At 43.9% G+C, this 57011-nt stretch carries 59 protein-coding genes and 2 other annotated features (1 of these 61 running past the window's edge); of the genes, 40 read left to right on the top strand and 19 right to left on the bottom strand.

Annotation, left to right across the window (positions count from 1 at the left end):
* Together CHH48_RS11450 and CHH48_RS11445 are read left to right on the top strand one after the other, a co-directional pair.
* Window positions 1–222, top strand: the 3' portion of a protein-coding gene (locus CHH48_RS11450; RefSeq protein WP_095219212.1) for a 2OG-Fe dioxygenase family protein. Its footprint begins 531 nt before the window's first position; the window shows 222 of its 753 coding nt (coding positions 532–753); its start codon lies off the left edge, out of view; it ends in the stop codon at window positions 220–222.
* A 19-nt stretch (window positions 223–241) separates the two neighbouring features.
* On the top strand, window positions 242–751 hold the full coding sequence (locus CHH48_RS11445) for a GNAT family N-acetyltransferase (protein ID WP_095219213.1): 510 nt from the start codon (window positions 242–244) through the stop codon (window positions 749–751).
* Between the two features lie 6 nt (window positions 752–757).
* On the opposite strand, the gene CHH48_RS11440 is transcribed toward CHH48_RS11445, so the two are convergent.
* On the bottom strand, window positions 758–1306 hold the full coding sequence (locus CHH48_RS11440) for a histidine phosphatase family protein (protein ID WP_095219214.1): 549 nt from the start codon (window positions 1304–1306) through the stop codon (window positions 758–760).
* 119 nt (window positions 1307–1425) lie between these two features.
* On the opposite strand from CHH48_RS11440, the gene CHH48_RS11435 reads away from it, so the two are divergent.
* From CHH48_RS11435 to CHH48_RS11415, 5 genes are all read left to right on the top strand, one after another.
* Entirely contained in the window at window positions 1426–2391 is a 966-nt protein-coding gene (locus CHH48_RS11435) for a ring-cleaving dioxygenase (RefSeq protein ID WP_095219268.1), read from the top strand.
* A gap of 190 nt (window positions 2392–2581) precedes the next feature.
* Window positions 2582–4375, top strand: coding sequence for an adenine deaminase (gene ade / locus CHH48_RS11430; RefSeq protein WP_428848884.1), 1794 nt, complete (start codon window positions 2582–2584; stop codon window positions 4373–4375).
* Window positions 4376–4514: 139 nt separating this feature from the next.
* On the top strand, window positions 4515–5837 hold the full coding sequence (locus CHH48_RS11425) for a Na+/H+ antiporter family protein (protein ID WP_095219216.1): 1323 nt from the start codon (window positions 4515–4517) through the stop codon (window positions 5835–5837).
* Between the two features lie 62 nt (window positions 5838–5899).
* A complete protein-coding gene (locus CHH48_RS11420) occupies window positions 5900–7300 on the top strand; it encodes an amidase (RefSeq protein ID WP_176466420.1) in 1401 nt (466 codons plus the stop codon).
* A gap of 177 nt (window positions 7301–7477) precedes the next feature.
* Window positions 7478–11032, top strand: a complete 3555-nt coding sequence (locus CHH48_RS11415) for a 5'-nucleotidase C-terminal domain-containing protein (protein WP_095219218.1) — start codon at window positions 7478–7480, stop codon at window positions 11030–11032.
* Between the two features lie 42 nt (window positions 11033–11074).
* On the opposite strand, the gene nhaC is transcribed toward CHH48_RS11415, so the two are convergent.
* The 3 genes from nhaC to CHH48_RS11400 form a co-directional block, all read right to left on the bottom strand.
* Complete coding sequence (gene nhaC / locus CHH48_RS11410) at window positions 11075–12472, bottom strand: Na+/H+ antiporter NhaC (protein WP_095219219.1); 1398 nt, start codon at window positions 12470–12472, stop codon at window positions 11075–11077.
* 106 nt (window positions 12473–12578) lie between these two features.
* Window positions 12579–14006: an aspartate ammonia-lyase gene (gene aspA / locus CHH48_RS11405; RefSeq protein WP_095219220.1), complete on the bottom strand. Its 1428-nt coding sequence runs from the start codon at window positions 14004–14006 to the stop codon at window positions 12579–12581.
* Between the two features lie 25 nt (window positions 14007–14031).
* Entirely contained in the window at window positions 14032–15027 is a 996-nt protein-coding gene (locus CHH48_RS11400) for an asparaginase (RefSeq protein ID WP_095219221.1), read from the bottom strand.
* A 159-nt stretch (window positions 15028–15186) separates the two neighbouring features.
* Here CHH48_RS11400 and CHH48_RS11395 point away from each other — a divergent pair, with 159 nt between their 5' ends.
* Window positions 15187–15519: a helix-turn-helix domain-containing protein gene (locus CHH48_RS11395; protein WP_095219222.1), complete on the top strand. Its 333-nt coding sequence runs from the start codon at window positions 15187–15189 to the stop codon at window positions 15517–15519.
* A 32-nt stretch (window positions 15520–15551) separates the two neighbouring features.
* Here the strand turns inward: CHH48_RS11395 and CHH48_RS11390 are convergent, their stop codons facing one another.
* Window positions 15552–16385 (bottom strand): ABC transporter ATP-binding protein, encoded by an 834-nt coding sequence (locus CHH48_RS11390; protein ID WP_095219223.1) that lies wholly within the window; start codon window positions 16383–16385, stop codon window positions 15552–15554.
* Between the two features lie 226 nt (window positions 16386–16611).
* Here CHH48_RS11390 and CHH48_RS11385 point away from each other — a divergent pair, with 226 nt between their 5' ends.
* Window positions 16612–17175, top strand: coding sequence for a nitroreductase family protein (locus CHH48_RS11385; RefSeq protein WP_095219224.1), 564 nt, complete (start codon window positions 16612–16614; stop codon window positions 17173–17175).
* A 39-nt stretch (window positions 17176–17214) separates the two neighbouring features.
* Here CHH48_RS11385 and phnE (CHH48_RS11380) read toward each other — a convergent pair whose 3' ends face one another.
* The 4 genes from phnE (CHH48_RS11380) to CHH48_RS11365 form a co-directional block, all read right to left on the bottom strand.
* Complete coding sequence (gene phnE / locus CHH48_RS11380) at window positions 17215–18027, bottom strand: phosphonate ABC transporter, permease protein PhnE (protein WP_095219225.1); 813 nt, start codon at window positions 18025–18027, stop codon at window positions 17215–17217.
* Window positions 18024–18815: a phosphonate ABC transporter, permease protein PhnE gene (phnE, locus tag CHH48_RS11375; RefSeq protein ID WP_095219226.1), complete on the bottom strand. Its 792-nt coding sequence runs from the start codon at window positions 18813–18815 to the stop codon at window positions 18024–18026. The genes phnE (CHH48_RS11380) and phnE (CHH48_RS11375) overlap by 4 nt, the downstream gene beginning before the upstream one ends.
* Window positions 18812–19594 carry a phosphonate ABC transporter ATP-binding protein gene (gene phnC / locus CHH48_RS11370; protein ID WP_095219227.1) on the bottom strand — a complete coding sequence of 261 codons (783 nt, stop codon included), beginning with the start codon at window positions 19592–19594 and terminating at the stop codon, window positions 18812–18814. The genes phnE (CHH48_RS11375) and phnC overlap by 4 nt, the downstream gene beginning before the upstream one ends.
* A 136-nt stretch (window positions 19595–19730) precedes the next feature.
* Window positions 19731–20660 (bottom strand): phosphate/phosphite/phosphonate ABC transporter substrate-binding protein, encoded by a 930-nt coding sequence (locus CHH48_RS11365; RefSeq protein WP_095219228.1) that lies wholly within the window; start codon window positions 20658–20660, stop codon window positions 19731–19733.
* A 172-nt stretch (window positions 20661–20832) separates the two neighbouring features.
* On the opposite strand from CHH48_RS11365, the gene CHH48_RS11360 reads away from it, so the two are divergent.
* Together CHH48_RS11360 and CHH48_RS11355 are read left to right on the top strand one after the other, a co-directional pair.
* Entirely contained in the window at window positions 20833–22410 is a 1578-nt protein-coding gene (locus tag CHH48_RS11360) for a bifunctional metallophosphatase/5'-nucleotidase (RefSeq protein ID WP_095219229.1), read from the top strand.
* Window positions 22411–22785: 375 nt separating this feature from the next.
* On the top strand, window positions 22786–23628 hold the full coding sequence (locus CHH48_RS11355; RefSeq protein ID WP_095219230.1) for a 3D domain-containing protein: 843 nt from the start codon (window positions 22786–22788) through the stop codon (window positions 23626–23628).
* 95 nt (window positions 23629–23723) lie between these two features.
* Here CHH48_RS11355 and CHH48_RS19810 read toward each other — a convergent pair whose 3' ends face one another.
* Window positions 23724–23852, bottom strand: a complete 129-nt coding sequence (locus CHH48_RS19810; protein ID WP_255212170.1) for a hypothetical protein — start codon at window positions 23850–23852, stop codon at window positions 23724–23726.
* Window positions 23853–23961: 109 nt separating this feature from the next.
* Between CHH48_RS19810 and CHH48_RS11350 the strand changes: the two genes are divergently transcribed.
* From CHH48_RS11350 to CHH48_RS11305, 10 genes are all read left to right on the top strand, one after another.
* On the top strand, window positions 23962–25113 hold the full coding sequence (locus CHH48_RS11350) for a DEAD/DEAH box helicase (protein ID WP_095219231.1): 1152 nt from the start codon (window positions 23962–23964) through the stop codon (window positions 25111–25113).
* A gap of 54 nt (window positions 25114–25167) precedes the next feature.
* Window positions 25168–25379 (top strand) — a binding site (T-box leader).
* A gap of 25 nt (window positions 25380–25404) precedes the next feature.
* Window positions 25405–25647, top strand: a binding site (T-box leader).
* A gap of 65 nt (window positions 25648–25712) precedes the next feature.
* The gene (trpE, locus tag CHH48_RS11345) at window positions 25713–27116 is read left to right on the top strand and encodes an anthranilate synthase component I (protein ID WP_176466421.1); all 1404 of its coding nucleotides are present in this window, start codon (window positions 25713–25715) and stop codon (window positions 27114–27116) included.
* Window positions 27097–27699: an anthranilate synthase component II gene (locus tag CHH48_RS11340; protein ID WP_095219232.1), complete on the top strand. Its 603-nt coding sequence runs from the start codon at window positions 27097–27099 to the stop codon at window positions 27697–27699. Before trpE ends, CHH48_RS11340 begins: the two co-directional genes overlap by 20 nt.
* A complete protein-coding gene (gene trpD / locus CHH48_RS11335; RefSeq protein WP_095219233.1) occupies window positions 27680–28699 on the top strand; it encodes an anthranilate phosphoribosyltransferase in 1020 nt (339 codons plus the stop codon). The genes CHH48_RS11340 and trpD overlap by 20 nt, the downstream gene beginning before the upstream one ends.
* The gene (gene trpC / locus CHH48_RS11330) at window positions 28696–29478 is read left to right on the top strand and encodes an indole-3-glycerol phosphate synthase TrpC (RefSeq protein ID WP_095219234.1); all 783 of its coding nucleotides are present in this window, start codon (window positions 28696–28698) and stop codon (window positions 29476–29478) included. The genes trpD and trpC overlap by 4 nt, the downstream gene beginning before the upstream one ends.
* Entirely contained in the window at window positions 29475–30083 is a 609-nt protein-coding gene (locus CHH48_RS11325) for a phosphoribosylanthranilate isomerase (RefSeq protein WP_095219235.1), read from the top strand. The genes trpC and CHH48_RS11325 overlap by 4 nt, the downstream gene beginning before the upstream one ends.
* Before the next feature lie 5 nt (window positions 30084–30088).
* Entirely contained in the window at window positions 30089–31294 is a 1206-nt protein-coding gene (gene trpB, locus CHH48_RS11320) for a tryptophan synthase subunit beta (protein ID WP_095219270.1), read from the top strand.
* Window positions 31287–32066 carry a tryptophan synthase subunit alpha gene (gene trpA, locus CHH48_RS11315; protein WP_095219236.1) on the top strand — a complete coding sequence of 260 codons (780 nt, stop codon included), beginning with the start codon at window positions 31287–31289 and terminating at the stop codon, window positions 32064–32066. Before trpB ends, trpA begins: the two co-directional genes overlap by 8 nt.
* A gap of 193 nt (window positions 32067–32259) precedes the next feature.
* Window positions 32260–33165, top strand: coding sequence for an ABC transporter ATP-binding protein (locus CHH48_RS11310; RefSeq protein WP_095219237.1), 906 nt, complete (start codon window positions 32260–32262; stop codon window positions 33163–33165).
* Window positions 33158–34417 (top strand): ABC transporter permease, encoded by a 1260-nt coding sequence (locus tag CHH48_RS11305; RefSeq protein ID WP_095219238.1) that lies wholly within the window; start codon window positions 33158–33160, stop codon window positions 34415–34417. The genes CHH48_RS11310 and CHH48_RS11305 overlap by 8 nt, the downstream gene beginning before the upstream one ends.
* An 84-nt stretch (window positions 34418–34501) precedes the next feature.
* Here CHH48_RS11305 and CHH48_RS11300 read toward each other — a convergent pair whose 3' ends face one another.
* The 4 genes from CHH48_RS11300 to CHH48_RS11285 all read right to left on the bottom strand — a co-directional run bounded on the left by CHH48_RS11300 (window position 34502) and on the right by CHH48_RS11285 (window position 37959).
* Window positions 34502–34930: a VOC family protein gene (locus CHH48_RS11300; RefSeq protein WP_095219239.1), complete on the bottom strand. Its 429-nt coding sequence runs from the start codon at window positions 34928–34930 to the stop codon at window positions 34502–34504.
* A 132-nt stretch (window positions 34931–35062) separates the two neighbouring features.
* Window positions 35063–35827: an NAD-dependent epimerase/dehydratase family protein gene (locus CHH48_RS11295; protein ID WP_095219240.1), complete on the bottom strand. Its 765-nt coding sequence runs from the start codon at window positions 35825–35827 to the stop codon at window positions 35063–35065.
* A 3-nt stretch (window positions 35828–35830) separates the two neighbouring features.
* Window positions 35831–36286 carry a methylated-DNA--[protein]-cysteine S-methyltransferase gene (locus tag CHH48_RS11290; protein ID WP_095219241.1) on the bottom strand — a complete coding sequence of 152 codons (456 nt, stop codon included), beginning with the start codon at window positions 36284–36286 and terminating at the stop codon, window positions 35831–35833.
* 53 nt (window positions 36287–36339) lie between these two features.
* Entirely contained in the window at window positions 36340–37959 is a 1620-nt protein-coding gene (locus CHH48_RS11285; protein WP_038563882.1) for an ABC-F family ATP-binding cassette domain-containing protein, read from the bottom strand.
* 299 nt (window positions 37960–38258) lie between these two features.
* Between CHH48_RS11285 and CHH48_RS11280 the strand changes: the two genes are divergently transcribed.
* Window positions 38259–40439: a DNA topoisomerase III gene (locus CHH48_RS11280; RefSeq protein ID WP_095219242.1), complete on the top strand. Its 2181-nt coding sequence runs from the start codon at window positions 38259–38261 to the stop codon at window positions 40437–40439.
* A 34-nt stretch (window positions 40440–40473) separates the two neighbouring features.
* On the opposite strand, the gene CHH48_RS19565 is transcribed toward CHH48_RS11280, so the two are convergent.
* Window positions 40474–40614: a hypothetical protein gene (locus CHH48_RS19565; protein ID WP_176466422.1), complete on the bottom strand. Its 141-nt coding sequence runs from the start codon at window positions 40612–40614 to the stop codon at window positions 40474–40476.
* Between CHH48_RS19565 and CHH48_RS19560 the strand changes: the two genes are divergently transcribed.
* The 4 genes from CHH48_RS19560 (at window position 40613) to CHH48_RS11270 (ending at window position 42992) form a co-directional block, all read left to right on the top strand.
* Window positions 40613–40750, top strand: a complete 138-nt coding sequence (locus CHH48_RS19560) for a hypothetical protein (protein WP_176466423.1) — start codon at window positions 40613–40615, stop codon at window positions 40748–40750. The genes CHH48_RS19565 and CHH48_RS19560 overlap by 2 nt on opposite strands.
* Window positions 40751–40887: 137 nt before the next feature.
* On the top strand, window positions 40888–41940 hold the full coding sequence (locus CHH48_RS11275) for a tetratricopeptide repeat protein (RefSeq protein ID WP_095219243.1): 1053 nt from the start codon (window positions 40888–40890) through the stop codon (window positions 41938–41940).
* Between the two features lie 14 nt (window positions 41941–41954).
* Window positions 41955–42104 (top strand): hypothetical protein, encoded by a 150-nt coding sequence (locus CHH48_RS19555; RefSeq protein ID WP_176466424.1) that lies wholly within the window; start codon window positions 41955–41957, stop codon window positions 42102–42104.
* Between the two features lie 507 nt (window positions 42105–42611).
* The gene (locus tag CHH48_RS11270; RefSeq protein WP_095219244.1) at window positions 42612–42992 is read left to right on the top strand and encodes a hypothetical protein; all 381 of its coding nucleotides are present in this window, start codon (window positions 42612–42614) and stop codon (window positions 42990–42992) included.
* Between the two features lie 119 nt (window positions 42993–43111).
* Here CHH48_RS11270 and CHH48_RS19550 read toward each other — a convergent pair whose 3' ends face one another.
* A complete protein-coding gene (locus tag CHH48_RS19550; protein WP_176466425.1) occupies window positions 43112–43255 on the bottom strand; it encodes a hypothetical protein in 144 nt (47 codons plus the stop codon).
* A gap of 125 nt (window positions 43256–43380) precedes the next feature.
* On the opposite strand from CHH48_RS19550, the gene CHH48_RS11265 reads away from it, so the two are divergent.
* The 10 genes from CHH48_RS11265 to CHH48_RS11225 all read left to right on the top strand — a co-directional run bounded on the left by CHH48_RS11265 (window position 43381) and on the right by CHH48_RS11225 (window position 51383).
* Entirely contained in the window at window positions 43381–43785 is a 405-nt protein-coding gene (locus CHH48_RS11265) for an NUDIX hydrolase (RefSeq protein WP_095219245.1), read from the top strand.
* A gap of 104 nt (window positions 43786–43889) precedes the next feature.
* Window positions 43890–45131 (top strand): cytochrome P450, encoded by a 1242-nt coding sequence (locus CHH48_RS11260; RefSeq protein WP_095219246.1) that lies wholly within the window; start codon window positions 43890–43892, stop codon window positions 45129–45131.
* 206 nt (window positions 45132–45337) lie between these two features.
* A complete protein-coding gene (locus CHH48_RS11255; protein ID WP_095219247.1) occupies window positions 45338–46591 on the top strand; it encodes an alcohol acetyltransferase in 1254 nt (417 codons plus the stop codon).
* A complete protein-coding gene (locus tag CHH48_RS19935) occupies window positions 46591–47304 on the top strand; it encodes a DUF6320 domain-containing protein (RefSeq protein ID WP_095219248.1) in 714 nt (237 codons plus the stop codon). Before CHH48_RS11255 ends, CHH48_RS19935 begins: the two co-directional genes overlap by 1 nt.
* A gap of 474 nt (window positions 47305–47778) precedes the next feature.
* A complete protein-coding gene (locus CHH48_RS11245) occupies window positions 47779–48081 on the top strand; it encodes a lmo0954 family membrane protein (RefSeq protein ID WP_095219249.1) in 303 nt (100 codons plus the stop codon).
* A gap of 17 nt (window positions 48082–48098) precedes the next feature.
* Window positions 48099–48263, top strand: coding sequence for a hypothetical protein (locus CHH48_RS19545; RefSeq protein WP_175073405.1), 165 nt, complete (start codon window positions 48099–48101; stop codon window positions 48261–48263).
* Window positions 48264–48283: 20 nt separating this feature from the next.
* Window positions 48284–48907: a PspA/IM30 family protein gene (locus tag CHH48_RS11240; protein WP_095219250.1), complete on the top strand. Its 624-nt coding sequence runs from the start codon at window positions 48284–48286 to the stop codon at window positions 48905–48907.
* Between the two features lie 87 nt (window positions 48908–48994).
* Entirely contained in the window at window positions 48995–49714 is a 720-nt protein-coding gene (gene liaF / locus CHH48_RS11235) for a cell wall-active antibiotics response protein LiaF (RefSeq protein ID WP_095219251.1), read from the top strand.
* Entirely contained in the window at window positions 49711–50754 is a 1044-nt protein-coding gene (locus tag CHH48_RS11230) for a sensor histidine kinase (protein ID WP_095219252.1), read from the top strand. The genes liaF and CHH48_RS11230 overlap by 4 nt, the downstream gene beginning before the upstream one ends.
* Window positions 50751–51383: a response regulator gene (locus tag CHH48_RS11225; RefSeq protein WP_095219253.1), complete on the top strand. Its 633-nt coding sequence runs from the start codon at window positions 50751–50753 to the stop codon at window positions 51381–51383. Before CHH48_RS11230 ends, CHH48_RS11225 begins: the two co-directional genes overlap by 4 nt.
* A gap of 39 nt (window positions 51384–51422) precedes the next feature.
* On the opposite strand, the gene CHH48_RS11220 is transcribed toward CHH48_RS11225, so the two are convergent.
* Together CHH48_RS11220 and CHH48_RS11215 are read right to left on the bottom strand one after the other, a co-directional pair.
* Window positions 51423–52058 carry a YpmS family protein gene (locus CHH48_RS11220; protein ID WP_176466426.1) on the bottom strand — a complete coding sequence of 212 codons (636 nt, stop codon included), beginning with the start codon at window positions 52056–52058 and terminating at the stop codon, window positions 51423–51425.
* A gap of 14 nt (window positions 52059–52072) precedes the next feature.
* Window positions 52073–52978: a GDSL-type esterase/lipase family protein gene (locus CHH48_RS11215; RefSeq protein WP_095219255.1), complete on the bottom strand. Its 906-nt coding sequence runs from the start codon at window positions 52976–52978 to the stop codon at window positions 52073–52075.
* Between the two features lie 218 nt (window positions 52979–53196).
* Here CHH48_RS11215 and CHH48_RS11210 point away from each other — a divergent pair, with 218 nt between their 5' ends.
* Together CHH48_RS11210 and CHH48_RS11205 are read left to right on the top strand one after the other, a co-directional pair.
* Entirely contained in the window at window positions 53197–53394 is a 198-nt protein-coding gene (locus CHH48_RS11210) for a DUF2188 domain-containing protein (protein WP_095219256.1), read from the top strand.
* Window positions 53395–53474: 80 nt separating this feature from the next.
* Window positions 53475–53726: a hypothetical protein gene (locus tag CHH48_RS11205; RefSeq protein WP_095219257.1), complete on the top strand. Its 252-nt coding sequence runs from the start codon at window positions 53475–53477 to the stop codon at window positions 53724–53726.
* A 7-nt stretch (window positions 53727–53733) separates the two neighbouring features.
* On the opposite strand, the gene rarD is transcribed toward CHH48_RS11205, so the two are convergent.
* Window positions 53734–54654 (bottom strand): EamA family transporter RarD, encoded by a 921-nt coding sequence (gene rarD, locus CHH48_RS11200; RefSeq protein ID WP_095219258.1) that lies wholly within the window; start codon window positions 54652–54654, stop codon window positions 53734–53736.
* A 172-nt stretch (window positions 54655–54826) separates the two neighbouring features.
* On the opposite strand from rarD, the gene cls reads away from it, so the two are divergent.
* Together cls and CHH48_RS11190 are read left to right on the top strand one after the other, a co-directional pair.
* Window positions 54827–56266, top strand: a complete 1440-nt coding sequence (gene cls, locus CHH48_RS11195; protein WP_095219271.1) for a cardiolipin synthase — start codon at window positions 54827–54829, stop codon at window positions 56264–56266.
* A 31-nt stretch (window positions 56267–56297) separates the two neighbouring features.
* Complete coding sequence (locus CHH48_RS11190; RefSeq protein ID WP_095219259.1) at window positions 56298–56837, top strand: acyl-CoA thioesterase; 540 nt, start codon at window positions 56298–56300, stop codon at window positions 56835–56837.
* Window positions 56838–57011: the final 174 nt, after the last annotated feature.

Below are 57011 nucleotides of genomic sequence, written 5' to 3'. Positions count from 1 at the left end.
CTTAACATCATTGCGACTCCTGCTTGTGCAGGAAAGCTGCCGAAAGATGCAGACTCCAGTCAATTCCATGAAAGCTTTGAAATCCATAAGCCATTGGAATCCTACGGAGTACATGACGAGGCAGTCAGTCATTATGTCAGCCCAATCAAAAAAGGGGAAGCGGATCGCCCAGGTGTACGTGCGATTCTATTAATTGATTTCCAGCCAACTGTATTAGCTTAAATCCAAAAGGGGGATCAGGATGACAGTTACTATACGTGAAGCAGTAAAAGATGACTGTAATAGAATCGGTGAAATCAGTATGCTCAGTTGGCAGTTTGCTTATCAGCATATATTGCCGGCTGACTATTTAGCTGCTATTCGTCTGGAAGATAGAGCAGCTCGGTTTGAGAAGGTGCTGGAATCCGGATCCTTACTTCTTGTAGCAGAAGCAGACGAAACGATTGTTGGCTTTATCAGCGGAGGCAGATGCCGGGAAAGTGTACATTCTGATTACGATGGAGAGGTATACGCAATTTATCTTGATCCCAATTATACGAAGCGCGGGATTGGAAAGCTGCTTATGCAATCATTGGAGAAGCGGCTTACAGCGGAAGGGATGACGGGTGTCGTCGCTTGGATGCTTGTCGGCAATGAGGCGCGGCATTTTTATGAAGGCTTAGGCGGAAAGAAAATTGCCGAAGATAAACTTCAGATTAATGGAGCCTCTTATCCTGAAATCGCATATGGATGGAAAATAGCGGACAGATGATGTCCGCTATTTTTGTATGGATAAAGGCTCGGCTTGTATGTATTGCTGCCCATCAAAGGTAAGCTTCCAAATAGCCGGCATCGGCAGCTGTTTCCAGAAAGCATAATCGAATTGATTGTCATAATGACCCATCGTCAGCACCATCAGATTTCCATGCGTTCCGATGGCGACCCGTTTACCAGGATAAGCAGTGAGTATATCTTGGAGGGCATCAAGACCTCTTTTTCTCGCAGCTTTGTTCGATTCTCCACCTGGAAACTGATATTCTTCGTATGACCATAATCGATCCATAGCTTCCTGAAAATCATCAACCGGATCAGCAGCAATTTGCCGCTCTCGCAGTCTTTCATCCAGTATAGCAGTAGAAGCATCACTCACAATTGTTTCCCAAGCGCGCCGATAGGGACTTGAGATATATGAGTCTACTTGTTCAGTTGCTAATAACTTCTGAACTATCTTCGCATCACTGTAACCCTTTTCAGATAATGTCCGATTTCGTTCATCAGGTGTATAAATGGTATGCGCATGACGCACAAGATAAAGTGTTGTCAGCATAATTCTCCTCCTTCACTTTATTCTACCAATAATGGAAGGGGCGATTTGCATTTTTGTTTGAACTAAGTTACATTTTGTAAGTAACTAATAAATTGTATGTTTAGGGGGCGAAGCAGATGATGGAGCTTCACGGTATTCACCACGTTTCAGCCATAACAGCAAACGCAGCGAATAACTATGATTTTTATACAAGAATAATGGGAATGCGGCTTGTCAAAAAGACAGTCAACCAGGACGATACGTCAATGTATCACCTTTTTTATGCTGACAAACTTGGCAGTCCGGGAACGGATTTGACCTTCTTCGAAATTCACCGTGCTGGTCGCACGTATACTGGGAATAACAGCATTTCCCTTACATCCTTGCGTGTCGCATCAGATAAAGCAATTCATTATTGGGCAGAGCGTTTAGAAGAATATGCTATCCAGTCACAAGAAGTTGAACTGCAGGGGCGAAAGGTTCTATTCTTTGAGGATCCAGAAAAGCAGCGGCTTATGCTCGTTTCGGATGAACAGAACGAAGGCGTAACAGCAGGTGTTCCTTGGGAAGGTACCAATGTTCCGGCGGAATTTGCCATCATTGGACTTGGACCAGTTAAGCTGACTGTACCAGAACTTGCACCGACAGAGCGGGTCTTGCTTGAATTAATGGGATTCCGCAAAAAAACAGAGGCCAAACTTACTGATGGTACGAATCTACATATCTACGAAGTTGGCCAAGGCGGCACAGGCGCTGAAATAATGGTAGAAGTAGTACCTGGATTACAGCGAGAGCGCCCCGGACGCGGAAGTGTACATCATGTAGCTTTCCGTGTGAAAGACAGGGAAGAATTGGAGCGAGCGAAGAAAATCCTTTATGCAGCTCACTTGCCGAATTCTGGACTGGTAGACCGTTATTACTTCCAATCACTATATTTCCGGGAACCGAATGGTATTTTGTTTGAGCTTGCAACAGATGGACCTGGATTCGCTACGGATGAAAATCCGGATGCCTTAGGTGAGACGCTGGCACTTCCGCCGTTTCTCGAAGGGGAGCGGGAGAGTATTGAAGCAAGACTGACACCGCTTGATACAAAAAAGAGATAACAACCGGAAACCGCCTCTGAAGGCGGTTTCTTTTGGTATCAGGGTTGACGCGTATAGCTGATGTATGATTCTATATATAGAAATAAATGCGTATAGGAAAGAGAGTTTCCCGAGCCTGAGTTCCATGGCACCGGGCATTTTTTTACACGTTTATGGGCATAACGTATAAGGATAATAGGAGTTGAACACAGTGGGGAAAAGAACGAAATTATTTGAAGCGGCAAAACGATTGGGTGAGGTTGCATTAGGAAAGCGTCCCGCTGATCTGATTATCCGAGATGGAGTGCTAGTCAACGTATTCACAGGAGAACTGCTGGAGCATACCGATGTTGTCGTTTCAGGTGATCGGATAGCGTTAGTCGGTAAAGCAGTGAAAGAGCATGAAGGACCGGACACAAAAGTGATAGAAGCAAATGGACAGCACATCGTACCTGGTCTTATCGACGGCCATATGCATGTGGAGAGTACGATGCTTTCTGTGACGGAATTTTCCAAGGCAGCACTTGCAAAAGGGACAACGACGGTATTCATGGATCCCCATGAGATTGCGAACGTATTCGGTATTGAGGGCGTTCGTTATATGCACGAGGAAGGGCAGCAGCTGCCTTTGAAAGTGTATACGACCTTCCCGTCATGTGTACCGGCTACAGATGATTTGGAAGATGCCGGGGCAAGCCTGACTGTGAAGGATATACAGGAAGGTCTAACGTGGGAAAATGTTCAAGGACTGGGAGAAGTGATGAACTTTCCTGGTGTAGTGCATGGAGACAGTAAAATGCATGGCGAAATAGCTGAGACGATTAAAGCAGGAAAGACAGTTACCGGTCATTTCCCTTCAGAGGATCCATATGCGCTGCAAGCATATATCGCAGCAGGTGTTACATCTGATCATGAAACGATCGCCAAAGAAGATGCATTAGCTAAACTTCGTGCAGGTTTACATGTACAGATTCGCGAGGGATCAGCATGGCGAGATGTGAAAGAAGTTATTAAGGTAATCACGGAGTATAAAGTAGACACACGCAATATTTCGTTAGTGACGGATGACGTTTATCCGGAAACGTTGATTACAAAAGGACATATGAACCACGTTGTCCGCCGAGCAATAGAAGAAGGGCTTGATCCTGTAACAGCAATCCAACTGGCTACGATTAACTCAGCTCGATATTTTCATATGGAAAATGACATCGGCAGCATCAGTGCCGGTAAATTCGCAGACTTGCTTCTTATAGAAGATTTGCAGCAGATGGAAGCATCCCTTGTTATCGCAGACGGAAGCATCCAGTTTGAAAATGGAGAGCTGCAGCAAGCGTTCCCAGCGTACATATATCCGGATGCTGTGCGAAGTTCCGTTCATCTAGCGCGTGAAATGAAAGCCGACGATTTTCTTCACCGTACAGCTCGTCCAGATGGCGATGTGAAGGTAAATGTCGTCAAAGCAATTGAAGGAAGCGCGCGGACAGAGAAGATGACAGCCACTTTGCAGGTGCAGGATGGAGCAGTACAGATTGATAAGGAACAGGATATTATCCATTTAGCGTGTATCGAGCGGCATAAAGGAACCGGACAAATATCCAATGTTTTTGTCCATGGCTTCCAATTCCAGCATGGAGCAGTAGCTTCGACAGTGGCGCATGATAGTCATAATCTGCTTGTCATGGGTGTAGATCGCGAAGATATGGCTATTGCAGCGAACCGTTTGGCAGAAATCGGCGGCGGACTTGTTGCTGTACGGGATGGCAAAGTTTTAGCAGAATTACCGATGCCGATTGCCGGGCTCATGTCTGACCAGCCATTGGAAACAGTCGTTGAACAAGTAAGTGATCTCGTGAAAGCCTGGGAAAACCTCGGGTGCAGCATAACAGATCCGATTATGACATTCTCCTTGATTGCCTTAGCAGTTATTCCGGAAATTCGAATAACAAACCGAGGACTTGCAGATGTCACCACATTCGAATTGATTGATGTAGTTATATCGGATTAATGAGAGGAAACCAGCAGCAATGCTGGTTTTTCTTATGTCGAGAATTTTCCGATTACTCTCGAATTCATTGACAAAAAGTTGAAACATCTGTTATTGTACTTTAATACTTTACCATAATAAAGCGATGGAGGAATTTGAAGTGAACGCAGTTGTGATCGGTGTTGTTTTAGTACTTATACTAAGTTTATTACGAGTCAATGTAGTATTTTCCCTCATATGCGGTGCCCTCTTCGGCGGTCTTGTCGGCGGTCTCGGGATGGATGGCACATTAACCGCATTTACTGACGGAGTTGGCGGAGGTGCTGAAGTAGCCCTCAGTTATGCGATGCTTGGCGGTTTTGCTGTCGCAATTGCAAGCACCGGTTTGCCCGAGGCAATGGTTCGCGGCATTATTTCTATTAGCGGCAAAAAAGATACTGACTATTCCAAGAAGCGTTCCAGGGCGTTTGTCTTAATTTTGATTTTGATCATGGCATGTTTGTCTCAGAATGCTATTCCGGTGCATATTGCATTTATACCGTTGCTGATTCCGCCTTTGTTGTCTATCTTGAATGATTTGCAAATTGACCGTCGGCTGACAGCGACTATTCTTACATTTGGGCTGGTGACGCCATATATGGCATTGCCTATCGGGTACGGGGAAATATTCCAGGGTCTCGTAGCCAGTAATATTGCTTCAAATGGTTTGGAAGTAACAGCAAATCAAGTTACGAAGGCGATGATTCTGCCTGCATGCGGTATGGTAGTCGGATTATTGATTGCACTCATTACCTATCGAAAGCCACGTGTCTACGAAAAACGTGAGCTGCCTGTTCCAGAAGAAGTAAAAGAAAAGTCTCAATTTAAAGTACGGACATTAATCTTTTCCATTTTGGCTATCGTTGCCGCATTGTCTGTTCAGATTTGGACGGACTCCATGATCTTCGGTGCACTTGCAGGTATCATTATCTTGTATGCAACGGGTACTGTGAAATGGAAGGAAGCAGATGCAATCTTGACAAATGGTATGCGGCTTATGGCATTTATCGGCTTCGTCATGATTGCTGCATCTGGTTTTGCGAATGTTATTGGGGAGACTGGCGATGTCGAAGGACTAGTGAAGAGCGCGGCGAATGCGATTAACGGCAGCCAAGCTTTAGGTGCCCTATTGATGCTAGTGGTCGGTCTTCTTGTAACTATGGGTATCGGATCTTCTTTTTCAACTATACCTGTTATCGCAACTATTTTTGTTCCATTGGCAGCAGAGTTAGGCTTCAGTCCGCTTGCCATTATTGCCTTAGTTGGAACAGCAGGCGCGCTTGGTGATGCTGGTTCTCCAGCATCAGATTCTACACTCGGTCCTACTGCAGGCTTGAACGCAGATGGTCAGCACAATCACATCTGGGACAGTGTTGTTCCAACCTTCTTGCATTATAATTTGCCAGTTATCGCACTTGGCTGGATTGCAGCAATGATTCTCTGACAGTTGAACGCTGGACATGCTAGCGTTATGATACGTGTAGAGGATAAAAAGGGGCGATGACAGTGGAAGGCAAAACAGTACGTGATTTAGTGACGGCTATCAAAGATAAGGAAATCTCACCAGTTGAGGTAGCTTCCTATTATTTGGATCAGACAGAGAGTAAAAATGGAGATATCAATGCGTTCGTTACCATGAATGATAAGTTGCTAGCAGAAGCGAAAGAGGCAGAAGCGGCAGTCATGCGCGGGGAAGAGACAGGACTGCTGCATGGTATTCCAGTCGGGATCAAAGATCTTACACCGGTAAAAGGTATGCGTACCACTTTTGGCTCACCAGCTTATAAGGATCATATCGCTGATCGGGACGCTACGATCGTCAAGCGTCTACGCCAAGCTGGTGCTTTGATCATGGGTAAGACGAACACGCCTGAATTCGGTCATAAAGGCACGACGGATAATATGGTATTCGGTGCGACTGTGAATCCTTGGGATCATTCCAAGACAGCAGGCGGATCAAGTGGCGGGGCCGCCGCAGCTGTTGCTGCAGGAATGGTGCCGCTGGCAGAGGGAAGCGATGGAGGAGGTTCCATTCGTATTCCAGCAAGCTTATGCGGCGTTTTCGGCTTTAAGCCGACATATGGCCGAATTCCGATGGATAACAATTTGGGAAATGTATTCGGATCCAGTTCTCCGTTCGTCAATCATGGACCGCTCTCGAATAATCCAGATGATAGTGCGCTTTTCCTTGAGGCAGTCCAAGGCCCGTCTACGACGGATCCTTTCAGTCTGCCGCTTTTAGACAGTCATATCGGTTCTTCTTACTTAGAGGAACAAGCCCAAGGTTTGCGTATAGCCTATACACCTGATTTCGGAATGTATGCTGTTGACCCGGAAGTAAGAAACGTTATCGAAGCAACATTCGATAATTGGCGGGCACTCGGAATGTCCGTTGAGATAGTAGATCTTAATTTTGATATGGATAGACATGAATTCAATGGATTCTTTACAAGCATGTGGTATGCGTCTTCCGCGGCAGGCAGCGCTAAATTGCTAGAAACCAATCCAGAATGGGTGTCTGATTCCTATCGCGATATGATCGAAAAGGGCAAGCCGTTGATGGCTTCGGATTATCGTGCGTACGAACGAAATCGCTCGACAGTCTGGAACAGGATGCAGACGGTGCTGCAGGATTATGACTTGGTGCTGTCACCGACTCTGGCGGTTCCAGCTTTCGATTATCATTTGTTAGGACCGTCTGTTATTGATGGGCAGCAAGTGAAAGAAGATGCAGACTGGATGATGACACATGCTTATAATGTGACTGGTCTTCCGGCGGCATCCCTGCCAGCGGGACTTTCACAAGGACGCTTGCCGATCGGGATGCAGCTAGCTGCTAACCGATTCCAGGATGCGCGTGTCCTTCGTGCAGCTAAGGCCTATATGGATGCCTATCCACTACGTTAAAAAGCAGCTTCGGCTGCTTTTTTTCTTTTTGCTTCAAATATCCCAGTTGCTTTACAGAAAATTTACCAGAATCATGCCTATCCTCCTATATCAGGAATACTGGATTCCCGCTAGTATGGTAGATGACGGAGTTCGCCAGTATTTGCAACTTACTAATATTTTGGGGGAATCATGTAGATGGGCAAGAGGATCGTATCTGTTTTTGCAATAGTCACACTTATTTGTTCTGGGATTTTACCGAGCTTCTCTTCTGGCGTACAAGCTGCAGAACGTGCTGCGGCACCAATTTTATCGGAGTACGTAGAAGGAAGCTCTTATAATAAAGCCATTGAGCTTTATAATCCGACAAACGAGCCAATTGATCTTAGTCAATTCGAGCTGGCAGGATATTTCAATGGTAATACGGAAGCAACTTCTACATTGACCTTGTCGGGAACATTGGAGGCTGGTGATACATATGTGATTGCCAACCCGCGTGCGGGCGAAGCATTGCTTGCAGCAGCAGATCAGACGAACGGCAGTGTCATTAACTTCAATGGAAATGATGCAGTCGCTCTCCAGCAGGATGGCGCCGTTCTGGATGTGGTTGGCGAAATCGGGAATGATCAGGACACAGCCAAGGATATCGGACTCATCCGATCTACTGACGTAACCGAAGGCAGCACAGTCTTCGTTTCAGAGCAGTGGGAGGTAACGGAGAAAGATACATTCGATACAATCGGCTCTCATGGACAAGAGCAGCCTGGTGAGGAACCTGAAGAAGAGCCAGAAGCAGGTACAGTCCAGCCAGTTGCGGATGTGAAGGGCAAGACTGGTGAAACGGTAACAGTGGAAGGAATTGCTACAGCAGATAATGCAAGTATCGGCGGAGGGAAATTATCAACATTCCTTCAAGACGATACAGCTGGTATCAATATCTATCATACGGATGCAACTGCTTTTCCTGACATTAAAGAAGGCGACCTTATTCGCGTTACAGGGGAAATTACGAGCTATAAAGGTTTGACCGAAATAGAACCAGCAGAAGATGGTATTACAATCGTTTCTGCTGACAATGACATACCTTCAGCTGAAGAGATGACGATCAGTCAGCTTCAGGATGAAACAACAGCCGAACCAGCAGAAGGAGAGCTTGTCCAGGTAGCAGGATACATCAAGGATATTCCGGATAATCCAGCTGGCGGTGGGTACAATGTTCAGTTCATCAATGAAAACTATGAATCTGTGACATTGCGTATCATGGAATCTGCTTTGGATGTTTCGGCTATTGAAGAAGGGAAATGGTACACCGTTACCGGTATCCTAAGCCAATACGATAGCTATCAGATCCTGCCTCGTAAGCAAGAGGATATGCAGGTAGCAGCAGAACAGCCAGAAGCACCTAAGACGGAAGGTACGTACAAAGCAGTTGTAGAATCTGTCACTGACGGAGATACAATCCGTCTCCAAGACTCTGTTTTAGGATCGGATCGTGTGCGTTTTGTAAATGCGGATACACCGGAGACATTTCATGCGATCAAAAATGATTTAGACCAGAACCAAATGGATCATGGAAAAGCTGCGTCAGATTATCTGAAGTCCAAGCTATCTGCCGGCGAAGAGATTACCCTTAAAGTGGGAGAAGAGCCGACAGATAATTATGGTCGTTTGCTAGCACAGGTTATCACAGATGAAGGCGAAAATATGAATCTCGAATTGGTGAAAGAAGGACTAGCAGTTACTTATTTCATCTCTCCAATCGGAGATACAAACGAATATGACACATTCCAGCAAGCTGTTGCGGATGCAAAAGAGCAGGAAAAAGGAATATGGAATCCTGAATCGCCACTGGAGGAATTGCCGTTTGAGTTCCGGGCCCGCTATGATGGCGGTGGTTTGGATAAATATGTTGGAAACTCAGATACAAAGGAATACGTAGTTCCAGCTGAATGGGAATCTATTCCTGTCGAGAAGCGAATCTTCTTCTGGACAGAAGAGGATGCTATTGCGGAAGGCTATACAGCAGCAGACGGTACGGAGCCTCCGGCAAATGAAGATAACCTGGCCGTACAGCTGCTTGGTATGAACGACCTTCATGGCAAGATTGATCAGCAATACGAACTCGATACAAACGAAGATGGTACGATGGATGGTACATTCGGCCGTATGGATTATACTGCCGCGGCTATCAAACAGCGGGAAGCAGAAAATCCGAATAGTTTGCTAGTACATGCTGGAGATATGATTGGCGGCAGCTCACCTGTATCAGCTCTGCTCCAGGATGAGCCGACGATTGAGATCATGGAAGCGATGGGCTTTGATGTCGGTACAATCGGAAACCATGAACTGGATGAAGGAACAGATGAGCTTTTGCGTATCGTGGAAGGCGGGGAGCATCCGAATGGAACTCCTGGCTATGATGGTACAAACTTTGCCACACTTTGTGCCAACTGTGTATACAAAGACAGCGGTGAAACGATTCTTCCTCCTTACAGCATTCAGGAAGTGGATGGAGAGAAAATCGGATTCATCGGAGTGAATACGACAGCATCACTTGGTATGGTCATGCCTGAAGGAATTCAGGACATCACCATTACGGATGAAGTGGAAGCAGTCAATAAAGCAACAGCAGAACTGAAGGAACAAGGCGTTAAGGCTATTGTTGTCCTGTCCCATATGCCAGCTGAGCAGAGTGGAAACAGCGCTACAGGTGATGCAGCCGACATGGCGAACGCAGTTGATGATGAGGTAGATATCATCTTCGCAGCCCATAACCACGCTGTTGTGAATGCGACTGTAGATAATAAACTAATCGTTCAAGCATCTGAGTATGGAAAAGCCTTCTCTGATGTGGATGTGGAAATCGATCGCGAAACAGGCGATATCGTATCCAAGCAAGCTGAAATTGTGTGGGCAGATCAATCCTCCTACACGCCAGATCCGACAGTGGGAGCTATATTGGCTAAATATGCTGAAGAAGTTGCACCTATCATGAACGAGGTTGTCGGTGTCGCTGCTAATACGATGACTGGCGGTTATGCTGTAAAAGGAGAAATAGGTGATAATGCACTTGGCAACTTGCTTGCTGATGGTATGAATGCAGCAATGAATAGTGATTTTGCTATGATGAATGGCGGAGGAATCAGGGATGACCTGTTGGAAGGTGATATCACCTGGGGTGAGCTCTTCAATATCCAGCCTTTCAATAATACGCTCATGACATTCGAAATCGATGGAGCAGATCTAGCGCCTATATTGAATGCTCAAATCACTTCCTACGGTCCGGATTACAGCATAAGCGGATTTACGTATACATGGAATGGAGAAACAAATCAGGTTGTGGATATCAAGCTTCCTGATGGTTCACCTATTGACGAAAATAAAGTATACACACTGACAGTGAATAACTTCATGGGTACATCATTAGGTGATAAGTATCGTCCAATCAGCGAACTCGGCCGTAATCCTGTAATGGGACCAGAAGATCTGGAGGCAACTGTGGCATATGTACGCAGCTTCGAAATGGAGCCCATCAGCTATGAAGCAGAGGGACGCATTTCCGAAGTGGGCGAGGATACACCAACTGAGCCTCCTGTAGAACCAGAGGAGCCGCCAGTAGATCCGGAAGAACCACCGACTGATCCTGATCAGCCGGATGAAGATGATAAGCCGAATCATCCGATTGTTGATTTAGTCAAAGACATAATCGGAACTGTGTGGAATTGGGTGAAGAACCTGTTCTGGCGCTGGTAATGCAAAAACACCTTCAAGCAATAATTGCTTGAAGGTGTTTTTTTAGCTTTCGACTGCTGTTTTTTCTTTGTTGTACCAGATGAACTTCCCAGTATAGCCGTAGATGATAGCCAGTCCGATAGCTACAAAACTCAGCCACATGAAAGGTAAATAAGAGAAAGTGGAAACGCCCAGAATACCGGCCATGTAAATACCGTTATCCGACCAAGGCACCATCCCGGAAGTCAATGTGCCCCCGACTTCTGTGTTACGGGATAGGACACGACGATCAAGCTGCTGCCTATCGTACGTTTTTTCCATCATTTTAGGTGTCAGAATTAATGCAACATACATTGCACAGCCGAGGACATTGCCTAAGAATGCTACGATTAAGGTTGCAACTGTTGTATTACCTGCTGATACAAGTTTCTTTTCGAAAGTGGAAACAATCACTTGCAGGACACCGAGCTTCTCCAAAAGCCCCCCAAAACCAAGACCGAAGATGATAACCATCAAGGTATCGAGCATACCCAACACACCACCCCGGTTGAGGATGCCATCGATGAAATTAACGCCTGTGTCAATTGAGAAGCCGCTATAAGCGGTTCCTAGAGCTTCTGCAAAATTCATTCCCTGGAACAGGGATGCCCAGATTGCACCAAGAAGTGCACCTGTCACTATGACTGGCAAAGATGGTTTCTTCATTGCCAGCAACACAAGTACCACTACAGCTGGAATTAGCATGAGAATGCCAATATCAAAATTATCCATCAGTGCGGTTTTCAGCGAATCAACCCTTGCTTGATCGATATCTTCTCCACCGTAGATGAAACCGGCCCCTGTAAACAGAATAGCAGTGATGATAAACGCCGGAACGGAAAGGAAAAGCATAGCCCGCACGTGCTCAAGCACATCAACTTTGGATAAAGAAGATGCAAGTACCGTACTATCTGATAGCGGAGATAACTTGTCCCCAAAGTATGCTCCAGATAGGACAGCGCCGGCTACGAGCGGCAGCGGCATACCAAGTCCTTCTCCAATTGCCATCATGGCAATACCAGCTGTTCCTGCTGTTCCCCAAGATGTTCCAGTTGCAATAGACATGACAGCACAAATGATCAATGTTGCAAGCAGGAAGATACTTGGATGAATAAATTCAAGACCATAGTAAATCAATGTCGGCACAACTCCGCCAGCAATCCAGGTACCGATCAGTGTTCCCACGGCTACAAGGATTAATATAGCTTCCAGTCCATTTGATATTCCATCCATAATTGACTTTTGCAAATCTTGATACTTATGTCCAAGCCGTATGCCCAAAATGATGACAACAAACCAGGAGATGAAGAGAGCCAACTGAATTGGCAGGTCAAGATAGACTGTAAAAGATAATACTAGTGCTAGAAAGATGCCTAGTACGATGATGATTTGAGTTATTGATGGTAATCTTACTTCTTTCAAGTCCAGTCCTCCTAAAAAGATATTGAACCCGCTTACATATGAAAACGGATAAAAATGTGCAGCGCATACCGTTTTTTAAAAATCGGAACGCACGCACATCCTCCTATTATCTATCAAAAAGCTCCTCACCTGCAATACCCGGTTTCGTCATTTCGTAAGGATTTAAGATAATATCAAGCTCTTCTTCGGTTAATACATCATGTTGCAGGCAAAGCTCACGGATGGATTTGCCCGTAAGGATCGCTTCACGTGCAATCCGCGCAGCAACTTCATATCCCAAATGCGGGTTTACTGCAGTTAGCAAACCAACACTTTTATCTACATATTCCTTCAGCAACGCTTCATTCGCTTCGATACCGATCAGGCAGTTATCTGTGAAGGATCGGAAGCCATTATTCATGATGCTGATGGACTGTAAAAGGTTGAAAACGAGTACAGGTTCCATGACATTCAATTCAAGCTGCCCAGCTTCGGAGGCCAAGCAGATCGTGTTATCATTGCCGATTACTTGGAATGCAATCTGGTTGATTAGCTCAGCCATGACTGGATTCACTTTCCCTGGCATGATGGACGAACCCGGCTGCCGTGCTGGCAGGTTGATTTCATTCAGTCCAGCTCTTGGACCAGAAGCCATCAAGCGAAGGTCATTCGCAATTTTGGACATGTTCATCATACAAACCTTCAGAGCAGCAGAAACCTCAGTATAGGCATCTGTATTTTGTGTTGCATCCACAAGATTCTCAGCAGTTACAAGCGGCAAACCACTGTTGGCAGCCAAATGCTTTACGACTTCCTCAATATATTTCGGGTTTGCATTCAAACCTGTACCGACGGCTGTTGCTCCCATATTGACCTCATACAAGTGCTGGCGTGACTGTTTGATACGTTTAATATCTCTTTCCAGCACACGGCTGTAAGCTTCGAATTCCTGACCTAAACGAATTGGTACCGCATCCTGAAGATGCGTACGTCCCATTTTGATGACAGAATCGAACTGTATTGCTTTCTTCTTGAATTCTCCTTGCATATATTCCATTGTATCGAGCAATCTTTCGAGCATGTTCAATGTTGAAATATGAATTGCTGTCGGAAATACATCATTCGTCGATTGAGACATATTTACATGTGTATTAGGGCTCAAATGCTGGTAGTCGCCTTTTTCATGACCTAGGATCTCTAGGGCGCGATTCGTGATGACTTCATTAGCATTCATATTGATGGAAGTTCCAGCACCGCCTTGAATTGGATCCACGATGAACTGGTCATGCCATTGGCCGTTTATTAGTTCATCTGATGCTTGAACAATTGCATTGCCTAGCCCTTCATACAACCGTTTTACATCCATATTAGCAAGGGCAGCTGATTTTTTCACAATACCAAGCGCTTTGATCATTTCTTCATGGATGCGATAACCAGTTATCGGGAAATTCTCTGACGCTCGCAGCGTCTGAATTCCGTAATACGCATCTTTTATAATTTGTTTTTCTCCCAGAAAGTCTTTCTCAATCCGATAGTTCTCTTGTAAGTCTGCCATGACCTGAACCTTCCTTTTCACTTATTTAAGAGGGCCATATAGTAATATCTTCAGCGATCGGTCTTTCCATCATGCGTTTAACTTCCTTCGGATCAGTGGATTGGCCGAGCGCCCACATGAGCTTCGGAACGATGGCCTCTGTGTTCATATTGCTTGAACGAGTCACCAACTCTTGATTGATGCGGCGGCCGACTTCGTAAATACTCATGTCTTCGCCTTCCTCTAAGCATTGTGTAGTGATAACGACTACAATACCTCTTTCAACCAATTCGTTTATCTTTTCCAGAAGGTCGCGTCCTTCGAATGGAATACCGCCGCTGCCATAGCTCTCAATTACGATACCTTTATACATGCTCGCTAAAGCATCCAATATCTCGGGCTTGAGACCCGGATACAGCCTTAATAAGAGTACATCAGTACAGAGGGAAGTATCAACGGTAAACGGCAGTTTTTCGCTTTGAATTTTTTTGTTATATTCAACCTCATCTTCATGGATGAAGGCGATGTAAGGGTAATTGATGCTTTCGAATGCATCATAGCTTTTCGTCCGCAGCTTGATTGCCCGTGTTCCTTGTATAACGCGGCCATCGAATACAACGTAGACACCCCCGATTTCTTCACAGGCAAACCGGATGGCATCTTTGATATTTTTCTTGGCATCTGTTTTTTGAAATGTAATCGGTATTTGCGAGCCGGTAATCACAATTGGTTTACTCGCATTCTGCAGCATATAGGACAGAGCCGCTGCCGTATAAGCCATCGTGTCGGTTCCGTGCGTGATGACAAAGCCATCGTAAGCATCATAATGATCTTTGACTGCCTCAGCCATCGACACCCAATCTTCCGGTTGCATGTTTGTGCTGTCCAGATTCATAAGTGAGACTGTTTCCATTGTATAATCATTATCCATGTTGGAAACAAAGCTTAACAATTCATTCGCATCTACAGCCGGTGATAGGCCGTTTGCTCCTTCGACTGATGCAATGGTGCCGCCGGTGGTAAGTAATAATAGCTTCTTCATTCCCTGCACCTCTTCTATCTATCTCAAATGTAATTCGCTAATTGCGTACTTTAAACTTAATTATAGAGAAGGAATTAGGGTTAATCAAGAATATATTATTCGTATCGCGTACGAAACGATGCTATAATAATAGGAAGATAATAGAGCGGGGGAAGTAAGATGAATCTGGATCGGCTATCAGAATTAAGGAAAAAGAAAAATTGGTCGCTGCAAGATACCGCAGACCGTCTCGGTATAGCAAAAAGCACTTATGCAGGCTACGAATCCGGATATCGGCGTCCGTCATTTGAGGCATTGATTATGCTGGCAGACTTATTTGGTACAAGCTGTGACGATTTGCTGGGGCGTCATTTTGATAAGCAAATGGAGCTGACGGAGCGGGGGAGTACGAAGCTGACTGTCGATCAAAGGGAGCTAACCGAAAAGGAGATAAGCGGGGCAGTTGCGTTTATCCGGGTAACGAGGCAAATGGAAGAAGAACAGGTATTATAAAACGCGTTGCAGATAGCTGCAACGCGTTTAGTTTATGCCAAAGTTTTTTCGATGATACGCTCTTGCGCAACAGGAGCTGCACTTCCAAGAATATTATAAGGCAAGCAGAGAGGCACTCCTGAACGCGGGTCGATAATCACATCAGCTTCGATGTTGAATACTTCCCTCAGGTTCTCTGCAGTAACAGTATCAACAGGTGAACCTTCGCAAATTACCTGTCCTTTTTTGATAGCAATCATGTGATCTGCATAACGTGTAGCATGATTGAGATCGTGTACAACCATGACGATCGTACGGTTTTCTTCACGATTCAGTTTATGCAATAGCATAAGCACTTCCAACTGATGTGCCATATCGAGGAATGTCGTCGGCTCATCAAGGAAGAGTGTTTCCGTTTCTTGTGCCAATGCCATTGCAATCCAAGCGCGCTGACGCTGTCCGCCGGAAAGCTGGTCGACCGCACGCTGTGCGAAATCCTCCATCGCTGTCACTTCAATTGCCCATGCAATTACTTCCTTATCATAAGGAGTAAGAGTGCCGAACCCTTTCTGATGTGGATAGCGGCCATATGCTACAAGCTCAGACACTGTCAAACCCTCGGGTGCAACAGGATTCTGAGGAAGGATGGCAAGCTGCTTCGCGACAGCTTTCGTTGATTGTTTATGAATGCTTTTCCCGTCCAATAGTACCGTGCCGTTTTTCGGCTTCATGACACGCGCCATTGTCTTAAGTATAGTGGATTTGCCGGAACCATTAGCTCCAACAAGAGCTGTAATCTTTCCTTTAGGAATTTCTATAGTTAAATCTTTTACGATTGATTTATCTCCATAGGCTACTTCAAGTAATTCCGTTTGTAAACGTCCCATTACTGGTACCCCTTTCCTCTTCTCTTTGATTTGAGAATGAGATTCGTTATCATTTATATTGTCACAAAATAAAGGTCTGTTCAAGCGTTATTCAGAAACTTTCATAAAAAAGTAAGATTTTTTCCAGATAGATAGCACATTGACATTGTATGGAATATTCAGATATGATAATGATAATGATTTTCAATTAAAGAAAAGCACGGAGAATGGAAGAGGAGTGTGACAGATGCAATTAGAGCAGCTGATAAAAGATAGAAGATCAATTACGAATTATGATACTAGTAAAAGAATCTCTTACGAGGAGATACAGGAACTACTTGATATAGCAGTGTGGGTGCCAAACCATAAAATGACGCAGCCTTGGCGTTTTATTTTAATTGATGGTGAGACGAAACAAAAGCTGGGTGAAATCAATTCGAAGCAAGGGGCGAAAGGTGCTGCAACAGCTGAAGAAAAAGAGAAAAAAGCAGAGGCATTAAAAAAGAAGATTACTGATGTTCCGCTTTGGATTGCTGTCGTTTTAGAGGAAAATACGCAAATGAAATTCCGTGAAGAAGATTATGCATCTGCTAGTATGCTAATCCAGAATTTCAGCCTGCTTGCATGGGAAAAAGGCATCGGAACAATCTGGAAGACGAATACATTGCTCGAGAATGCAGATGCGAGAGAATTACTCCAAATCAGACCAGGTGAACGTAATATCGGACTCCTGCAGGTCGGGTTTATCGGTAAAGAACCGAAAGTGAAGCCAAGAGTGCCTGCAAGCGAACGTACAACTGTATTGAACTAAAAAACAGCGATTCTGCTTAAAGCAGAATCGCTGTTTTCTTTATACAATCTTTTTACGCAAATAGCCAGAAATTAAGTCAATCGCCGATACCAATACAATGATACCAAGTAGAATGACACCAACGCGCGGCCAGTTACGAGAAGTCAAAGCGAAAATAAGCGGAGCTCCAATACCACCTGCGCCGATAATACCGAGGATGGAAGCTCCCCGGACATTCAGCTCGAAACGGTAGAGTGTGTAGGAGATGAATCCAGGCAGTACTTGCGGCAATACGGAATAGACGAGTACTTGGATGCGGTTAGCTCCTGTAGCAATCAAGGCTTCACGTGGACCGTGATCAATTGCTTCTACTTCTTCAGCAAATAGTTTACCTAGCATCCCGATGGAATGCAGACCCAATGCGAGTACCCCAGCAAACGATCCAGGACCGACAGCTTTAATGAAGATAATCGCCAGAACAACCTCTGGGAATACCCGAATGAAGCTAAGTACGAATCGGCCCAAACCGGTAACAAAAAATCCGGATTTATCTTTGCGGCTCGCGGCCCAGAAACCGAATGGTATGGTAAGAATAGCTGAAATGAACGTACCAAGGATAGAGATAGCCAGTGTATCAATCAATCCGAAGATAAGACCTTCTTCTTCATTTACGAATGCCCAATCCGGATGGATGATACCATCGAAAATCGCCTTGGAAATCTGACCAGCAGTCTCCTTGATTTCAAATTCTTCTATTCCAGCAAAAGCCCAAACATAGATAGCAGCCAGGATGACTAGGATCAACACACGGTTGAAGACCTTTTTACCGCGGCCTTTTGGTTTATCGACAGTATGTGTAGGTAATTGGCTCATAGTAATTTCTCCCGTAGTTTGTTACTCACAAAATCGATGATCAATACAACGGCAAGGGTTGCAATAATCAAGGTATTGACACGTGGATAATTTAAGAAACCAAGGTTGCTGTCATAATAAAGACCGATACCGCCTGCACCTACGAGGCCAAGGATGGCAGCGGCACGAATATTTACCTCGAATGTATACAGCACATACGAAACGAAATAGGCAGCAGCCTGAGGGATGATAGCGAAAGTAATCCACTGGACTTTGTTCGCACCAACCGCTGTCATAGCTTCCATTGGCCCTTTGTCGATTCCTTCGACGGATTCATATGTCAATTTTGCGATAATCCCCACGGAGAAGATCGTCAAAGCAAAGATACCAGGAATCATACCTAAACCAAAAATTGCTACGAAAATAGCTGCAAGCAATAGCTCCGGAACTGTTCTGATCAAGTTCAGTACAAATCGTGCTGGATAAGAGATCCAAGGTATCCGGTTCACGTTGTTTGCACAAAGCAGAATGACTGGAACGGATATGATAGCTCCGAATGTCGTTCCGATGACAGCCATGCGGATTGTCTCAAGCATCGGTTCGATGATTTTCTCAAAGTAGGCCCAATCCGGCGGGAACATATCGATGACAAGGCTGGCCATTTGATCGCGGTTCGTTATCAAATCCATAAAGCTGGAGCCTGTCTGAATATAACTTAGGGCAAGCAGGACCAGTACGATTGCCGCTGTCAGATAATGTTTGATTCTGGTAGGCGGTTTTGGAATCGTCTTTTTCGGAGGCTGGCTCATTCGGCACCCTCTCCAATTGGACCTCGCTGCTGTTCTTTTTCCAGCTGCTGTCCGTAGATTTCCTGGAATTTCTCATCAGTCGCTTCATCCACTGGTCCGTCGAACACAACTTCTCCCGCATTCAAACCGATGATGCGTGTAGCATATTGACGTGCGATATCGATGAAGTGAAGGTTGACGACAGTCGTAATACCAAGCTCTTGGTTAATCTTTTTCAAATCATCCATTACTTGTTTCGTTGTCAGCGGATCAAGAGAAGCTACTGGCTCATCAGCAAGGATGATTTTCGCTTCCTGTGCCAAAGCTCTGGCAATCGATACACGCTGCTGCTGTCCGCCAGAAAGCTGGTCAGAACGCGTATAGGCCTTCTCGACAATATTCACACGATCTAGTGCATTGAGAGCCAAGTTGACATCCTCTTTCGGGAATAAGCCGAATACAGTCCGCAGCGTGTTATGGTAAGCAACACGGCCGGAAAGGACATTCCGCAAAACAGTAGAACGTTTGACGAGATTGAAGTTTTGGAAAATCATGCCAATATCACGACGGATATGGCGCAAATTCTTTCCTTTAGCAGCTGTAATGGATTCATTATCAATCATAATTTCGCCTTCGGAAATTTCATGCAATCTATTAATCGAGCGCAGCAATGTAGACTTACCGGCACCGGAAAGACCAACAATGACAATAAACTCGCCTTTTTCGATAGTTAAGTTGATGTTTTTCAAACCTTTGACGCCGTTCGGATATGTTTTCGAAACATTGCGAAATTCTATCACTTTCTATACCAACCTTTTTATGTAGTTTAATAGTAAAGCAGAAAAAATACAGTTAAGAAAAGATATAGTTACAGACAAAAGCCCAGCCAGTCTAAGGAAATCTCAGGCTGGCTGGATTGATAGCTAGTTTATTCTATTATTCTTGTGCAAATTTCTCGGAATACTCGCGAACAACTTCGAATTTACTATCATCAGATTTTACGTAACCTTCATGTGTGTAAACATCACGGATGATTTCCAAACCTTCCGGATCTTTACCGATGTTGATGAAGGCATCAGTGATTTTTTCTTTCCATTCGTCATTGATTTCAGGAGTAACTGCAATTGTATCATTCGGGATTTTTTCAGTAGTAGCAATTACTTTCGTATCCTCGAAGACAGTTGGGTAGTCACCTTTAACGACGTTACGTGCATCTTGGAATGTTACAGCTGCATCTGTGTCACCGTTCAATACGCTGATGATACCAGCATCATGACCTTTTACAGTTGTTGGAGTCAAGTCGGACTGGATGTCCAAACCAGCAGCATCAAGTGCACCAGCAGGCCATACATAACCTGCAGAGGATGTTACATCCTGAACTGCAATGGTCTTGTCTTTCAAGTCCTCAAGAGAGTCTATTCCAGAATCGCTCTTCACGACGAATTGAGCTAAGTAGAAATCTACTAGTTCGTCAGTTGGTGAACCGTCTTCTGGATTAACACCATAACGCTGAGACTGAAGGATAACTTCTGCAGCATCTTTGTCATGTGCCAATACATATGCTGTAGGCGGTAGGAAGCCGACATCTACTTGGCCGGAAGCCATCGCCTCAATGATAGTGTTGTAGTTAGTAGATACACTTACTTCAACAGGAATGTCCAGTTCTTCTTCCAGAAGATCTGCAAGCGGCTCTGCTTTTGCTTCAAGTGTTTCTGCATTCTGAGAAGGAACGAATTGCACACGCAATTCTTTCAAATCTCCGTTGCTGCCTTCGCCTTCTGCGCTTGAATCATCAGATCCGCACGCACTTAGCAACCCTGCTGCAAGAAATAGAGTCGCACCAACACCTGCAATTTTCTTAAACATGATATACCCCCAAAAATTGTTTAATTTGCACTGCATGAACAACTATATCACGACTTGTTCCAATTTATGTTAACTTACTGTAATAAGAATGTAAAGATAGATTTGGCATGTTATGATAGATAATAGCAAAAACTGTTTTAATTCTGAAAAAGAGGTCGGAGGAATCATAAGTATGTCTGATAAAGTGACAAATATCACCATGCTCGTTACTAGTGATGTGCATGGAAATATCTTTCCTACTACATACCGGGATCACGAACCAGCTCCCCAGGGACTGGCACGGGTAGCTACCTTAATTAAAAGAATAAGAGAAGAAAAGAAGCATGTTCTTCTGCTTGATAATGGGGATATGATACAAGGTACTCCGCTAACGTATCACCATGCAAAATACCAAGCAGGTAAAGATAATCCGCTGATTCGCTGTATGAATGAGCTAAAATATGATGCTGCGGTAATAGGCAATCATGAATTTAACTATGGCATGCCGTATCTGCAATCGGCAATTCAGCTTGCAGACTTTCCGTATCTTTGCGGTAATATCCTTGATAAGACGAAAAAGGAACCTATATTCGGCAGACCGTATGAAATCAAACAGATAGATGGTGTTAAATTAGCGATCATCGGTATTACTACTCATTTCATACCAAACTGGGAAGATCCGAATCACATTGAGGGGCTTGCATTCGAGCATGTCCTGGAATCGACAAGGAGATGGGTGAAGGAAGTTCGGGAGAAAGAACAGCCTGATGTCCTAATTGTCGCTTATCATGGCGGGTTCGAACGGGACCTTGATACAGGAGAGCCGACAGAATCACTCACTGGTGAAAATGTAGGCTATGAAATTTGCCATTCAATAGAAGGAATTGATATTTTGGTCACTGGTCACCAGCACCGATCACTCGCTGAAAAAGTGAATAATGTGACCGTTGTGCAGCCTGGATCCAATGGTGCATTCCTTGGAGAAGTTTCAATTACTGTCGAGCATCTATATAATAGTAGGAAACATGTCATATCAGAGGCGAAATTACATACAATCACGAATGAAATCGAGCCCGATAAAACGATTTTGAGACTAGTTTCTTCCTATGAAGAAGAAACACAGAAATGGCTGGACCAGCCGATCGGAAAAATAGATGGAGATATGATCATCCATGATGCATTTGAAACGAGGGTGAAGGAGACACCATTTATCGAATTTATCAATAAAGTACAGATGGATGCAGCGAATGTTGCTATCTCCAGTACAGCATTGTTTCATAATGCGTCACCTGGATTCCCACAGAATATTACGATGCGAGATATCGTCTCCAATTATATCTATCCAAACACGTTGAAGGTGATTGAGATTTCTGGAGCAGATATGAAGCATGCACTCGAACTCTCTGCCACTTACTTCAATTTGGACCAAGAGGGTGAACTTGAGGTGAGCCGCTCCTTCCTGGAACCTAAGCCACAGCATTACAATTACGATATGTGGGAAGGTATCGACTATACATTAGATATCAGTCGTGAGGTCGGAGACCGAGTACAAGAATTAAACATCAAGGGCAACCCTGTCATTGCAGATGAGATGTATGAGGTAGTAATGAATAATTATCGGGCTGCTGGCGGGGGAGACTACGTCATGTTTAAAGGAAAGCAAGTGGTCAAGGAGATCACAACAGATATGACAGAGCTGATTGCAGATTACATCAGCGAGCGTAGTGTAATTGAAGCAACTTGCAACCATAATTGGAGAGTAAAGAAGTGAAAAACAGGAGCTGCTGCTCCTGTTTTTTTATATAATTGGAATATAAAAGGGAATTCATGAGCTTGTTTTGTAACATTTGTCCTAAAAAAGCCGGAAAAACGACAAAAATTGAACGAGAAAAAGCGAATGCAAACAAAGTCAACAAGAATTTCAACTTTAGTAACTTACAATTAATGGAATAAAACAAGCCCTTTTGTTACAAAAAAACCCCTTTAAGCTTGGTTATCACTCGTTTTGTTACAGAAAGATTACAGTGTAACAATAATATTGCTGTGAGCACGGGCTGTAATATAACCTTAAACTTCCTGTAACCCACTGGGCTAAGCCCATGTGATACCATAAGTCCTGTTAGAAATTTAAGGAGGTAGACGACGTATGAAAAAAACAGTCGTATCTTTAGCTACAGGACTAGTAATTGCGGGGGCATTCAGTACAACAGCATCAGCTGCTGAATATAATGTTCAAACAGGGGACTCTCTTTGGAAAATCGCAGACAAATACGAAGTGAGTGTAGATCAGCTTAAAGAGCTTAACCAACTTGATTCTGACCTAATCTTTCCTAATCAAAAATTAACTATAGATAAAGAAACAAACCAAACAGACTCATACACAGTACAAAAAGGCGATTCTCTTTCTAAGATCGCAGGGAAGTTCAATATATCGGTAGGCGAGTTGAAATCTTGGAACAGCCTTAACTCCGATTTGATTGTAATAGGTCAGCAACTGGCGGTGACTGGCGGAGCTGTAACTGAAACAGCACCAGTGAAGCAGGAAGCGGCTCAAACAGAAGCTCCGAAACAAGAAGCACCTAAGCAAGAAGAAAAGCAGGAAGCACCTGCACAAACAGAACAAAAAGCAGAACCTGCTAAAGAAGCAGCAGCTCCTGCCAAAGAAGAAAAAGCAGCTACAAGTACTAGCCAAGAAGCAACGAAAGAATTGTCAGTATCTGCAACTGCATATACTGGTCAATGTGAAGGATGCTCTGGTGTAACAGCTACTGGTATCGATTTGAATGCTAATCCGAATGCGAAAGTTATTGCAGTAGACCCTAGTGTTATTCCTTTAGGATCAAAAGTATGGGTTGAAGGCTATGGAGAAGCAATTGCAGGCGATACTGGCGGTGCAATCAAAGGTAATAAAATCGATGTACACGTACCAGATCAAGGAACTGCATTGAACTGGGGACGTAAAACTGTAACAGTAAAAGTACTAGACTAATATAAAAAGCGTAACAGGTGGAGCAAATGGCGGTTTGCTCTGCCTGTTTTTATTTATATTATTATTTACCCACGTGTGTGCAGTATAAACGCATATTATTTTAAATTTACAGACGATTTACTTGTCTCGTTGATGCTTTGGATATTTCCTCCACCTCGAAAAAGTCCGATAACGCTGAAACTGATGATCAGCAAGACAAAAATGCCGATCAGCCATTTTTGCATATAATTTCCCCCTTTTTATGTGTATACTAGTATCTTACAAACTTTTGACGCGTACTTCTATGGAAACTTCACATAATAATTATGGAAAAAGTATGAAAGAGGGAACAACATGAATGTGTTCGATGATTTGAACTTACAAAATAACCGTTTGGAAATACTACATAAATTAGGTCTGACAGAACCTACGCCTGTTCAGAAGCAAGCAATTCCCGAAATTCTGGCTGGAAAAGACGTGATTGCAAAAGCGCAAACAGGTACCGGTAAGACACTTGCTTTCTTGCTGCCAATATTGGAGATGCTGAAAATGGATAGCGACGGTATTCAGGCGCTCATTCTTAGTCCAACGCGGGAACTGGCTATCCAGATTTATGATGAACTAGCGAAGCTGATTCATTCGGAAGAAGAAATTGGAATCTTAGCCGTTTATGGCGGTCAGGATATCGTGAAGCAGCTTAAAAAACTCGAAGGCAGAGTGGACATCGTTGTCGCTACGCCAGGTCGTCTGCTCGACCACATGCGCCGCGGCACGGTAGATCTTTCCCATGTAAGGACTTTCGTTTTGGATGAGGCAGATCAGATGCTGCATATGGGTTTTTGGCATGATGTAAAGGACGTTGCAAATGCTTTGCCGAATTCGAAACAAACATTGCTGTTTTCTGCTACAATGCCGAAGGAAATTCGCCAGCTTGCTTCTACCCAAATGCAGAAGCCGAAGGAAATCACGATTCAAACAACCAATGTGACATTAAAAGAAATCAAGCAGATTGTCCTGGAAATGTCTGACCGTGAGAAGCGGAATGCATTGAAGGTGTTATTGCAGATGTATCGTCCGTTTGCTGCGATTATTTTCTGCAGGACAAGAAGACGTGCTTCTGAACTGCATGGATATTTGCATGCGCAGGGTTTTGAATCGGATGAACTGCATGGAGATTTGTCACAGGCAAAACGAGAACGTGCTATGAAGAACTTCCGGGAGTACAAGACACAGTTCCTTGTTGCGACTGATGTGGCAGCTCGAGGCTTGGATGTTGAAGGTGTGACTCACGTATTCAATTATGATCTGCCAGAAGATACAGAGAGCTATATCCACCGTATTGGCCGTACAGGCAGGGCGGGCAGCACCGGTTTAACAGTAGCCTTCGTGACTCCTCGTGACAGTCATCAAATCAAACAAATCGAAAGAGAAACAAAACAGCGTCTGCCGCGAAAAGAACTTATTTTCGGGGAAAATGGTAAGCCTGATTTAATAGATGCAGAATAAATACCTCTTGACAAACGAAAATAAGGGTACTACAATGAATCCAACATAACTGATACGTGAGCGAAGACGAAGAGTAGTAGCTTATGTGGTCACTTCAGAGAGCCGGTGGATGGTGGAAACCGGTGTGACGCATATGTGAATGGACTTCTGAGCACCATAGCTGAAATGACCAGTAGGCTGTGGCGGTAACTCCCCCGATAGCAGGAGCAAAGTGAGCTAGTGCGCTAGCTAACAAAGGTGGTACCACGGGTAATCTCGTCCTTTATTGGAGAGATTGCCCTTTTTTATACACATAAATCGTTGATGAAGAGGAGTACATGCTGATTGATTTGTACAGAGAGCCTGGTGTGGTGAGATCCAGGTCAAATCGGCAGCGTGGAATGGACTTCAGAGAGATTCCTTGAAACATAGTAGGGGAATCCGGTTTCCTCCGTTACCGGGATAGGATATCAAGGCTAAAGCTTTCGTATCCGAATGAGAGGAAAGCGAGAGCTTTCAATAGAGGTGGCACCGCGGTGTAAAACCGTCCCCTATGCACATGAACCAATCATGTGCATAGGGGACGGTTTTTTTATTACAAAGAAAAGGGAGCGAGAAAGATGGCGGCAACGGATAGCATAAGATTTCAGAAGAAACAATTGAACGGAGATACGCTCACACCCGTCGTGATTTATAAGCGGATGGCAGGTGAAAAGAAGTTTTTACTGGAGAGTTCGGTACACCATACAGGAAAGGGCCGCTATTCCATCATTGGAGCTAATCCTTACAAGGAATTGATCGGTAAGGGTCAGGAAACAATGCTGAAGTTTGCAGGACAGGAAGAGCAGCTGGCGGATAAACCATTAGAGGTTTTGAAGAAACAGATAAGCGGAGTCGAATTACCGCTCGATTTTCCTTTCTATGGCGGAGCCGTCGGCTATATGGCATATGATTCAATTCGGCAGTATGAAGTAATTGGAGAGATGCCAGAGGATCCGATCGGTATGCCAGAAGTTCATTTTATGTTCTATGAGGATATTATCGTTTACGACCATAAGCATCAGCAGATCACTTTACTAGCCATTGATGGCGCGGGAATACGATCAGCAGAAATGCTCCAAGCACGTTTGGATGAAATGGAGCAGGAGATAACATCTTTCAAGGACATACCTGATGCTGTATTGCCGCCAGTTCATTTCCGGCCTGAGACGGATCAAGCAACATTTATGCAGATGGTGGAAGATGCCAAGGCGTACATCAAAGCAGGTGATGTATTTCAAATAGTACTTTCACAGCGATTGACGGCAGAGTTCAGTGGAGATGCTTTCAGCTTCTACCGAAAGCTGCGGGCGAGCAATCCTTCACCGTATATGTTCTTCCTCGATTTTGAGGACTATACCGTATTGGGAGCTTCCCCGGAAAGCTTGATCAAAGTAAGCGGCAATAAAGTGACGGCTAACCCAATCGCTGGATCGAGACCGCGCGGTAAAACACTAGCGCAAGATGAACAGCTGACGACTGAACTGCTGGCAGATCAAAAGGAATTGGCGGAGCATCGGATGCTTGTCGATTTAAGCCGTAATGATTTGGGCCGTGTGTGTAAGGTAGGTACGGTCGAGCTGACAAAGTATATGACAGTAGAAAAGTACCAGCACATTATGCACATTGTCTCTGAAGTACAAGGAGAACTGGCAGATAATATGACTGGATTGGATGCACTGATTGCAGCTCTTCCGGCAGGTACAGTTTCCGGTGCCCCGAAAATACGTGCAATGGAATTGATCAATCAATTTGAAAAGAAAAAACGAGGGCTCTATGCCGGCGCAGTTGGCTATATAAATATGAACGGTGATCTTGATTTGGCACTGGCCATCAGAACGATGGTCATAAAAGACAATAAAGCATATGTACAGGCGGGAGCCGGACTAGTGTATGACTCGGATCCCGAGACAGAATATCACGAAACGCTGCATAAAGCGAAATCTTTAACGGAGGTTGGATTACATGATTCTGCTGATCGATAATTATGATTCTTTTACGTATAATCTGTTCCAATACACAGCTGAGCTTGGAGAAGAAGTCAAGGTTGTCCGCAATGACGTCATCTCTATCCAGGATATTGAAGCAATGAATCCAGAGGCAATCATCATCTCCCCTGGACCAGGCAGACCGGAAGATGCAGGAATATGCGTCGAGGCGATTCGTCACTTTGCTGGCAATATTCCGATTCTCGGCATTTGTCTCGGCCACCAGGCAATCGGTACAGCCTTTGGCGCGAGTATTATCCGAGCGGGACAAATCAAGCATGGGAAGACATCAACACTTCGCTATGTGGGAGAACCGGTAATAGAAGGAATCATTAAGGACCTGCCAATCATGCGTTATCATTCTCTTGTCATTGATAAGCACAGTGTTCCAAATGATTTGGAAGTTACCGCTTATTCAGAAGATGATGAGGAAATCATGGCTGTTCAGCATATCCGTTACCCAGTTTATGGACTACAGTTTCACCCTGAATCGATTGGAACAGAAGCTGGTAAGGAGATCGTGAAGCATTATATTCAAATCATGAAAGAAGGGGAAAGTCATGGAACCATTGTTGGCTAAGCTTACCAATACGCAGGCTTTGACTTATTCAGAGGCGTTGCAGGCATCCCGGGAATTACTGGAAGGCAGTATGCCAGATGCTGTGGCGGGAGCATTTCTTTCCATGCTGCAAACCCGTGGAGAAACAGCGGATGAAGTAGCAGGTATGGTGGCTGCAATTCGCGAAAAAGCCCAGACGATTCCCCTTCAGGCAGCAAATGTGATGGATAACTGTGGAACTGGGGGAGATGGGTCACAAAGCTTCAACATCAGTACGACAGCAGCTTTTGTAATTGCTGGAGCAGGTATTACGATTGCGAAGCATGGTAATCGCAGTGTATCCAGCAGAACAGGCAGTGCGGATGTCCTGGAGAAGCTGGGTATCCCCTTGTATCTGCCGGCAGCCGAGATGACGCATTTGCTTGAGGAGAATGGCATCGCCTTTTTATTTGCACCTCATGTTCATCCTGGTCTGAAGCAGGTAATGCAGCTGCGTAAAGTGCTTCGTATCCCAACCATATTTAATTTAATTGGGCCATTGACGAATCCAGTCCAGCTTGATTCTCAGCTGCTCGGCATCTATCGACGCGATATGCTCGAGATGATGACTGAAGCACTCCATAAATTGGGACGCAAGAGGGCGATTGTCATTAATGGGGCTGGGTTTATGGATGAAGCATCCCTTGCAGGAGAGAATCACCTTGTCCTGCTGGAGAACGGAAAACAATCAGCCTTCACTCTCCATCCAGAAGAGGTCGGACTGCCGGTTTATCCTCTGGAAGCAATCAAGGGCGGTGATGCTGCCGAGAATGCAGACATTCTGTTAAGGGTATTGAATGGGGAGAGCGGTGTCCATAGAGATACAGTCGTATTGAATGCAGGTCTTGGTATATTTGCTAACGGAAAAGCAGCCTCTATCCATGAAGGCATCCAGCTTGCGAAGGAAAGCATCGATAGCGGAGCTGCTAGACAGAAACTGCAATACTTGATCGATTATAAGCAAAAGGAAGTGACCTCATGACATTCTTAGCAAGGATACTAGAAGAAAAGCGGACGGAAATTGCTACACTTAAACAAACATACCAGCCGACAGCGGTACAGCGTAATCCGATATCATTATATAAGCGATTTCAACAACAAAAACAGCTGCAGGTTATCGCAGAGATCAAACGTGCTTCTCCTTCCAAAGGAATGATCAATCCCGATGTTGTACCTGCGGACCAAGCAAATATCTATGAATCAGCAGGAGCCGGGGCTATTTCAGTTCTGACAGACACACCGTTCTTCAAAGGCACGATGGATGATTTGGCAGCTGTCCGAGAGGCAGTGGAGCTGCCGATAGTAAATAAAGATTTTATCTTAGATGAAATCCAAATCGATAGAGCAGCTGACTATGGTGCTGATGTGATTTTGTTGATTGTTGCAGCATTGGAGAAAGATCGATTGCACGCTCTCTATCACTATGCAAAATCCAAAGAGATGGATGTGCTGGTAGAGGTTCACAATGAAGAAGAATTAGAACAAGCACAAGAACTTGGTGCGAATATCATCGGAATCAATAATCGAAATCTAAAAACCTTTGAGGTAGATTTGGGTGTAACGGAACGATTAATAGAAAAGATTGATACCTCCGCAACGCTTGTCATTAGTGAAAGCGGCATAACGGTACCATCTGATGCGTCACGTGTAGCGAAAGCAGGGGCAAAGGGTATCCTTGTAGGTGAAACGCTCATGCGAGCTACCGATGTAGGAGCGGTATTGGAAACACTCCGGGTCCCAGTAGGAGCGGAGCAGTCATGATCGTCAAGATTTGTGGTATCCAGTCGGTGGAGACTGGGCGAATGGCAGTGGAAGCAGGAGCTGACATGATTGGATTTGTTTTTGCGGACAGCAGACGTAAGGTATCACCTGAGCAAGCAGCCCGCATCGGAAAAGAGCTCCCGGCACAGGTGAAGAAAGTTGGCGTGTTTGTCAATGAGCCGATCGAGAGTTTACTAGACATAGTTGAGACAGCTGGTCTGGATTACATTCAGTTGCATGGCGATGAAACACCAGACTATGTCAAAGCTATCAACAAGCCCGTGATTAAGGCCTTTTCAGTTGCTTCAGAGGATGATCTAAAGCAACTGGCTGATTACCAGTGTGAATACTATCTGCTTGATAGTCCAGCAGAAGCGTATAGGGGAGGCAACGGCACAGCATTTGACTGGTCGCTTGCAAGCTCGGAAGCAATATCAAGGGAAAAGCTCTTTCTTGCGGGTGGTTTGCATAGCGAAAATGTGCAGCAAGCAATTGGGGAAGTGAGCCCTGTCGGCGTCGATGTCAGTAGTGGTGTAGAGACAGAGGGACAAAAAGATCCAATTAAAATAAAACAATTCATTACAGCGGCAAAGAGAGGACAGTGAAAAACATGGCAACATATCCGACAGAAACAGGGCATTACGGAAGCTTTGGGGGCCGTTTCGTACCAGAAACGTTAATGCCAGCCATCTTGGAACTAGAAAAAGCATTCATAGAATCAAAAGAGGATCCTGCATTCCAAGAAGAGATGCGCTATTACTTGAAACAGTATGTAGGACGGGAGACACCACTTTATTATGCAGAACGTTTAACTGCGATTCTTGGAGGACCAAAAATCTATTTAAAGCGGGAAGACCTTAACCATACAGGTGCGCATAAGATCAACAACACAATCGGGCAAGCGTTGCTGACGCAGCGAATGGGAAAGAAAAAGGTAGTTGCCGAAACAGGCGCTGGCCAGCACGGAGTGGCTACTGCAACGGTCAGTGCATTGCTTGGATTGGAATGCATTATCTTCATGGGGAAAGAAGATGTCAGACGGCAGGCATTGAATGTTTATCGGATGGAGCTATTGGGCGCACAGGTCGTCTCAGTCGATCAAGGTAACGGCACATTGAAGGATGCAGTGAACGAAGCAATGCGCTACTGGACAGCGAATGTAGAAGATACGCATTATATCTTTGGTACAGCTGCAGGTCCGCATCCATTCCCGCAAATTGTCCGAGATTTCCAGCGGATCATCGGCGATGAAACGCGTAAGCAGATTATCGAGGCAGAAGGCAAGCTGCCAGAAGCGATTGTTGCTTGTGTTGGAGGCGGAAGTAACGCAATCGGCATGTTCTACCCGTTCGTTGATGATCGTGATGTAAAAATGTACGGTGTGGAAGCTGGAGGTATGGGGTTGCCGACAGGTAAGCATGCTGCTTCTCTTACGGAAGGGAAAGCTGGAATATTACATGGATCATTGTCTTACCTGCTGCAAAATGACGATGGTCAGGTGCAGGAAGCACATTCGATTTCAGCCGGATTGGATTATCCTGGTGTCGGTCCAGAGCACAGCTATTTAAAAGATGCTGGACGAGTAACATATGATGCCGTTACCGATGAAGAAGCACTGGAGGCTGTACGTCTATTATCCAGGACAGAAGGAATCATACCTGCTTTGGAAAGTGCGCATGCAGTAGCATACTGCAAAAAACTGGCACCAGTGATGGATAAAGAGGATGTGCTGGTCGTCTGTTTATCAGGGCGCGGTGATAAAGACGTGAACACGATCAGGGAAGCACATGAAACAGGAGGGAATCTTCATGACTAAAGCGCAACTCGATGCTGCATTTCTAACAGTATCTGAAGCTGGGGAGAAAGCTTTCGTACCATATATAATGGCAGGTGATGGTGGCTTGGAAAGCTTGAATGAACGCATTCGTTTTCTAGCGGACAGCGGCGCAACGGCTATCGAGCTGGGGCTGCCTTTTTCGGATCCAGTCGCAGACGGGCCGACTATCCAAGCAGCCGGAATTCGCGCATTGGAAGCTGGCACGACTGTCCAGGCAGTACTGGATGAGGTTGCAAAGGAAAAAGCCAGCCGCAATGTGCCGCTTGTTATTATGACTTACTTGAATCCAGTCTTCGCTTATGGGGTGGAAGCCTTCGCTTCTGCATGTGCAGCAGCAGGAATATCCGGTCTTATCCTGCCTGACCTGCCGCTTGAAGAGGAAGGACTTGTTGTCGAAGCCCTTCAGAAGCACGAAATAGCGCTGATCCGTTTGGTCGCTTTGACAAGCACGCCTGATAGAATTCGGGCACTCGCTGAGCGCGCAGAAGGCTTCCTTTATGCGGTTACAGTAGCAGGTACAACAGGGGAGAGAGCAACCTTCGTCGATCAGCTGGGCACGCATCTGCAGGAACTGAAGGAAATTAGCAAGGCGCCCGTGCTGGCCGGTTTTGGAGTATCTACGCCAGAGCATGTGAAGGAACTGAGCCAGTATTGTGATGGAGTGGTCGTCGGAAGTAAGATCGTAGATGCTTTGCATCAAGGAGACAGACAGCAAGTTGCAGAGTTGATTAGGTCAAGAAAGCAAGCATAAATCAATTGTTTCTTATATGTAGAGTGTAGAGAAATTCACAATTTCTCTGCACTCTTTTCTATTGGCTTCTTAGGAAAACATTACAAAAGATAAAAGGTCTGTTAAGCCTATCATATCGACTTGTTTCATTCTTGTGATATAGTGAAACATTTCCAGTTTCCATTCGTACATTTAGTAAGAGGAGAAAGAAAGGATGGTTCGGGTGCTTCAATTGAAAAATGTGACCAAAAGGTTCGGTAAACATACTGCAGTGGATCAGCTGACGCTGACAATACCAGAAGGGGAGATGTTTGGCTTCTTAGGTGCTAATGGAGCTGGTAAAACGACTACTTTCCGAATGATTCTTAATTTATTGGAGAATACGGAGGGGGAGATATTTTGGCATGGCAAAAAGATTACATACGCACAAAGTAATGAGATAGGATATCTTCCGGAGGAGCGCGGCCTTTATCCAAAGCTTACCGTAAAGGATCAGCTCGTCTATCTTGCCAAGCTTAGAGGCATGGCGAAGGCAGACAGTGTTAAAGCCCTTAAAAGCTGGCTGGAGCGATTCAACATAACAGAGTACGAAAATAAAAAAGTGGAAGAGCTGTCCAAAGGGAATCAGCAAAAGATACAGTTCATATCTGCTGTTTTGCATAATCCACGGCTTTTGATATTGGATGAACCTTTTTCTGGCCTGGATCCAGTTAACGTGGAAATGCTGAAAAAAGCCGTTATCGAATTAAAACAATCTGGAACTTCCATCATTTTTTCTTCCCACCGAATGGAGCATGTAGAAGAATTATGCCGCTTCCTTTGCATCATGAAGCATGGCAAACCAGTCGTAGAGGGAGATTTGACTGAGATCAAGCGTTCTTTCCGCAAGAAGAATATAACTATTTCAGCAGACTATGACTTGACCTTCTTGTCAGAAACAGCAGGGGTTGTGAAATATCAGGAGACGCAGCAGGGATGCAAACTTCAGATTGCTTCTTCTGAGGATGCACCTGTCGTGTGGAAACTGCTGACGGAGAAGGGATTTGTCAATAAATTTGAAGTGGAAGAACCTACTTTGAATGACATCTTCATCGAGAAGGCAGGTGAATCATATGCGTAAATTTTGGATTGTATTCTCACATACTTATTTATCCCGCGTGAAAACAAAAGGTTACATTATATCCAGCGCGATCTTTTTGCTTATCATTTGCGGCATTTTTTATATACCGGATATCATTGAACGCTTTACCGGTGAAGGTGAAGAACCAGTGGTCGCGGTAATTGATGAAACAGAAAACCAGCAGCTTTACGAAGCATTGAGCAGTGGTGCTGAAGACTATCAGCCTATTCTTTTCGATGGTAATGAAGACGAAGCCAAGCAGGCTGTTGAAAATGAAGAATATGAAGGGCTGCTCGTCCTGAATCAGTCAGAACAGAACTTGCCGGAGGCCGTCTTTTACGGTATGCAGCTGACAAACAGCACTAGCGATGATATGGAAGCACAGTTGCAGCAGATCAAAGTTGCCCAGGCTGCTTCGCAGGCCGGTGTGGACGAAGCTGCCATGCAGGAAATTTATGCGCCGGTTTCTTTTGAACGTCAGTCGCTTGATAAAGAAGCGAAGACAGAAGAAGAGCTGGCAGGATCATATGGACTTGTCTATATTTTAGTCTTCGCGCTTTATATAAGTGTCATCACTTACGGTATGATGATTGCAACAGATATCACAAATGAAAAATCATCTAGAGTAATGGAGATTTTAATCTCTAGTTCTTCACCAGTAAGTCAAATGTTCGCTAAGATTCTTGCCATTGGCATGATGGGGCTCACTCAATTGGCATTGATTGCAGTTGCTGTGTATGTGATGGTCCAGATTCGTGGTCAGGAACTAAGCGGAGGTTTCTTCGATTTTATTGGTATAGCGAATGCTTCGCCAGTTACATTAACGTTTGCATTGATCTTCTTTATTTTGGGATACTTCCTATACGCTATCATCTGTGCCGGGCTCGGTTCGGTGGTAAGCAGGATGGAGGATGTCCAGCAGCTTGTAAGTCCGATTATCTTCTTGGTGATGGGTGCTTTCTTCCTTGCCATGTACGGACTTAACGCACCAGACTCGACAATCATCGTTGTTGCCTCCTACATTCCATTCTTTACGCCGATGATCATGTTCCTGCGTATCGGCATGCTGGGTGTACCTTCTTGGGAAATAGCTTTATCAATAGCCATCCTTGTAGCAACAATTCTTCTCATTGCCTGGATATCAGCCAAAGTGTATCGCGGAGGTGTTCTGATGTATGGTAAGGGTGGTTCGTTCAATCAGCTGAAGGAAGCGTTGAAACTATCTGGAAATATAAAGAATAAGAGTAAATAACATCTTCAGGTGAATGTACCACATTTTAAAAAGGCTGTCGGGAATAGTTCCGACAGCCTTTTTGTATAAGAGAATAGCTCATGCTCAATTGTGTTCAGATTGTGTGTTAATCTGCCACGTTACACCAAATTTATCTTTAACCTGCCCATACGAAGTACTCCAAAAAGTCTGCTGTAGTTCCATGATTACTTGACCACCGACTGATAGTTTTTCAAACACATCCTTTGTTTCCTCTGGAGAGCTGGTAATTACGGCGATTCCTACTTGATCGCCTAGCTCGAGAGGTTGACCAGGGAATGTATCAGATAGCATAAGATCGTAACCTCCCACTTTTAAATGCGCATGCAAAACGCGATCTTTCGCTTCAGCGGGTACTGGATGGTTAGGGTCTTCCGGCATCTCTCCAAAAGTTTTTACGCTTAGTACTTGAGCTCCCAAAGCATTCTCATATAATTTAACTGCTTCTTGTCCATTGCCATTTGTAACGATATAAGAATTGATTCCGTGTACCATCTTCAACATCCTATCTATTGTTTATTTTGCTCTCGTATGAATTTCGCTGTAAGTTACAAGATTCCTTTACTATCAATGTAAAAAAAGAACTATCCTGCCAGTCTGTCAATTAGACTGGCAGGATAGTTCAACTTATCTTCCAAAGTTGGTGAACATACCACCGATATAATCGGTCACGTTCTCCATCTTCACATTTTCAATTTCTTCTCGGTAATCTTCAGGGTTGTCTTCTGGATCATAGCCGATTTTGGCTGCATCTCGATTATCAAAGTAATCATTATGAAGGGAAGACACGCCATAAAAGACGCTCGTACCGATTTGTTCCGCCTCCAGACAGCGGACAATCAGCTGATTCATGTCACGCACGCTGATCCACGTATTCAGGTTGCGGTGTTCAGAAGGTTTCTCCAAATAGCTGCCAATGCGAAGACTGGCTGTTTCGATGCCGTGTTTCTTATTGTACATATTTGCCAGGTTCTCGCCGAATGCTTTGCTGGAACCGTAGTATGTATCAGGCAAATGAGACGCATCTGGACCGATCGATTGGTTGATAGGTTGGAAGCCGACAGCGTGGTTGCTGCTCGCGAAAACGATACGTTTAATGCCGTGCTTTCGGGCTGCTTCATATATATGGTAGGTTCCGTTAAAGTTGTTTCGGTTGATTTGTTCATACGTGCTCTCTGTGGCAATCCCGCCTAAATGGACGATGGCATCCACACCTTTTGCCAGCTGTAAGACTTCTTCTAAGACAGCGAGGTCTGCTTGCTGAAACAATCCGAGTTTATCTAGTTCTTCATCCTGTTTGATATCCGTCAAAACCAATTCGTAATCCTGGTGGATAGCCTTTACAAGATTTTTGCCGATATGGCCGGCAGCTCCTGTTACAAGTACTTTCATCTGTCATCTGCTCCTTTGTTGTTCGAATTCCAACAGCCAGTTCTTACGCCACGGCTCCCAGCGGTAACCTGTTACAATCCGATTCCTGCCGACAACTCGATGGCAGGGGACGACAATGGCGAATGTGTTTCGTCCAACTGCACTGGCTGCAGCCCGAACGGCGCGTTCATTTCCTGCCTCTTCGGCAATCGTACTATAAAAAGCTGAACTGCCATATGGTATCTGATTGACCTGTTCCCAGACTCGCTGTTGAAAAGCGGTACCGTTCATGGCTAACGGAAGCTGGAAACTGGTGATATCACCAGAAAAGTAGGCTTCTAGTTGTGTTCGAGCCAGTTCTGTAAGTGAATTGTTATTATTTGGCAGCGTATCGCCGAATAAGATACTTGTTATAAATTGATCTGTTGCTGTGATCTGTACATTACCTAAAGGCGTCTCTATATTACTTGTATAAGACATTATTGCCTCCTAAGAAACAAGCTCCAAAGCAGAAAGCCTTGGAGCTTGATTGATTAGCTGTACATTGCTGCGATTTCTTTTTGCAGCTTTTTGTCAGAAACATATTCATCATACGTCATTTCTTTATCCACAATACCTGTCGGAGTGATCTCGATCAGGCGGTTAGCGATACTGTTCACAAACTGTTGGTCATGGGAAGTGAATAGAAGCACACCTTTGAATTTGATCAAACCTTCGTTCAAGGATTGGATAGATTCAAGATCCAAGTGGTTCGTTGGTTCATCCATTACCAAAACGTTCGATTTGCTCAGCATCATCTTAGATAGCATACAGCGAACTTTTTCTCCTCCGGAAAGCACGTTCGCTTCTTTCAGTGCATCTTCACCACTGAAAAGCATACGGCCTAGGAAACCGCGCAAGAATGTCTCTGTCTGATCCTCAGGAGAGTATTGACGAAGCCATTCAACCAAAGTTAAGTTCACGCCATCAAAGTATTTGGAGTTGTCTTTCGGGAAGTATGATTGGGAAGACGTGATACCCCATTTGTACTCACCAGCGTCAGGCTCCATTTCACCCATGATGATTTTAAGCAAAGTTGTTTTCGCGATTTCATCGCGGCCAACTAGAGCTAGTTTATCTTCACGACCGACTGTGAAGCTGACGTTATCCAGTACTTTGACACCATCAATTGTCTTCGTAATGCCTTTAACAGTCAGCACATCATTACCGATTTCGCGCTCTTGTTGGAACCCTACATACGGATAGCGGCGAGAAGAAGGCTTGATGTCTTCCAATGTAATGTTATCAAGCATCTTCTTACGGGAAGTCGCTTGCTTCGATTTGGAAGCATTCGCACTGAATCGCGCGACGAAGGCTTGTAATTCCTTGATTTTTTCTTCTTTTTTCTTGTTCTCATCCTGTGCCATTTGTGTAGCTAACTGGCTGGACTCATACCAGAAGTCATAGTTACCCACATAAAGCTGGATTTTACCAAAGTCAACATCCGCGATATGTGTACAAATCTTATTTAAGAAGTGACGGTCGTGGGATACGACGATAACTGTGTTATCGAAATTGATCAAGAATTCTTCCAGCCATTGAATCGCCTGCAAATCAAGTCCGTTGGTAGGCTCATCCAGAAGCAAAACATCAGGGTTGCCGAACAAAGCTTGTGCAAGGAGCACTTTCACTTTCTCAGAACCAGTCAATTCAGCCATTTTTTTATCATGCAAAGATTCAGGAATACCTAAACCTTTCAATAGAACTGCAGCATCAGATTCTGCTTCCCAACCGTTCAGCTCAGCAAATTCACCTTCAAGTTCAGCAGCACGCATACCGTCTTCTTCAGAGAAGTCAGCTTTTGCATATAGTGCATCTTTTTCTTCAATGATCTTGAAGAGACGCTCATGACCCATCATGACCGTTTGCAAAACTTGGTGCTCTTCATAACCAAAGTGGTTCTGTTTCAGGAAGGCTAGACGTTCTCCGTCGCCGATTGCCACGTTACCAACCTGTGGCTCGACATCACCAGAAAGTACTTTCAAGAAAGTGGATTTTCCGGCACCATTCGCACCGATAACACCGTAGCAGTTTCCTGGGATGAACTTTATATTAACTTCTTCAAATAGTTTTTTGTCGCCATATTGTAGACCTACATTATTTACCGTTATCATGTATACCTTTTCCTCCATGATCAAAAATGTCACGCATGCCTTAAGCTTACGGGAATTTTAGGTGTAAGTCAATGTTGGATATTTTGTAGAAAAATCAAAATACTGGATATGGAATTCGTTTGATTAGATAATAATGTGAGATGCGATATGGATAGTTACTTTATTAAGAAATCAACAAAACAATATTGCAAACAGTAAGTTGAGGCAGTGCGCTGGCACTGCCTTTGTCATGCCGCTCGCTCCCGAAAAAAGCCGCCATGTGCTACACTATAGGAAGTGATTCGAGAAAGGATGTTTTCATGGGTAAAACGGTTGTACTGGCAGAGAAGCCTTCTGTCGGCCGCGATATAGCGCGTGTTCTGGGTTGTACGAAGAAGACGAACAGCTATATGGAAGGAAAAGACTATATTGTAACGTGGGCGCTTGGTCATTTAGTGACATTGGCGGACCCTGAGACATATGACGATAAATATAAAACTTGGAAGATAGAAGATTTACCGATGCTGCCGGAAAAACTGAAGCTTGTTGTGATCAAGCAAACTGGCAAACAGTTCAGTACAGTGAAAACGCAAATGAACAGAAGTGACGTCAGTGATATTGTCATCGCGACAGATGCAGGTCGCGAAGGGGAGCTTGTTGCACGCTGGATCCTAGAGAAAGCTCGTGTAAACAAGCCGGTGAAACGGCTTTGGATTTCTTCGGTAACTGACAAGGCGATCAAGGATGGGTTCAAAAACCTGAAGAGCGGCAAGCAGTTTGAAAATCTCTATAAAGCAGCGGTAGCCCGATCCGAAGCAGACTGGTATGTCGGATTAAATGCGACACGCGCTTTGACAACAAAGTTCAATGCACAGCTATCCAGCGGACGCGTGCAGACGCCGACACTCGCGATGATTCATGAGCGTGAAGAAGAGATCAAGAACTTCAAGCCAGAGACATTTTACGGAATTGAAGCCAAGACGCAAAAAGGTTTGCGTCTAATCTGGAAGGATCAGAAGCATAACAGTACGCGTACGTTCTCCAAAGATAAGGCGGAGCAGGTACTTCAGAAGCTGAATCAGGTTAAGGGTACAGTGAAAGAAGTAGAGAAAAAGCTGAAGAAGAGTTATGCTCCTCAGTTGTATGATCTGACAGAGCTTCAGCGCGATGCAAACCGTCTGTTCGGATTTGGCGGTAAGGAGACACTTAATATCATGCAGCAGCTGTATGAGCGTCATAAGCTGCTCACATATCCGCGTACGGACTCGCGTTATCTTTCTTCTGATATCGTCCCAACGCTAAAGGACAGAGTAAAAGCTGCGGGTGTGGGAAGCTATGGCCGACTGGCTACTAAAATTACGAATGCACCAATCAAAGCGACAAAGGCATTCGTAGACGATAAGAAAGTATCCGATCACCACGCGATCATACCAACAGATCAAAATGCGTATGGCGCTGATCTTTCCGATAAGGAACGGAAAATCTATGATTTGGTGATTAAGCGTTTCTTCGCCGTCCTGTTCCCGCCATTTGAATATGAACAAACAACATTGACAGTTGAAGCAGCTGGGGAAACCTTCACTGCCAAAGGTAAAATCGTACAAAAGCAGGGTTGGAAAGAAGTCTATGCAAACCGCTTTGATGACGAGGAAGTTGACGACGATCAAACATTGCCGAACGTCGAAAAAGGCGAAGAGTGGTCACTTACGTATCGGATGACGACGGGCGAGACGAAACCGCCGGAACGATTCACAGAAGGTACCTTGCTTCATGCGATGGAAAATCCGGTACGTTTCATGGCTGGTGAGAACAAAGATCTTATCAAAACGATCGGCCAGACTGGCGGACTTGGAACAGTTGCGACACGTGCTGATATCATTGATAAATTGTTCAATACATTCTATATCGAGAAACAAGGCAAGTATCTGAAAATGACTTCCAAAGGCCGACAGCTGCTTGAGCTTGTACCGGAAGACTTGAAATCACCAGCATTGACTGCAGAGTGGGAAATGAAGCTAAGTGCTATTGCAGAAGGCAAGCTGAACCAGCAGCAATACATTTCCGAAATGAAGCAGTATGCGAAAGAAGTCGTCACCGAGATCAAGAACAGCGAACATAAATACAAGCACGATAATATGACTGGCACGCAATGTCCGGATTGTGGCAAATTGATGCTTGAAGTGAATGGTAAACGCGGTCGTATGCTCGTCTGTCAAGACCGGGAATGCGGACATAAGAAAAATATCGCCAAAACGACGAATGCCCGCTGTCCGAACTGTCATAAACGTTTGGAACTGCGTGGTGAAGGGGAAGGTCAGATCTTCTTCTGTAAGTGCGGACACCGCGAAAAATTGAGTACGTTCAACGACCGCCGCAAGAAAGAGAAAACCAATAAAGCGAGTAAGCGTGATGTACAGAAGTATTTGAAAAAGAACCAGCAAGATGATAGCTTCGCCAATACTGCATTAGCGGACGCTTTAGCGAAATTCAAAAAACAGTAAATGAAGGAAGCCCTGCCAGTAGGTAGGGCTTCTTTTATTGCAAGCGAGCAGAAAGACTAATTTTACGTATCACATCATCCCAGACAATTTTCCCGCCGTAGATAAGGAAGACAAAACCGAACACCACATCCAAATAAGATTGGAATTTGACGACAATCTCACGGATACGTTTCATGCCGACAAGCAGCAATGTACCATGCGCTGTTGCCGAGCAGGAAGCAAATGATAAGCAGAAAAGGATTATGCAGTTGGTCGGTGCTGGCGAATTGCGGGAAGTTACTCATTATCAGAACGTGTTAAACCTCTTTTAAAGTGCATCATTATAGGAAACTCAGTCTTTTAAATTCATACTACGCTTCCATTCCAACCATTGATTTTCCCAACCCAACAACCGACAAAAAATGGTAAAATTGATAAATAAATAACTATTTTGAAGGAGCTTAGCACTATGGGACAGAATATCTTGGGGAATACCGATATTGCAGCTCAATTGGACAATTGGCTCATAAGTATCCGTCTGGATAAAAGAGAAGCTGCTGCAACCATCCATAGAGATTTGAAGAGTTCTATTAATGACTATGATACTCATAATCTCATCACCTATTTCTTAGTTGAAAGTCGCTTTTATCTCATGAATAAAAACACTAAAGAAGCTGCCGCATCCCTTGATAATGCTAAGAAATACTTAGACCATTTCAATGATATTCAGCGGCACCATATGCACATAGCAGAAGGTATTATTTTCTACGATGAAGACCGTTTCCAAGAAGCGCTTAACTGTTTTGAAAAAGCTGAAAAACTCCTGCATTTGATAGAGGATTCAGTAGAGATCGGTGAATTTCATCTCCGCAAAGCAATGACATATTTTTATCTCGACATTACATCATTGTCAGTACTTCATGGCGAAAAAGCAGCAGAAGCCTTTAGACCTCACAAGACATTTGAATTTTTACTTGCTCGTACAGAAATGATGCAAGGTCTAAATTTTGTAGACCTTCACAATTACGATCGAGCAGAAGAATCTCTCCATAAAGCCTTAACATCATTTAAAAATCTCGAAAACCATAACTTCATCACTTCGACAAACCTTAACCTTGGCGTTTTATATGTAAAAAGCAATCTACCGGCAGCTGCAATACGATATCTGGAAGAAGCGCTGAAAGGGAATCAAGAACGTATCCGTTTAAAAATCCTATACTTGCTTGCTGATTGTTATTGGAAGACTAATCAACATGCCAAAGCGTTAGATGCTTATACCGAAGGATTTAACACAAGTATTGAGAAGGGCGATATCGCGAAAAAATGGGAATTTGCTATGCTACACAAAAAATATGAGGATCGACTTAATTTTGAAAGTGTATGGCAGGAAGGCATAGATTACTTTAGAAAAATTAACGATAACTATAATGTAAGGCGGTTTTCTAAGGAATTAGCTCAATATTATACTGAGAATAATCAGTATGAAATTGCTACGAAATACTATGTATTGGCTCTACTATAAAAGGAGGGTTTTGTATGAAAAAGCTAGTTTTCTCATTACTACTTATCGGTGCAATAATAATGAGTGGTTTAGTAGGTTATGCTGACCAGCATCACAATGAAACTGCCGGTAAAGAAGGGGATCTTGGCAGCTCGATATTCTCATTAAAATTCCTCAATAAATAAGAAAAGAAGATCATCAGTAAATGATGATCTTCTTTTTATTCAAAACGTTGCTGCTACTTCTTGATTCTTTTCTTCTGAAAAAACCTACAATAACAATCACAAATTGGATTACTGTACCATTCCAATCACACCCGAAACGATTTTCAAAATCCGACCAATCACTAGAAAGAACAAATAGATGCCGTAGAAGTCTCTGATTGTTTGATACCGGATCAGTTATTCTGCTGTTCCTGGCTCTCCTCTGTACTTCCACGCTCGAATAAAGTGATTTACCATACGCCACATAGCGGTATCCAGGAAACAATGAACAGCCCCAATATAGAATGAGCATGAGGATTATAAGCAAATTGGTATAACAAATAGAAAATAATGCCCGACATTAACAATGGCCAAAGTCGATAACGAATCGATGCGATGAATCCCTCAATTTCTTTTACTTGTATTTCCAAATCATAAATTATGTTACGCTTTCTTCATGACTATTTCTAAAAAGAAAGAGTGATCTAAATGACAATTCAAATCAGAAAAAAATTTGGTTATCTGGGATTCCTTGGTCGCGTTAAACTTTATATAAATGATAAACCTATAACAAAGTTATCCGTTGGTGACACATACACGTATGAACCGAAAGAAGACCAAGGAATCATAAGACTAAAAGTTAAGCAACATGGTGTAGGAAGCAACACACTTTTTGTAAGAGATACTTCAAAAGTGACCATATCTATTAATCCATACTATACGATTGCATTTATCTCCTTTTTTGCGAGTCTATTTGTTAGTACTTCTACATCTTTGTCTCTTCTTCTTATCCCAGCTATGATATCACTCATTGCCTTTATTTTTATCGGCGCTACACAAGCATTCGTTCTAAAAGAAGTAAGCGAATAAAGGGTTATACAGCCCTTTTTATAATGAAAAATTCACTAATCTTCCCTCTATTTCTGCCTGTGTTACACCATATAACGATGTATTGTTTCTTGTTCCGAATGATTGAATATAACCATCAGTTACGCGATATTCTTGGTTTGCTTGTGGAAGAAATAACCGAAGGTTAATCTTTTGCCTTGTGACAATGTGTTCCGTGTCATAAGCAGAAAGTCAGGACCAGGCGCTGCAGCTAAAGCAACTCCAAGAAGAATGATCTCAAGCATTGGAAAGCCCCCTTTGCAAAGATTTTAACATTATTGCTCTAGAGAAAGAATGCACATAAAAAATCTTTATGGAGGCAGGAGCAAACAGCTTTTTAATGGAATGAAACAAGAAGGGGGGAACGAAGATGCCACCAAAACATATTGTTTCCGCAGCGGCAATCGTACGGAATGAACTGGGGGATATTCTATTGATCAAAGGACCAAGGCGAGGCTGGGAAATGCCGGGAGGCCAAGTCGAAGAAGGAGAATCACTAAGCCAGGCAGTGATTCGGGAAGTGAAGGAAGAGAGCGGAATCGATATTGAAGTGAACAAGTTTTGCGGTATCTATCAGAATGCAGAGAAAAGTATTTGCAATACACTTTTCCTTGGTAAACAGATTGGCGGTGTTTGTACGCCTTCGGAAGAAAGTCTGGAAGTTGGCTATTTTCCGCTTGAACAAGTCAAAACAATGGTTACCTGGGGGAATTTTCTAGAACGGATCGAGAGCTGTCTCGATGAGAAGCAGCACCCATTTTATGTAGCGTTTTAATACATAGGAAGCACCTTGCTTAGGAAAAATAAGCATGGTGCTTTTCGTTTTTAAGCTCTGATACCAGGGAAATAGACAAGCAAAACAGGGAAGGGTGACGTTGTATGTCCATGCCGAAGGAAGAAGGATTAGATCATAGTCTTGCATTTTTAAAGGAAGGTTATGAGTTCATTCTGCATCGGAGAAAAAGTTTTCAATCAAATGTGTTTGAGACTACCTTGCTCGGGAAAAAGGCTATTTGTCTTGGTGGGAAGGAAGGTGCAGCACTCTTTTATGACCCAGATAAGTTCATTCGTGGTGGAGCTGCTCCAAATCGGCTTGTCAAAACACTGTTCGGTGAAGGTGGCGTGCAGACATTAGATGGGGAACAGCATCGTAACCGCAAGGCGATGTTCATGTCTATCATGACAAAAACACATTTGCAACAGCTCGATAAATTGTTGGAATCGGAATGGGAGAAGACCAGCGAGCAGTGGGAAAAAATCGATCAGTTAACGTTATATGAAGAATCGCAGAAGATCCTGATGAAGGTGGCATGTGATTGGGCAGGGGTTCCGCTGGATGATGCGAACAAAAGGACAGAGCAAATGCGTTGCCTATTCGAATCGCCAGCAGCCGTAGGACCTGCCCACTGGAAAGGACGAACCTCTCGTTCTAAAGCAGAGGACTGGATTGCCGGACTTGTCGAGCAGGTAAGGAACGGGAATCTGCATGCGACGAAGGAAGGTGCACTCCGTGTCTTTTCCGAGCATCGGGATAGTGACGGGAAACTGCTTCCGGTGCGGGTAGTTGCTGTAGAAGTGCTGAATATCCTGCGGCCGATTGTAGCCATTAGCATTTATATTGCATTTGCTGCACTTGCCCTGCATCAGTTTCCGGGAGAAAGAGAACGGCTGAAAAAAGGAGATGGCAGCATCCGTCGGTTCGTACAGGAAGTTCGCCGCTTCTACCCATTTTTCCCGGCTACCATGGCGAAAGTGAAACAGGACTTCGAGTGGGAAGGTTATCAATTCAAGGAAGGCACTCTGACTCTGCTGGACTTGTATGGTAATAATCATGATCCGCATTTATGGGAACAGCCGGATCTATTCCGTCCCGACCGGTTCCTTGACTGGAAAGAAAGCCCGTTTGACTTTATCCCGCAGGGCGGCGGGGACTTTGACATGGGACATCGCTGTGCAGGAGAATGGGTTACAATACAAGTGATGGAAGTGAGCGTTGATTTTCTTGTAAACCGCCTGCAATATAATGTATCTGAACAGGATTATAGCTATAGTCATTCCTCCATGCCAAGCATGCCGAAGAGTCAGATGATACTGTCTGATGTTCAGAAAACGTCTAATTGAAAGCAAGAACTCCGTTGATTTTGTCAATGGAGTTCTTTTTTAGTTTGTAAAAAACTTCATATAAGGTAACCTGAGATAAATAGATAAAAAATTATGATCTAGAATATAGTACAATTTTATGGTTATGTTTAAAATGAGATCGTCCTATTTGCAATTTAAACTCAGGAACAAAATTGAGAAACCAAGCATAAAGAGGGGATATTAGCATGGAAACAGAGTGGTACAAACTAGATAGTGCTGGTAAGCTTTATGCTTCTACTGTTTCTTCCAGGGTATCCACTGTCTTTCGTCTTTCTGTAAGTATGTACAAATCGATCAACCCTGCATTTCTTCAAGAGGCTTTAGAGGAAACATTAGAAGAGATATCTTCTTTTAAAGTTATCGTAAAAAGAGGCGTATTTTGGTACTACTTCGAAAAAACATCAACTATTCCTACTGTATCTGAAGAGCATTATTACCCTTGTTCCAATCTATTTTTCAGAGGTCGCAACACATTTCCTTACAGAGTACTTTACTATAATAAAAAAATCTCTTTAGAACTATCCCATATGTTGACGGATGGTACTGGAGGAATAGAATTTTTAAAGCTATTAATAAGCAACTACTTGAAAAAAGAAGGCGTCATTGTTCCCTGTATAAGAAAAAAAATAAGTGACTTTAACTTTGATAACGCCTTTTTTCACCATTACGAAAAGATGGTTCCAAACTGGCAGGACACTTTGGATAAAGCATATAAGCTTCCATTAAGATTGGACAAAAGAGGCGTGTATCATGTTACAACTGGTAAGTTAGAGATCAAAGTATTAAAGAACATAGCAAAGCAATACCAAACAAGTATCACTACTTATTTGTTGGCGTTATATGTTGAAATATTGATTGATATTCAAGCACAAAATTCGAAAACAAGAAAACCTATTACAATAAATGTACCTGTCAACTTGCGTAATTTCTTTGAAACGAATACATTAAAAAATTTCTTTGTCAGTGTTCCGGTAACGATCGATCCTCGTCTAGGTACATATAGTTTTGAGGATATCATTGAAACGATTAGTATAGAACTAAAAAGATATTTAAATGATAAACAGTTAAAAAGGTTAATTGCCCGCGGGGTGAGGGGAGAAAGGAACTTTCTGCTTCGGGCGCTGCCTTTGTTTGTGAAGGATTGGATTTCTCCAATGGTGCATGCTAGGTTCGGAGAAAACTTGTATACAAGCTCAATCTCCAATTTAGGAGTAATATCACTTGAAGAAGAATTAGAAAAACATGTGGAGCGGTTTGAATTTTATCCCCCGCCAAGTATCGGTAACAAGATAAAAGCAGGAGTAATAAGCTACAAAGATGATATGTATATTACATTTGGTAATTTGTCGAATGATCGGCTAGTAGAAAGAATGTTCTTTAGAAAATTAGTTAAAGAAGGCGTACAAATTAAAATTGAAACCAACAGGAGTGCATATTAATGGCCTACTGTCCTAAGTGCGGGGTGAGTGTTGAAAAGGACCAAGTTCCTTGTCCGCTATGCTTTACCTATATACCAAAAATAGTAAGCGATGAAGAGTTGTTAGATACGAACGGGTTTCCAACATATTATAGTTTATATGAGAACCTAGTTAACTTTTTCATACGTGTTGTGTATCGTGTTCTCTGTGTTTTGATGATTCTGGGTTTCCTCATTCCTACACTCATAGATATCATATTGAATAAATCATTGACCTGGTCTTTATATAGCAACTTATCTATCCTTATAAGTTGGAGCTTCCTGTACGTTGCTTTTGGTTATGTAAAAGGAAAAAGAGATAAGATTATCGTCATATTGATAACAATATGTCTTGGGTTATTAGGATTTGACCTAATCAACGGATATGCCGGATGGTCTGTCGAGACAGCATACCCGCTCCTTGTGATCACCTTGTTATTGCTGAGAATAAATATTGTTATATTTAAAAGAAATAGAAGCTGGTTCCGTCAAAGCGGATATATTATTTTTTCGATTCTTATTCTTCTCATCGGAATTGAATTTATAGTAGGCAGGTATTCAAATACTGAAAATATCGTTTTTCATTCTGTAGATGAACTTCTTCCGTCTACTTTATTAGGTTCTATTTTACTCCTGATTTCGTATAGGATGCCTAAAAAGTGGGCAGAAAAGTTGAAGCGGAAATTTCATATTTAATGTGGATGCTTAGTTCAAGAACAAATCAGAAACGTTCGTAGATTATCGAATCTACGGACGTTTTTTTGTTGCTTTACTTTAACGGGGAAAGAAGAATCTCTGCAATTCTAAACAGTTTCTTATGTCTTGCGTGTTGTCTAGCTGCAAAAGCCAGAAACTGCGCCGGAAGCGATAAATCCCTGCGTGGTGAAGGACGCCCACTCCTGGCTTTCTCGCTTCCTTCTCCGTTCCTAAGCGGCTTTTTCCGCCTTTCATATGATCTAGCTCCAGAAACCAGAAACTGCGCTGTAAGCAATGAATCCCTGCGTGGGGAAAAGCGCCCCACTCCGGGCTCCCTTGCTTACCGCTTCGTTTCTAAACGGTTTCTTCCGCCTTTCATACGACCAAAGTCTTATTCAAGTTATGGCTTGGGGTCGTTATGGGGGAGCGGGGATAGCGGTAGACTAGGAGTATGAAAGGAAGGAGAGAGGCTTGATGAAGAAGGTGTTATTGATAATCGGTGCGGTTATTGCTGTTGCAGTGCTTCTGGCGAATCTGGGCTCGCTGCTTGTGTTGGCCATCAGTGTTGCAATTGGCTATTACGGGTTGAGGAGGTTCATCCTGACTGATAGTGTCGGTGCCAAGATTGGCTGGGGTGTAGTGATTGGGATTGGTGTATGCATTTCACTTTCCAATCTGCCGGCGTTGATCGGGTTGGTTGCTCTAGCGGTTTTGTATTACTTGTATCGAGCTTGGAAGAAGGATAAGGAAGCAGAGAAGTTCGATTATACACTGTGATTAAAAGGAGGAGTATAGTGGACGATTATTTGGAGCAGCGGATACGTGTGCTGGAATTGGAAGTGGAGGAACTCAAGGAGAAGGCAAAGCCGAATCGGCAGGATAACACATGGATTTGGGCATTTATCCCGATTTTGGCGTTGCTCATCCCAGTATTGGCCCTTGTCGAAGATATATTCTAAACAAAAAAGGAGAGGTACACATGGAAAACATTTTTACTCGAATCAAACAGGCGGTAGCAGCAGATTTTCATGAAATTTTAGATAAGAAGGAAGAAAAGAATCCGACGGTTCAGCTCAGCCAGTATATCCGTCAATGTGAGCAGCAAGCGAAAAAGATTCGCGAATTGATCGAAAAGCAATATCAGCTCAAGCATGATTTCACAAAGGAGTACCATGCGGCGCAGGCGATGGCGGATAAGCGCGAGAGACAGGCAAAACTTGCTGCCGAGCAAGGGGAAGCAGAACTTGCTGAACAAGCGCAGAACGAACGCGAGCAATATCAGGAGCGCGCAGACAAGATTAAAGCGATGATGGAAAAAGCAAGCACGGACCTGCAAGAGCTTGAGAAGAAATACGTGCAGATGAAGCATAAGCTGAAAGATCTTTATGTAAAGAAAATGGAGTTTGCAGAGCGGGAGAATGTCGCAAAAGCTCATCGGAGCATGAATGAAATTTTGAAGCATAAACCGGAATTCGAATTTGCTACTAACAAATTTAATGATCTAGAAGGTTATATCGATCGTTTAGAACGGAAAGTGGATGCAGATTATCGGAAAATGACGCTGGATGCCAAGCTTGCAGATCTCGAGAAGAAATCTAGTTAAAATAGGCACATCATGGTAATCTAGGAAGGACACAGGCGGCTGTGTGCTTCCTTATTTACACTTGCCGCATGAAAGGAGTGCCTCGGAGTGAAGCCTAATGATATGATCCGCTGGCTGCTGATCACAGCAGCTGTCGTTTTTGTGGCTGAATTACTGCTGTCGGGGACAGGTGTGCTGATCGGAATTGGTTTGGGTATTCTGTTCATCTATCTTGGAAAGCGGCAGCTATCCGGTCGTAAAGGAACGATTTTGTTTTGGATAGGTATATTCATAGTCGCCATGAGTTTATTGCAATCATTCGCTTTTTATCTTGTACTGACAGCAGGGATCATCTATTACTTTACGAAAATCCATGACAATACAACGAGTAAACCGCAAACTTATCAGCCTTCCTTTGATCAGGCCGCCTCAGAGGAGCAGGTATTCGAACAGAAGTCTCTATTCCAAAACAGCTGGTTTGGCGCTCAGTCTGCAGGCTGCAGCGTTTATGAGTGGCAGGATACGAATATCCAGTCGTTCATAGGTGATACAATCATCGATTTGAATTATACAGTGCTGCCAAAAGAAGAGGCAGTCCTGATGGTACGAAAAGTACTCGGAAATGTACGAATCATTGTTCCATATGATATTGAAGTGGATGTTCATCATTCAGTTGTTTACGGCTCAGTCGCGATTTTCGACCACAGAGAACAGAACTGCTGGAATAAAGTCATTCATATGCGTACGAAAGGCTATCAGCATTCATCCCAGCGCATTAAGATTGTTACGAGTGTAGTAGCCGGTAAGCTGGAGGTGGTGCGCGTATGAGTAATATCGTGAAACGCCATGTCGGCTTCGGTATGCTGTACAGTCTGCTATTGCTAGCAGGATTGGCTGTGCTGTACATTGTCGATTTCCCAATGGATGATTGGACGGATATCTGGACGATGCATAAAAGCACCGTACCATTTTTGATTGCTGCGCCTCTCTTTGTTCTTTTTTCTGGTGCTATTCTCGGTCTGTTCTCCGGGCTGTATTGGCGTAAACGCTGGCATCAAGCTGCTAGGGAAATGGAAAGCATCCGAGAAGGCCAGCAGCCATTGAAGAAACGCAGTTTCAGCTTATCCGAGCTGCAGCATACATGGGCTGAACTTGAACGGCTTCAGACTTATATGAACGAACAGGCTAAACTTGCGCAGAAGCTGACAAACGAGCGAGTAATCGATCGCGAGGAAGAGGTCCAGCGTATCGTGTCCGAGGAGCGGAATCGTCTGGCAAGAGAGCTGCATGATTCTGTCAGTCAGGAGCTTTTTGCAGCATCTATGCTGATTTCTGCTTTGACCGAATCCGAAGAAGAAGTGACACCGCTGTTTAAAGCACTGAAGCAACTGGAAGCAATGGTTCAGCAATCACAGCTGGAAATGCGGGCACTGCTTCTTCACCTAAGACCGGCTGCCTTGAAAGGAAAAACGCTGCAGGAAGGAATGGAGCTGCTCCTGGAGGATCTGCGGGCAAAGGTACCTCTATCAATCGAATGGGAACTGGATACATTTCCTGTGGAAAAAGGTATCGAGGATCAGCTGTTCCGAATTGTACAGGAGTCGGTTTCCAACACACTGCGTCATGCAAAAGCGGAAAGCGTGTCGATCAAACTGCTGCAGCGTGACAGTTTCATCATCTTGCTCGTTCAGGATGATGGTGTCGGTTTTGAAGTGGGAACCGAACAGCCGGGAGCATATGGTTTACAAAATATGAAGGAGCGAGCAGCGGAAATCGGCGCCCATCTGCGGGTAGTAAGTGTACCGAAGCAGGGTACACGCTTGGAGGTACGCGTTCCGATGCTTGACAGGGAGGAAGAAGAAGCATGATCAAGGTACTTTTTGTAGACGATCATGAGATGGTCCGAATCGGTGTTTCAGCATATCTATCCACGCAAGCCGATATCGAGGTGATCGGGGAAGCAGATAACGGAGAGGAAGCAGTACAGCTGGCACTCGATCTGCGTCCGGATATCATTTTGATGGATCTTGTGATGGATCGAATGGATGGTATCGAGGCGACCAGACAAATTGTCGCAGCATGGCCCGAGGCCAAAGTGATTGTCGTCACAAGTTTCCTGGACGATGATAAAGTGTATCCAGCCTTGGAAGCAGGAGCTGCCAGCTATCTGCTGAAAACATCCAAGGCCTCTGAGATAGCGAAGGCAATCAGATCTACATATAATGGCACAGCTGTCTTCGAGCCAGAAGTAACGAATAAAGTGATGGCACGCATGCGAAAGCCTCAAGCTCCCGTTTTGCATGATACGCTGACAGCAAGAGAGCAAGAGGTACTGCTTTTGATCGCCAAGGGCAGGTCGAACCAGGAAATCGCCTCTGAGCTGTTCATTGCCTTGAAGACAGTGAAAGTGCATGTCAGCAATATTCTGAGTAAGCTCGAGGTGCAGGACCGGACACAAGCTGCAATTTATGTTCATGAGAATAAGCTTATTCAGTAAAAAAACAGGGCATCCCCTTTAAGGGATACCCTGTTTTGATTATAAACCGAATGTATCATTCGGAATATACAGCTTGAAGCTCAGATTATCATTCGGTAAATCAAATTGCTCTACTTCCACATGGAAATTGTTCTCTAATTCCATTTGGGTAACAGCAACATAGATGGATTCTTCATCCGGATTAATGGTTACCCACTCCGGCGTTTTATAATATCTATCTATATATTTGAGTACTTTATCATTTGGCAGGGAAAGACTGCCGAGTGATATATCTCGCTGTACAAGCAAAAGATCTCCGTTATCCTGTACCTGCGGCTCGAGCGTCATCTGCAGTGGAATCCGCACGCCGAATGCTGTAATACCTCCGCTTAGCTCCACCGCATCATCACCTAATACAACAGAATAATTATCGGAATTATCATTAAGCTCTTTATCGATATATGCATTTATCAGTTCATTGACATTTGCTTTTGTTGAGCTGATTGTGAACTCAGAGGAGTCAGAGCTGTCAAATTGTGCTTCCTTCGGCGGCTCTGGTGCTGGACTAAATGCCGGAAGGAAAATGAGCAGCAATAAAAGCAGCAGGATGATACCATTCGCAATAGCTAATATTTTAAAGTATTTCTTCCAGTCACGCTGTTTCGGTGGCTGAGATTCGTTCTTCCTGTTTTCCACGATACATCACCTGCCTATTCATCATCTTCCTGTATAACGGGCTTAATGCTTTCTAATACCCGTTCTGCAACTTTTCCATACCCGACTTCATTTGGGTGGAAGAAGTCATCAGACAGCAAACTTCCTGTCTGGTTACGGAACAAATCGGCTGTTTCAATATAATGCTGATCTTCTTCCTCTGTGACTTGCTCTCCTATGGCATTGTACTCATCAATGATAGTGCCAAGCTGATCCTTGAGTTCCGGAAAGTTTTCCTCGAACGGGTTATAAAAGCCAATCAAATATACTTCAGCATCAGGATTCAACGTATTGATTTTGTCGAATATTTCTTTCATTCGTTCCTCATAAGCTGGCATAGCCGCGCTATAGTCATCATAATCCAATTCGGTGAAGTGATCCTTCGTCACCTTCATAATATCATTGGCGCCGATTGTAATCAGGACAACGTGAGCATTCTCAATGGAAGCTGATATGACAGGATCGTTCAGTCTTTTCAGCAGCTGATCTGTTCGATTACCGCGCTTACCGAAATTATCAATTTTCACACGATCGTCCGTCTGCTCAAAGGTCTGCTGAAGAATTCCGACATAGCCGCCATTCTCCGTCTCATCGCCGACTCCTTGGGTCAAACTATCACCTACAGCTGTAATATGCAGATCTTCCTTGATGAAGAGACCGAGCGTATCCTTCAGCAATCGCTGGAAAGCATCTTTTATGTCTGAAGAATTATCCGCTTCTTCTTCAGATACAGTAGGGTCTTCATCAGGATTTTCGGAGGAATCAGTTTCACTTGGAACGACTTCTGTAGGGGCATTGGTGACTGTTGCTTTTTGATCAGATGCAGCAAAGACAATCACTGCGCCGATGACGATAGCGAGTAGGAACGATGCGATAATCAGGTAAATCTTTCTTTTTTGCAAGCATCATCACCCTCGTTTGGTAGAAATATAATTACGTACTCTCGCTGTTAAATTCCTTAGACAGGGGTATACGGTAAAATACAAATGTAAATTGGACGTAAAATTATATCTTACTAGATTTAAAGGAAGTTGAATAGTGGGAACAGCTGGCACGTGATGTTTCACGAGATGGACAGCTGGGAACAAAATCTATAAAAGCATGAAGGAGGAACATAGTTATGAAAGAATACAGTGTTGTCCCGAATAAAGATGTGTCTGGCTGGTACGTGAAGATCGAAAATGTAGCACCGACGGAATACCACAGCACACGCGATGATGCCATTCTGGAAGCGGAAGGACTTGCTAAGGAAAATACGCCTAGCAAACTTGTCATCTATGATGCAAAACAGGAAGTCGAGGAAGAACGGCAGTTTTAAAAAAATACCGGCAGGAATTGCCGGTATTTTTTAACCGTTTGGGCAGTTCTTGAATAAGCTGAACAGCAGGAGGTGCAGGTATGGATTTTTCCTTGCTGCTGTTAGCTTTTTCTGGAATTGCACTGCTTAGTATCGGTGTACTGCGACATTTCACGAATAACCCGTTCGTTTTATTCATCCCAGCCGCAGTAACGGCTTTGCTGCTGCTTGTTACCAGTGTATTCTCCTTATTGTTTCAAGCGGAGATCATCAAAGGGATATTATATATCTTTGCTACTATCTTATGTGGATTATTTGTGTTATTGCTTTTCTTGCCACCTTTTCGTAAATAAAGGTGGCTTATTTTGCAGTTTGGGCTTGATTGAGCTGCTTTGTGGTCAGGCGCTTCAGCCGGATGCCTGAAATGGTATATAGGACTAGAGCGCCCCAAATACATGAAAAAGCAATCAGATGTGCATGGGTGAATGCTTCACCGAATAAAGTGACACCTAAGAGAAGCATGAGTGTTGGTCCAATATATTGAAGCAAACCTATTTGTGTCAAAGAAAGTCTGCGGGCTCCGTGGGCGAACAGCAGAAGCGGTGCGGCTGTGGCAGCCCCAGACAAGAATAGTATAATCGCTGTACCTGTAGGAATAGGATCACTATGTGCTGCAGGCACAAAGAGCAGATACAAAATGGCCAGCGGAGTGACGAACATCGTCTCGATTGTCAGACCGAACATCGGCGGAATTGTCACGACTTTTTTCAATAGGCCATAAACAGCGAAACTGATTGCCAGCAGGAAAGATACCCAAGGAAACACACCATAACTGAAGGTCAGATAAATGACTCCAAGAGCGGCAAGGATGAAGCTGACAATTTGCAAGCGGGTGCTTTTTTCCTTCAGGACGATCATCGCAAGCAAAATGCTGATCAGTGGATTTATATAATAACCTAAGCTGGACTGCAGAACATGTCCGGAATTTACCGCCCAGATAAAGACGAGCCAATTGAGGCTTACGGTCAAGGAAGCTGCGAACAGACCCCAGAACGCGCGTTTATCTGAAAATAAATCCTTTATTTGTTTGAAAAAAGGGCGGATTTTACCTAGCAAAAGGACCACAAGTATCATCGTGACAAAGGACCAGACGATTCTGTGAGCCAACAGATGACCTGCATCTATTTCCCCTAGTAAATTCCAAAAAAGCGGCAGTATGCCCCACATCACGTATGCGATTGCTGCATACACGACACCGGACTTGGATGATTGCGATTGCATATTATTAAGCGCCTCTCTTTCTATCTCTGTATGATTTAAGTGTAAGGTTGGATTTGACGCTTTTCAATACTTTTGTTTCTTTTGGATTACAAGAAGTTGTCAATGCTTGATGTGATACTATATATTAGTATGGGTAATTGGAGATATGCTACATATGAAGGGAGACGCTCATGTGCATATATTTGCGTATTTATTAGGATTATTAACTATCATAAATATTCTCCTGGCACTAGCGATTGTTTTCCTGGAAAGGCGTGATGCCAGTGTTACATGGGCATGGCTGCTCGTACTCGTTTTTATTCCGGTTGCGGGCTTCGTAATTTACTTGCTCTTCGGCCGCAAGCTCTCGGGCAAGATATTCACCTGGGATACGAAATCCAGACTTGGGGTTAAGAAACAAGTACAGGCCCAACTGCGCGCCATCGAGGAAGATACATTCGTCTATAAACAGGAGGCGGTCAAGGAATACAAGGATCTTGCCTACATGCATCTGCGTAATGATGATGCGATTTTGACGCAAGGGAATGATGTGGAGCTGTTCACGGATGGCCAGAAGAAGTTTCATGCGCTGCTGCATGATCTTTCACAGGCTAAGGACCATATCCACCTTTTGTATTATATTGTACGAAGCGACAAGCTTGGCGAACGGTTGGCAGATGTACTGATTAAAAAGGCGCAAGAAGGCGTGAAAGTACGCTTCTTGTATGACGACATGGGGTCACGAAGTATCAAGAAGAACTATGTTCGCAGGCTCGTGAAAGCCGGTGTTGAAATCGAAGCTTTCTTCCCGTCCTTCATTCCGAAGATCAATCTGAAGCTCAATCACCGAAATCACCGGAAATTGGCAATCATCGATGGAAAGGTTGGTTATATTGGCGGCTTTAACATCGGGGATGAGTATTTAGGTTATGATCGTAAATTCGGCTATTGGCGTGATACGCATCTGCGGATCACCGGAGAAGCCGTAAGAGCAATGCAGACACGTTTCATTCTAGACTGGAACCAAGCCTCCCGGCATGATATTGAGTATGAAGATCGCTATTATTTGTCAGAACCAGTCGGTAATGTGGGAGTGCAGATCGTCTCAAGCGGACCTGATTCAGAATGGGAACAAATCAAGCATGGCTATATCAAGATGATTCTCTCTGCAAAGAAGTATGTGTATATCCAGACGCCATACTTCATACCGGATGAGAGTCTGGCAGATGCTCTGAAGGTTGCTGTGCTGTCAGGGGTAGACGTCCGGATTATGATTCCGAACAAGCCGGATCATCCATTCGTCTATTGGGCAACTTACTCAAATGCAGGCGACTTAATCAAGGCAGGTGCCCAAATTTATATTTATCAAAATGGCTTCCTGCATGCAAAAACGATTGTTGTAGATGATAAAATATCTTCTGTCGGGACAGCTAATATTGATGTCCGAAGTTTCCGCCTGAATTTTGAAGTGAATGCATTTTTATATGATCAAAATACGGCAGGGGTATTGAAAGAAAAATTCGAAGAGGATATCCTATTATCAACACAGCTTTCACATAAACTATATAAACAGAGATCAAATTGGATCCGTTTCAAAGAATCCCTTTCGCGTTTGATCTCCCCGATCTTGTAGCCTAAAGTATGGCGGAAAGAAGGAACCCATAGTGAAATCGAAACCATGTATCGCATCTTTGACAGTTAAAACGTCCCATGTACTTCCTCCTGATACGAACAGCCACGGTACGCTGTTCGGAGGAACGCTTATGGCTCATATCGATGACGTAGCGGCAATTGCTGCATACCGCCATGCTAGACAGCTTGTTGTAACAGCTTCAACCGACAGTGTAGATTTCCTTGCACCGGTAAAAGTAGGAGATACAATCTGTGTAGAAGCATTTGTTACGTGGACGAATAATACCTCCATGGAGGTATTTGTCAAAGCAGTGACAGAGGATTTGCGCACAGGAGACAGAAAGGTATCGGCAACTGCGTTTGTAACAATGGTTGCGCTGGATGACAATAAACAGCCGATTGTAGTACCAGAAGTATTTCCGGAGAGCCCGGAAGAGAAGTGGCTGCATGATGGTGCGCCGCAGCGTGCTGCCTACCGCAAGGAACGGTTGAAACGCTCCAAGGAAATGGCAGTGGCATTCGGAACTGACTATCCATGGTATCGTAACGACGGACGTAATTTCGAAGAATAATAAGTAAGACGAGCCCGATTTAGTTCCGGGCTCGTTTTTTTATGTCAGGATATTCTTTTCAACGTTTCATAATATACAATTACATGCGTATCTATCGGAGAAATCTAGAATAACTTAGCGTTTTCAACCAAAATATAAGAGGCTGGGGCAAAAATGTTTTAGACATATAAAAAA

The organism is Terribacillus saccharophilus (genome assembly GCF_002272075.1).
Lineage (GTDB): Bacteria > Bacillota > Bacilli > Bacillales > Amphibacillaceae > Terribacillus > Terribacillus saccharophilus_A.
The sequence above is the reverse complement of the archived record's forward strand: the minus strand, read 5'-3'. Positions and strand labels throughout refer to the sequence as shown.

What these genes read in the sequence shown, in the direction of transcription:
- CHH48_RS11445 (WP_095219213.1), top strand. Translation starts at nt 242, where the DNA reads ATGACAGTTACTATACGTGAAGCAGTAAAAGATGACTGTAATAGAATC.
- CHH48_RS11440 (WP_095219214.1), bottom strand. Translation starts at nt 1,306, where the DNA reads ATGCTGACAACACTTTATCTTGTGCGTCATGCGCATACCATTTATACA.
- CHH48_RS11435 (WP_095219268.1), top strand. Translation starts at nt 1,426, where the DNA reads ATGGAGCTTCACGGTATTCACCACGTTTCAGCCATAACAGCAAACGCA.
- CHH48_RS11415 (WP_095219218.1), top strand. Translation starts at nt 7,478, where the DNA reads ATGGGCAAGAGGATCGTATCTGTTTTTGCAATAGTCACACTTATTTGT.
- aspA (WP_095219220.1), bottom strand. Translation starts at nt 14,006, where the DNA reads ATGGCAGACTTACAAGAGAACTATCGGATTGAGAAAGACTTTCTGGGA.
- CHH48_RS11400 (WP_095219221.1), bottom strand. Translation starts at nt 15,027, where the DNA reads ATGAAGAAGCTATTATTACTTACCACCGGCGGCACCATTGCATCAGTC.
- CHH48_RS11395 (WP_095219222.1), top strand. Translation starts at nt 15,187, where the DNA reads ATGAATCTGGATCGGCTATCAGAATTAAGGAAAAAGAAAAATTGGTCG.
- CHH48_RS11390 (WP_095219223.1), bottom strand. Translation starts at nt 16,385, where the DNA reads ATGGGACGTTTACAAACGGAATTACTTGAAGTAGCCTATGGAGATAAA.
- CHH48_RS11385 (WP_095219224.1), top strand. Translation starts at nt 16,612, where the DNA reads ATGCAATTAGAGCAGCTGATAAAAGATAGAAGATCAATTACGAATTAT.
- phnE (WP_095219225.1), bottom strand. Translation starts at nt 18,027, where the DNA reads ATGAGCCAATTACCTACACATACTGTCGATAAACCAAAAGGCCGCGGT.
- phnE (WP_095219226.1), bottom strand. Translation starts at nt 18,815, where the DNA reads ATGAGCCAGCCTCCGAAAAAGACGATTCCAAAACCGCCTACCAGAATC.
- CHH48_RS11365 (WP_095219228.1), bottom strand. Translation starts at nt 20,660, where the DNA reads ATGTTTAAGAAAATTGCAGGTGTTGGTGCGACTCTATTTCTTGCAGCA.
- CHH48_RS11360 (WP_095219229.1), top strand. Translation starts at nt 20,833, where the DNA reads ATGTCTGATAAAGTGACAAATATCACCATGCTCGTTACTAGTGATGTG.
- CHH48_RS11355 (WP_095219230.1), top strand. Translation starts at nt 22,786, where the DNA reads ATGAAAAAAACAGTCGTATCTTTAGCTACAGGACTAGTAATTGCGGGG.
- CHH48_RS19810 (WP_255212170.1), bottom strand. Translation starts at nt 23,852, where the DNA reads ATGCAAAAATGGCTGATCGGCATTTTTGTCTTGCTGATCATCAGTTTC.
- CHH48_RS11350 (WP_095219231.1), top strand. Translation starts at nt 23,962, where the DNA reads ATGAATGTGTTCGATGATTTGAACTTACAAAATAACCGTTTGGAAATA.
- trpE (WP_176466421.1), top strand. Translation starts at nt 25,713, where the DNA reads ATGGCGGCAACGGATAGCATAAGATTTCAGAAGAAACAATTGAACGGA.
- CHH48_RS11340 (WP_095219232.1), top strand. Translation starts at nt 27,097, where the DNA reads ATGATTCTGCTGATCGATAATTATGATTCTTTTACGTATAATCTGTTC.
- trpD (WP_095219233.1), top strand. Translation starts at nt 27,680, where the DNA reads ATGGAACCATTGTTGGCTAAGCTTACCAATACGCAGGCTTTGACTTAT.
- trpC (WP_095219234.1), top strand. Translation starts at nt 28,696, where the DNA reads ATGACATTCTTAGCAAGGATACTAGAAGAAAAGCGGACGGAAATTGCT.
- CHH48_RS11325 (WP_095219235.1), top strand. Translation starts at nt 29,475, where the DNA reads ATGATCGTCAAGATTTGTGGTATCCAGTCGGTGGAGACTGGGCGAATG.
- trpB (WP_095219270.1), top strand. Translation starts at nt 30,089, where the DNA reads ATGGCAACATATCCGACAGAAACAGGGCATTACGGAAGCTTTGGGGGC.
- trpA (WP_095219236.1), top strand. Translation starts at nt 31,287, where the DNA reads ATGACTAAAGCGCAACTCGATGCTGCATTTCTAACAGTATCTGAAGCT.
- CHH48_RS11310 (WP_095219237.1), top strand. Translation starts at nt 32,260, where the DNA reads ATGGTTCGGGTGCTTCAATTGAAAAATGTGACCAAAAGGTTCGGTAAA.
- CHH48_RS11305 (WP_095219238.1), top strand. Translation starts at nt 33,158, where the DNA reads ATGCGTAAATTTTGGATTGTATTCTCACATACTTATTTATCCCGCGTG.
- CHH48_RS11300 (WP_095219239.1), bottom strand. Translation starts at nt 34,930, where the DNA reads ATGGTACACGGAATCAATTCTTATATCGTTACAAATGGCAATGGACAA.
- CHH48_RS11295 (WP_095219240.1), bottom strand. Translation starts at nt 35,827, where the DNA reads ATGAAAGTACTTGTAACAGGAGCTGCCGGCCATATCGGCAAAAATCTT.
- CHH48_RS11290 (WP_095219241.1), bottom strand. Translation starts at nt 36,286, where the DNA reads ATGTCTTATACAAGTAATATAGAGACGCCTTTAGGTAATGTACAGATC.
- CHH48_RS11285 (WP_038563882.1), bottom strand. Translation starts at nt 37,959, where the DNA reads ATGATAACGGTAAATAATGTAGGTCTACAATATGGCGACAAAAAACTA.
- CHH48_RS11280 (WP_095219242.1), top strand. Translation starts at nt 38,259, where the DNA reads ATGGGTAAAACGGTTGTACTGGCAGAGAAGCCTTCTGTCGGCCGCGAT.
- CHH48_RS19560 (WP_176466423.1), top strand. Translation starts at nt 40,613, where the DNA reads ATGCCGACAAGCAGCAATGTACCATGCGCTGTTGCCGAGCAGGAAGCA.
- CHH48_RS19565 (WP_176466422.1), bottom strand. Translation starts at nt 40,614, where the DNA reads ATGAAACGTATCCGTGAGATTGTCGTCAAATTCCAATCTTATTTGGAT.
- CHH48_RS11275 (WP_095219243.1), top strand. Translation starts at nt 40,888, where the DNA reads ATGGGACAGAATATCTTGGGGAATACCGATATTGCAGCTCAATTGGAC.
- CHH48_RS19555 (WP_176466424.1), top strand. Translation starts at nt 41,955, where the DNA reads ATGAAAAAGCTAGTTTTCTCATTACTACTTATCGGTGCAATAATAATG.
- CHH48_RS11270 (WP_095219244.1), top strand. Translation starts at nt 42,612, where the DNA reads ATGACAATTCAAATCAGAAAAAAATTTGGTTATCTGGGATTCCTTGGT.
- CHH48_RS19550 (WP_176466425.1), bottom strand. Translation starts at nt 43,255, where the DNA reads ATGCTTGAGATCATTCTTCTTGGAGTTGCTTTAGCTGCAGCGCCTGGT.
- CHH48_RS11265 (WP_095219245.1), top strand. Translation starts at nt 43,381, where the DNA reads ATGCCACCAAAACATATTGTTTCCGCAGCGGCAATCGTACGGAATGAA.
- CHH48_RS11260 (WP_095219246.1), top strand. Translation starts at nt 43,890, where the DNA reads ATGTCCATGCCGAAGGAAGAAGGATTAGATCATAGTCTTGCATTTTTA.
- CHH48_RS11255 (WP_095219247.1), top strand. Translation starts at nt 45,338, where the DNA reads ATGGAAACAGAGTGGTACAAACTAGATAGTGCTGGTAAGCTTTATGCT.
- CHH48_RS19935 (WP_095219248.1), top strand. Translation starts at nt 46,591, where the DNA reads ATGGCCTACTGTCCTAAGTGCGGGGTGAGTGTTGAAAAGGACCAAGTT.
- CHH48_RS11245 (WP_095219249.1), top strand. Translation starts at nt 47,779, where the DNA reads ATGAAGAAGGTGTTATTGATAATCGGTGCGGTTATTGCTGTTGCAGTG.
- CHH48_RS11240 (WP_095219250.1), top strand. Translation starts at nt 48,284, where the DNA reads ATGGAAAACATTTTTACTCGAATCAAACAGGCGGTAGCAGCAGATTTT.
- CHH48_RS11230 (WP_095219252.1), top strand. Translation starts at nt 49,711, where the DNA reads ATGAGTAATATCGTGAAACGCCATGTCGGCTTCGGTATGCTGTACAGT.
- CHH48_RS11225 (WP_095219253.1), top strand. Translation starts at nt 50,751, where the DNA reads ATGATCAAGGTACTTTTTGTAGACGATCATGAGATGGTCCGAATCGGT.
- CHH48_RS11210 (WP_095219256.1), top strand. Translation starts at nt 53,197, where the DNA reads ATGAAAGAATACAGTGTTGTCCCGAATAAAGATGTGTCTGGCTGGTAC.
- CHH48_RS11205 (WP_095219257.1), top strand. Translation starts at nt 53,475, where the DNA reads ATGGATTTTTCCTTGCTGCTGTTAGCTTTTTCTGGAATTGCACTGCTT.
- rarD (WP_095219258.1), bottom strand. Translation starts at nt 54,654, where the DNA reads ATGCAATCGCAATCATCCAAGTCCGGTGTCGTGTATGCAGCAATCGCA.